This window comes from Snodgrassella sp. B3837 (genome assembly GCF_026535955.1).
Classification (GTDB): domain Bacteria; phylum Pseudomonadota; class Gammaproteobacteria; order Burkholderiales; family Neisseriaceae; genus Snodgrassella; species Snodgrassella alvi_E.
Map to the genome: position 1 here is coordinate 189 of NZ_JAFNPI010000001.1, position 57,671 is coordinate 57,859.

Sequence of the window (57,671 nt, forward strand, 5' to 3'; positions counted from 1 at the left end):
TCATTCGTACTGAATGAAGAAGCAACATTATATCGATGAAAAAATCTGTGTCAAGGCTATTAATGAAGCTTGCTTGTTTTTTTTTGCTTTCACTATGATTTTTTAAGATTTAAATTCTTTAGTAGCCATTTTTAAATAATACAGCATGGACCAGATGGTCAGAATGCAGGCCACAAGCATCAGAATATTTCCAATTTTCCATAGCAGATTGGGTTCTGCTAATGGGGGAGATGTCATCAATAGTATAAATATGGCACCCATTTGAGCAGCGGTTTTGAATTTGCCTAGTTTGGCTACTGCCACACTATTGCGTTTACCCAGTTGGGCCATCCATTCACGCAAAGCAGAAATGGTGATTTCCCGCCCGATAATTATCATGGCAAATATAGCGTATGTGCGGCCGGTTGCTACTAGCAATATCAAGGCTACAGCTACCATTAGTTTATCGGCAACTGGGTCAAGGAAAGCACCAAAATTAGATGTTTGCCCCCATCGGCGTGCCAGATATCCATCAAACCAGTCAGTAATGGCCGCGGCTGCAAAAAAGCCTGCCGCTAGCCAGTTGATAATCTGACGGTCGCTGATCCAGTCTGTAGGCAAATAAAATAAGAGGGTGAATACAGGAATGATAAGGATACGCAACCAAGTGAGCAATATCGGAAAATTCCATGGCATAACGGGGTGTTCCTGATGGGTTTAGGTTTGGTTAGTTCACATGATACCTGTTTGATCGTTTTCAGGTAATTTTTTATTATTCGTTGTTGTCCGCATCAGTGCATAGAGAGATGTAGGTTCTTAATTTCAAAATAATATCGGTTAAATATTGCTTTGGTTCTAGATATGAGCAGTAATATTCAAATCTTTAATCAGGCAGCATGGCTATTGCACCCGTGCTGCCTAAACGGTAGATATTATTTGACCATATCCTTATAAGCGCCATAGCCTGCTGCTTCCATTTCATCATATGGAATGAAGCGCAGGCTAGAGCCGTTGATACAGTAGCGCAAACCACCCCGTTCTTGCGGACCATCATTGAATACATGTCCTAAATGCGAATCAGCCTGATGGCTACGTATCTCTGTGCGTTGCATACCATGGCTGTTATCATGATGTTCACTAACGGCTTCTGATTGAATTGGCTGGCTAAAAGAGGGCCAGCCGCAGCCGGAATTGAATTTGTCACGCGAACTGAATAAGGGTTCTCCACTTACAATATCCACGTAAATACCGGGAACAAACAGCTCATCATAGGGATGGCTAAAAGGTCGTTCGGTAGCAGAATTCTGTGTTACCTGATAGGCTTCTTCGCTTAACTGTTGATGTAAAGCAGCATTATCGGGTTTGTGAAATGAATTAGGGTTGTAGGCTTGAGTAGGAGTAGTTGGCTGAGGCAGTTCGGGCAATGGTTCACGCGCTTTTTGTAAATCAATATGGCAATAGCCCTGTGGATTTTTATCCAGATAGTCCTGATGATATTCTTCAGCCGGGAAAAAATTTTGTAATGGCAGATTTTCCACAACAATTGGTGCTGTGTACCGACCCTGTTCAGCTTTGATGGCCGCATGAATAATATTGCGATCAGCTGCATCAACATAATAAATACCACTGCGGTACTGGGTACCTACATCGTGGGCCTGCCGGTTTAGGGTAGTGGGGTCAATGATTCGAAAAAAATGTCGCAGAATATCTGTTAAGGACAGAATGTCTGCATCGTATTCAAGTTTGATGGTTTCGGCGTGGCCGGTATTTTGGTTGCATACTTCTTCGTAACTGGGATTAGTAGTACGTCCATTGGCATAACCTGCTTCCGTGTGCAACACGCCTTTTAGTCTTTTAAAATAGCCTTCCATACCCCAAAAGCAACCGCCAGCTAAATAAATAGTTTTTTTATTCATGATGTTATAACCTGTCGCTGTATGATATTTATCTATATGCTATCACCTGCTTATTATGAATGAAAGGTGTTGTTTTGCTTAATTATGTGTGTGTGATATAAAATCTTAATATTTGATGAGTAAATCTACGTAGTGCAGACCTAATTTAAAGAATTGTTATGAGTATTATTACTTATTTGCGTCCGGCACGGGCGGAGGATTGTGAAGACATCTACAATGCGCATCGCTATGCAGTGCAATATACTTGCGCACGCAAGTATGATGAAACCGTGTTGAAAGCTTGGTTATCATTATTAAATATTGAAAGTTATTTACATACTCTGGCTGATACAAATAAAGCTTTATGGGTAGTTGATTATAAAGGCCATATACAGGGTTTTTTTCAAATGGATCTTGTTGAGGCACAATTGGATGCATTGTATATCCATCCGTTTGTACATAATCAGGGGTTAGGAACGGCTTTGTTGCAGCGTGCTGAAAATGTTGCCATTCGTGCAGGTTTAGGGATGCTGAAGCTGTATGCATCGCTTAATTCTGTAAAGTTTTATGAAATCAATGGCTATGTTTCTTTGGGAGAATGTGCTTTGCCGCTTAATAAAGAGGTTACGGTGAATTGCCTGCTGATGCGTAAATATTTAACTGAGTAGCTTTTTTACAGTAATCTTTTTTTGTAATCACAATTATTATATCTATTAATTTTGTAATATCTACAAAATATATTAATGGTACTTTTTCTTTTTGTTTTAGATAAATCAAAAATTTAATCAATCATTCCACATCTTTGTTTATTTGTGAATTTTAATTTCAATGTTTATTATGTTTTCACAGGTTGATGTAGATGATTTTAGCTCAGTGAATATATCGTTCTTGATTGTTGTATACACTTAATATTGGTAGGTATTTATAAATTGCCTATTTTTTAATCAATTAAAAATATTCTCTAAAAAACAATAGTATATTATAGTTATCCCCAGATTTTACCCGCAGTTTTGCGCTGAAATTTGTGTACAGGTGGATAAGTTAGCGTTTCATGTTCGAATTGTACTAACTCTGTATATAAAGAAGCTTGCCAGCCTTGGTAGTGCCTGCCACAATAGTTGTTCAATTCCTTTTTTATCAATTTGCATTTATATGAAATGTCCCTTTTGTCAACATCATAATACACAGGTAATAGATACCCGTCTGAGTGAAGGTAATAATAGTATTCGTCGCCGTCGCCGCTGTCTTGCCTGTGATAGCCGCTTTAGTACACTGGAAGTGGTGGAAATGCGCATGCCTTTGATTATCAAGCGGACAGGTGAAAAAGTGCTGTTTGATCCTGCTAAACTTTATACCAGTATAAGTAGGGCATTACATAAACGGCCAATGGATAGAGAAAGTATTGAGAATGCAGTAGCAGAGATTGAAACCAATCTTTACCATATGGGTATTAAAGAAGTGCCCAGCCATATGATTGGAGATATGGTACTGGGCTTACTGGCAAAACTGGATGAAGTAGCGTATGTCCGTTTTGCATCGGTATATAAAAGTTTTCATGATGTTTCAGAATTCACACAGCTCATCGCTAGTTTAAAAAAGAAAAATTAGAAGTATAAATTCTCATAGTGTTTCTTTCTGTTCGCTGCAATGGCAGCTAAATCTTGTTATACTTTGTAACTATTATGCCTTGTCATGAAAGCTTGAATTTATCATGTTGAAATCTCGTTTATGGTTGCTGGTTGCAATTGCTTTGCTGAGTTTATCTGCTTGTAAACAGAAAGATACCTCTGTAACGATTGATGCCAGCGACACTCAGGCAGCAAGTAGTGCCAGTGAAGCTTCTGAGACTAATGCAACCTCTACTCAAACATTAAGCAGTAACGATGGCAAAGTTAGCATTGTGTTGGATGGTGATTTTACTGATGTTTTGGATAGTGCCTCAGACTGGGTTGATCAGAGTCAGGTAAAGAATCTGACATTATTGCAGCACGATGATGGCAGCAATATTACACTGGCGGTAAATAATCTGGGCGTAATGAAAATTAAACCAGACGAATATTTTAAAAACTTAGCAGACAGCTTGAAAAACAATGCAGCCATAAGCAAAGTTAAGCTGGGAATTGCTACTGAAAACCGCATGAATTACCGCTTCAGCCATCAGCAGAACGGCACTTTATTAAATGAAAGCTGTGTTGCATTAGTGGCAAATGGAAATCTGTATACAGTTTGTGCCAGCAGCGATAGTGCTTCTGATGATGCTCTTGCCGCTACTTTGAAAACAATTAATTTACAGAATAGTTAATGATGAGCTTTTCCGAGCTGGATAGAAAATTTATGCAAACCGCCCTTGATCTGGCCTGGCAAGGGCGGTTTTCTACTTCTCCCAATCCCCGTGTTGGATGTGTCATTGCTCGTGGTGAGCAGATAGTAGGTGAGGGTTTCCATGTGCAAACTGGTTTAGCTCATGCTGAGGTTAATGCTTTGAAACAGGCTGGATCATTGGCTCACGATGCTACTGCATATGTCACACTAGAGCCTTGCAGTCATACAGGTAGAACGGGGCCCTGTGCACAGGCGTTGATAGAAGCAGGTATTAAGCGCGTTGTTGTGGCCATGCTAGACCCTAATCCACAGGTCAGTGGCAAGGGTATAAAGATGCTGGAACAAGCTGGTGTGAATGTTGAAAGTGGATTGTTTACCTTACAGGCGCGTGAACTTAATCCAGGTTTCCTTTCTAGACAAGAAAGAAACAAACCTTATATCAGACTAAAAATTGCAGCCAGTCTTGATAGTAAAACTGCATTGAGTAATGGGCAAAGCCAGTGGATTACAAGTGATGCTGCTCGTAATGATGTTCAGACATTGCGCGCTGAGAGCTGTGCAGTCTTAACTGGTATCAATACCGTTATTGCAGATGATCCGCTGCTGAATGTGCGGAGGTTTACAACCTTGCGCCAGCCAGTACGTATTATTTTGGATAGTCAGCTGCGTATTACTCCTGCTTTCCATGTGATTCAGGATACAAATAGTCCAACACTAATTGTGACTACAATCCGAGACAAGGCTAAACAGGCCGTTTTTGCACCATATCCCCATGTTTCCGTTGTAACCATTCCTCCAAACCAGCACGGACAAATAGAACTTTCCGAACTTTGGCCGATACTGCTTCAACGTAATATCGGTTTGATTCTCGCGGAAACGGGCGCGACCTTGAATTCTGCTTTACTGGCAAGCCAAGCAGTAGACGAAATTATTTATTATCAGGCGCCGAAGATTCTAGGTTCATCCGCAAGAAACGCAATCGAACTTCCTGAAAATCATGAGGCATTGAATGAATCTGAATGGCAATCAGTCGATCTTAGACTGCTGGGTAATGATTGTCGCTGGACAATACGCCATGAGCAGAGTGCTTCTTGGTTAAAAGGTAGTTTGTTATAGCAGTTAAAAATCTACCTATATCAAACATTCTTTAATTAATGTATCAAACACAGCTGAAAATAAAATTTCGTTGTGTAACAATATTCTCATTGTTAGTTTATTTTACTAATCCTACATAATGTATGCAGCATTATTGATATTACAATATTAATTATTACATTGCTCATTGATAATAAAGGCTTCGCTATGCGTATTCTATTAACGGGTTCAAAAGGTCAGGTAGGAAGTTGCTTGCGGGAAAGATTTCCTGAAAACTGGGAATTGATAGCCAGTGATTCTCAGACACTGAATATTACAGATGCACATAATGTGCTCAATATGGTTAAGACATTTGAACCGGATATGATCATCAATGCTGCCGGTTATACTAAAGTCGATGCCGCTGAAACAGATAGCGATAAAGCATTTGCAGTTAATGCAACCGGAACTCTGAATCTAGCACAGGCTGCACAGTCGATTGGTGCACGTTTGATTCATTTGTCCACTGAGCAGGTATTTGATGGACATCATCATGTGGTGCTCACTGAAAATATGGCTCCTAATCCAGCAAATATTTACGGACACAGTAAATTGGCAGGTGAATTACTTGCTTTAAATGCCCATGTTGAAACTGCAGTCATCCGAACTTCTTGGGTTTACAGTGAACATGGTCACAATTTTGTTAAAATTATGTTGCAAAAAGGTTTGGAAGCACCGACTATCCGGGTCGTTGATGACCAAATTGGTTGTCCAACCTATGCCGGAGATTTAGCTGAAGCCATCATCCGCCTAGCTGAATTAAAGAGTTCGCCACGTGGAATATTCCATTTTGCTGGTAGTCAGCAAATGAGCTGGGCAGAATTTGCTCAGCGCATTTTTATCGAAGCTGCCAAAATAGATGATCGCTATAGTAAAGTAAAGGTAGAACGCATCGCTACCGCAGATTATAAGTGTGCAGCTAAGCGTCCTGAGTTTGGTATTCTAGATAGCCGTACCTTGCAAAATATCATACAGCAACCAGTAACCGATACGCCTTTATCGCAAGTCGTTAGCAAACTTTTGAAATAAAAAATATAAAATTAGCGGGTTAATAAAAACCCGCTAATTTTAGTTTGACGATTTATTTTTCTTTACGCATATCATGGTGTTCGATTACGAATCCTGCTTCCTTATAAGTACGGAATCTTTGTCTTGCCATTGCGACTTCATCCAGATCATTAGCCACCAGCTCTAATACACGCTCTGGTCTTTGTGGTGCTTCAGACCAATAAACATCTGCCAGATTAATAACTACCCAATCATTTTTAATAGCAGGTAAATCATTGCCATAAGAAAGTAATACCCATTGTCCTTCTACGGGTAAAGGCTGTGAGTGAGGCCAGATTTCATGTGGCAGGAAACTAGTAGCGTTAAATGACCACAAAGCATGATCAAGTTCGTTGACTTTACCTGCATCTTCCAGCCAAATTAATACACTTAGCCCGCTTTTAAACACTTTTTGTGTCAGCCGGCAGGTGAACGAAACTATGTCAGAGAGGTGCGTGTAAAAAGTGGTAGTGGCCATATCATCTCGCATTTAGACTTGTTGAAGCAGATACTCCACTAGCAGTGGCACGGGTCGGCCTGTTGCACCTTTATTAGAGCCGGAATGCCATGCTGTACCAGCGATATCCAAATGTGCCCATGGGTAGGATTTTGTAAAATAATAAAGAAATGCCGCGGCAGTAATCGTACCAGCGGGCCGGCCACCTATATTTTGCAAATCCGCAAAATTGGATTTCAGCTGTTCTTTATATTCATCGAATAACGGCAACTGCCAAGTTTTATCGTTAATATTGTTGGCTGCTTCTAACAACTGTTCTATTAGTGGTTGATTATTGCCTAGTACTCCCTGAGCTACATGCCCCAGAGCAATAATACATGCACCTGTCAAAGTAGCGAGATCGATAACAGCTTTAGGCTGGAAACGTTCCGCGTAGGTCAGCGCATCACATAAAATCAGCCTGCCTTCTGCATCAGTATTTAGCACCTCGATGCTTAATCCATTCATGGCTTTTACTACATCACCAGGCTTGACAGCATTACCCGATGGCATATTTTCACAAGTAGGAATAACTGCAACTAGGTTTAAGGGCAGCTTAAGTTTTGCTGCAGCTGCAAACGCTCCGATAACTGAAGCTGCGCCGCACATATCAAATTTCATTTCATCCATAGCTGCGCCCGGTTTAAGCGAAATTCCTCCCGAATCAAAGGTAATACCTTTACCTACCAATACCACTGGGTTCTCATCCGATTCAGGAGCACCATGATATTGCAGTTCAATCAGGTAGGCACCTGCTGTACTGCCCTGAGCTACAGCCAGTAACGCATTCATCCCCATTTCCTGAAGTTCTGCAGTAGACATGATACGGGCACTGGCACCTACGTTTTCAGCAATCCTAGCCGCTGTAGAGGCCAGATAGGATGGAGTACATACATTACCGGGTGCATTACCAAGGTCTTTACAGATATTCATTCCGTAAACTATGGCTTCAGCTTTTATAAGGTATTCATTTACTTCTTGAGTAGTATAATAATGTACTTGCTCCAATTTGATTGGCTTAGCATCTTTTTTAAAAGTGTCAAAACGATAAACTGCCTCACCTACAGCGATAGTAAATGCCTGTACCCATTTTTGCACAATGACTTTTGAAACTAAACTCAGATCCACATCAATCCGAATTTGTTCTTTGGCCCAGCATGCTACAGATGTTGCCAGTTTTTGTATGCTGGCATAATCCTCTTCTTCTATACGTGCAACCGCTACAGCTTGTAGCTGATTCTGCTCAAGTGTATGTGTAGCAAGAAAATCTTTTTCTTGCTGGTCTAATTGAGACAGCAAAGTATCGATAACTGTGTTATTGCGATTATTGTTGGCAGCGGCGATAATCAGTAAAGAACTGTTGTTTTGCGGCTGCAATAGTTCGGTTTTTATGCTAAATTTCATATTTCTTCTCCCAATCTAAGGGCGTTGTATATATTCTGTTCAAATCAGCCTTTAGGCAGATTTGGATTCCCCTATTGTAACGCAGGCTGTCAGTAAAATATGGACAGTCGCAGATGTGTTTATTAATTTATGATTTATCAACGCCAATTTATTAAAGAATTATCATGGACGGCCGTTGGCATATTCGTGATTTTACTTGTTGTACTGGTGGCCACTCAGGCAATCAATTTACTTGGAAGAGCTGCCAGCGGGCGGGTAGCCATTGATGCGGTAACAGCGCTGATTGGGTTTTGGACGATAGGTCTGACGCCGGTATTACTAATTCTGACAGCCTACATCAGCATCATTACAGTATTGACACGCTACTGGCGTGACAGTGAGATGGTAATCTGGCTATCTAGTGGCTTATCATTAAGAAATTGGATTTTTCCAATTATGAAATTCAGCATACCATTTGCTGTGCTGGTTGCGCTGGTATCAATGCTGATACAACCGTGGGCAGAATGGCGCAGCCGAGAATTTGCAGAATTACTGAAACAGAAACAGGAAATGTCTTTGCTCGAACCGGGCGTATTCAGAGAAATAGGTAAAAGCCATCCTCGAGTTTATTTCATTGAAACTTTTGATCCTGATACGGGCAAGGCCAGCAATCTTTTTGTACGTGAAAAAGAAAAAAATGGCAAAGACAGTACCATATTTGCCAAAAGAGGGGAGTTTAAACAGGATGGAGAAAAAAGAATTCTGACACTTGAAGACGGATTCCGCTATTACGGACAACCCGGACAGGCAGATTATCAAAGAGCTTCATTTAACAAAATGACACTTGTAATCAGTGTCAATACAATGATTATTGATCCGAAGCAAAATAGACATACCATACCAACAGCGGCACTATTAAGTAGTAATGAAGCCATTTATAAAGCTGAGCTGATGTGGCGGTTGTCACTACCGATTAGCGTAATTATTCTGGCTCTGCTTGCCTTACCTTTGTCTTATTTTAATCCGCGTACAGGTCATACCTACAATATCCTGATTGCAATAGCCATTTTCCTGATATACCAGAACGGACTCACTTTTCTACGTGACTTAGTTGAGAATGAACGTATTCCGCTATGGTTGGGTATCATACCAATGCATCTGTTGATGTTTCTGGTGTTTTTATTTCTATTACGCTGGCGGGATATGCCTTCAGCACCATTTAAAACAGCATTTACATCATTGCTGGGAGGCCGCTCCTGATGCGTCTGCTCAATCGTTATGTAATTAGCCAACTATCGATTTGTACAATTTATGCACTTTTAGCGCTGATTAGTTTATACAGCTTCTTCGATATTATGGGGGAAATTAGCCATGTTGGTGACGGACGATATACGGCTGATAAAATGCTGTTTTATGTTTTATTGCTGATTCCTACTCATGCTTACGAACTGATGCCTCTGGCCGTACTGGTAGGTGCTTTGGTTTGTCTGAATCAGATGGCCAGCCATAGTGAATTTACCGTCATCCGAACATCTGGAATTAGTCTGGCCAGCATCATTGGTATGATGCTGCAATTTGGTCTAATGTTTGCAATTATCGCAGCATTATTAGGTGAATATGTGGTTCCTAAAACAGGACCATATGCAGAACAATATCAGTTGCACGCTCGTCAAAACACTATTAGTGCTGGAGATAGCGGTATCTGGCTCAAACAGGGCCAAGATATTGTAAATGTAGCAGAAATGTTGCCAGATGGTAGTTTAAAAGATATCAGCATATACCGACACGATGATCAATTTCATTTAAGTGAAACATTACATGCTGCCAGTGCTAATGTAGATGTGCATACTCAGGCGGGTAAACAGACAAAATGGCACTTGCATCAGGTAGACCAATCAATATTACAAGCACATCAGATTGTCATAAACCATCTGGAAAATGTTGATTGGCATATGTCCATAAATCATCAGCTGCTCAATATTTTGCTGGTAGCACCAGAGCAAATGTCTATAATCGCATTATCTACGTATATCAAGCACCTGAAAAATAATCACCAGCAAATAATTCGTTATGAACTCGCTTGGTGGCGCAAAATTGCTTATCCATTAGCCTGCATTGTTATGGCACTGGTGGCATTGGCATTTACACCCCAACAAAACCGGCGCGGTAATATGGGCTTGAAACTATTTTACGGCATCTGTTTGGGTTTGTTTTTTCATTTCTCGGGTCGTTTATTTGGTTTTACCAGTCAATTATATGGAGTGCCAACACCGGTAGCAGCATTTTTGCCGACACTTTTATTTTTAGGTTTGGCAGTCTATCTTATAAGACGACAAGAAAAGAGGTAGTAAGAATATATTGATGCCCTATAGGTAAAGAAGTTTATCAGTAGGGTATCAATTATTTTTATCCACTATAGTAGTACATAATAAATAATTCACATGAAATTCAACAGAAATGAAATATTATTTTGATATTGAATATAGCTTAAGTTACAACTCTTCCGAATAATCACAAATCATTTTTTTACAATATCATTATTATGTTTTTTTATATAAATAAGACTGATAGAGATAAGCTAGCTATTTTAAGCAAAATCGAATACAACTGAGCAAAAACAAATACGTCAAAAGAAATACTCTAAATAATTAGAATTTCGGATATAACTTTTTAAAAATATCTTTCAATTGTACGTGAATATTTGTTATTCAACATATTCTAATTTATTCATATGATTTCAGTTCTTGATCCATCATGGGGAAATATAGGTCAGCAAAGTCAGTCAAGAAACTAAATTTTAATTTATCAAAACTTTCAATGAATGATTAAATAATAATCTAAACAGATTTTAAAAAGAGTTATCAAAGTTAATTTTAATAGCTATTTAATTTTTTCTTAAATCAAATAATATATATATATTTAATAAAGCAATTTATGCAGTTTTTTCTGTTCGTTCATTTGTGTCAGAACACCTGCACTTTGAAGCAACTGAATATATGTAGTAATGTAGCTATACTGCGCTTCTGCCAGTTTTTGCTCTGCATCAGCTTTGGCCTGTAAAGCCTGTAATTCGTCCAAATTGCTTCGTATACCAACCTTACGTCCCAATTGCGTAGCTTGTAGTTTTACTGCATTGGCTTTCAATAATTGTTGTTGAGCCTGAATCTGGTATAGATTACCTAATGTTGTTTGATAAGCCTGATCTATGTTCAGTTCAATTTTACGTTCAGTAGCAATTAGTTGAAATTTATTTTGATGTTCTTTGGCTGCTGCTTCCTTAATTTTACTGTGAATCATTCCTCCTGAAAATAAAGGCATAGAAAGTTGAACGGTTACAATTCCTCCTTTACTTCGCGTGCCATGATCCATACCATAAAACTGCTGAATCTGATGATTATCCTGATACCCACCATTTAGAGTTAATTTAGGCCAGTTTTCAGCTTTGGCGGCAATATAAGCCTGTTTGGCATTTTGCAGAGCCAGTTTTTGCTGCTGCCATTCCGGATTATTTTTTTGTGCCAGCATCAGCCAGTCTGATTTACTTGTTTTCCCAAGTAAATCACCAAAATCGGTGTGTTTCAACCGCTTTATTTGTTTGGGATCCAATCCTGTAATATTAGCTAAATTATTTTGTGCTACCAACAAATCCGTCATAGAACTGACTTTTTTTGCGCGTGCAGCTTCATAGCCTGCCTGAGCTTCATTGGTATCTACAATAGTGGCCGCACCCTTATTGAATAAAGCTTTAGCCTGTTTGATTTGCATGGCGTAAGCTTCTTTTTCTTTTTCAATTGAAACTAATTTGTCTTCTATCAATAAAACCTGAAAATAGGCTTTTGCAACTTTAAAAAGTAAATCTTCTTTCACATTTTCCAGCTGCCAATCAGCCATGCTGGCCGTGATTTTCCCCTGCTGATATTGTGCCCATTTGGATTTATCAAATAATGATTGACTTGCCTGAACATTCCATCCGTGAGTCTGAGTCGTACTGGATAAAGAGGAAGGTTGTTTCTGGTATACATAGTTAGTATTTACTTGCGGCAGTAAAGCAGCTCGAGTTTGTGGCAGTTGTTCCTTTTGTACATCCCGCTCGCTTTGTGCCGCAGCATAATCTGCAGAGTAATTGATTGCAGCCTGCCAAGCTTCGAATAAATCGAATGCCTGTGCATTAGAGTGTAGAAATACGAAGCCGAGTAAAGTACAGATAAATTTTCTGCATTTTAAGGGGTAATTTTTGTGCATCAGCGTTCTCGCATACTTTCATCTACTTTGGTTTGTAACGGGCTTAATAAATAAGTAATAACGCGACGCTTACCGGTTTTAATTTCAGCAGTAACATTCATACCTGCAGTCAAATTAACTTTTTTACCATCTATCATTAAATAATTTTTGTCTAGAACAATTGTTGCAGCAAACACCAATCCCAGTTTTTCATCTTCAATAGCATCAAAGCTAACATTTTTTACTTTTCCGGTTAGATAACCATAACGAGTGTAGGGGAAAGATTCGATTTTAATAACTGCATTCTGCCCAGCTTTGACAAAACCGATATCTTTATTTGATACCATTGCTTCAATTTCCATCTGATCCTGATCAGGCACCACCACCATAATCTGTTGAGCGGCAGTCACCACACCGCCCACAGTATAGGTGGCTAGCTGCTGTACTGTACCATCAACAGGGGATTTCAAAGTCATTAGCTGTTTGCGTTGTAAAGCTTTTTCTGTTGCTTGAGTGAGTTGCTGTATTTGTTCGTTTGTCTGTCGAAGCTGATCTAGCGTATCTCGTTTAAGTGTACTGGTTTGTAATTGACGATTTTGCTCTGCTTCACGAATACTTTCCTGTATTTGCCGTAACTGACTGCGCTGACTAGCTAAATCGTTTTTATTCTGAATAAATTTGCTTTCCTGTTCATAGTAAGCGTGTTTCGAAACAAAATTTTGGGCCAGTAAGTCTTTATAGTCTGATGTACGGCTTTGTTCAATGGCGGTAGTTTGCTCCAGCTTGCTTACCTGAGACTGAGTACCTTGAAGCTGAGCCTGATGTTCACGCAGCACCGTTTGCAATTGTGCATCTTGAGTAAACCAAGTCTGATACTGATTTAAAGCCAGAGATTGTGCTTCTGTAATCTGATCGGGATTAAGGTACCACTGCGTAGCAAGCTCCTTATCCAGTATAGGAGTCTGATGAGAATCTAATGCGCGGATTACAGCCTCCAGACGCAATTTATTCAAACGAGCCGCCTGTAAAGATTTTTCCGATTGTGCATAATCACTGTCAGAGCCAATGCCACTCAACTCGACAAGTACTTGTCCGTTTTTTACATGGTCGCCATTTTTTACTGCAATTTTATCAACTACCGAAGTTTCCAATGGTTGAATAACTTTGCTGCGTCCACCTGGTGTTGTTTTGCCCGTGGCCACTGCAACAATATCCAGCTTACCGATTAAAGCCCATAGAAGAGCGATTACTGCGAACAGGATAATCAGACGAGCGGTCCACTTTGGTGCTGCGGATAGAGGAGTTTCGGTTAATTCCAGATGTGCTGGTAAAAAGGCACGTTCATCTATATCGCGTTTAGGTGGATCGAGCTGAAACCGTACGGCCCACACATTTTTCCATACTGTGCTATAGCGTTGCAGGAAATCTTTAAATGCTTGAATGCGAATACTCATATATTAATTTCTTATTCTGATTCGTTTCAGCTGTTTTGCAGCTGATATAAATAGCGATAATAGCCATCTGGTTTAGCCAGTAATTCTTGATGAGTACCTTCTTCTACAATGCTACCCTTATCCATGGCAATAATGCGATCAGCCATACGCACTGTAGATAAGCGATGAGCAATAATCAAAACGGTACGACCTTTACAAATAGCCTGCATATTTTTCATTATTGCACGTTCAGATTCATAATCTAGCGCACTTGTCGCTTCATCAAGTATTAAAATACGCGGATTTCCAACCAGTGCTCTAGCAATGGCAACACGTTGTCGTTGTCCGCCAGACAATCCTGCACCTTGCTCACCAACAATTGTGTCGTATCCTTCAGGCAACTCCATAATAAAATCGTGTGCACCAGCCATTTTTGCTGCATACATTATTTTTTCTAACGGCATGCCGGGATCTGCAAGTGCAATATTAGCGCGGATACTCTGATTTAGCAGAACGTTTTCCTGTAAAACAACGCCTACCTGACGACGTAACCACGCAGGATCTGCCAGTGCTAAATCATTACCATCAACCAGTACCCGTCCACGCTCTGGCGTATATAATCGTTGCACCAGTTTGGTTAATGTAGATTTGCCAGAACCGGAACGACCAACAATGCCTAGTATTTCACCCGGCTTAATCTTTAAATTCAAATCACGTAGAATTTCTGCACCATCTGGACGATAGCGAAATGAGATTTTTTCAAACTCGATTTGTCCTTTAATATTGGGTAAGGCCATTCGTGAAGTGGGATTTTCTGTTGGGGTATTTAAAATGTCCCCAAGTCTGGATACAGAGATACCCACCTGCTGAAAATCCTGCCACAACTGAGCCAGACGGATAACCGGAGCGGCTACTTGTCCTGCAAGCATGTTAAAAGCGATCAACTGTCCTACAGTGAGTTCACCTTTAATTACCAGATGCGCGCCAAGCCATAAAGTAATAAGTGTGACCATTTTTTGGATGAACTGTACGCCTTGCTGGCCTATAGTAGCCAGTCGGGCAACACGAAAGCCCGAGCTGACATAAGCCGCGAGCTGCTGATCCCAGCGTCTGGTCATCTGAGGTTCTACAGCCATGGCTTTGATCGTACCAATGGCAGTTACCGATTCAACAAGAAAAGACTGATTATCAGCATTGCGCGCAAATTTTTCATTCAGTCTAGAACGTAGTATGGGACTGATGGTGGCGGACCAGAAGGCATAACAGGGGAGTGAAATAATCACTACCAATGTAAGCCAACCACTATAAAACCACATGACTATCAGAAATATAAATGAAAAGCACAAATCCAGAACAGAGGTCAGAGCTTGCCCAGTTAAAAAGTTACGGATTTGCTCAAGCTCCCGTACTCTTGCCACCGTATCACCTACTCGGCGATGTTCAAAATAAGCCAGAGGCAGGCTTAAAAGATGACGAAAGAGTCTTGCGCCTAATTCGACATCAATACGTGAGGTAGTATGGGCGAAGACATAAGTACGCAGACCACTGAGGACTACATCAAAAATAATAATTACTAGTAATGCAAAGGTAATAACATCAAGAGTAGAGAAACTGCGGTGTACCAGAACTTTATCCATGACCACCTGAAAAAACATAGGCGTCACCAGAGCGAAAAGCTGAATAAAAACCGATACTACCAATACTTCCAGAAAAATCCGGCGATATTTAATTACAGCAGGAATAAACCATGTGAAATCAAATTTAGCTAATTGCCCAAGTACAGATGCTCTAGAAGTAACCAGAATCAGTTGGCCAGAGTAACGCTGTGCAAATTCTTCGTGGCTGAGTATAACCGGTTTGCCCTGTGCTATATCCTGTATTAGATACCGGTCGCCATCTACTCTGGCTAAAATAAAATGTTGTCCATCCTCCCGCCAGACTACTACTGGTAATGCTACTAATGAAAGCCGCTCTATACGATGCTTTACCAGCTTGGCTTTCAACCCTAAATCTTTTGCAGCAAGAAGCCATTGCTCAACATTTAAATCTTCTTTTTCTGTGTATTTATGCGTTATATCTGCCGGATTGACTGCAATACCATGATAGTGGGCTAGTAAAACGAGTGCTGACAAAGCAATATTATTTTTTTGTGCTGAAGATGTTTCAGATGATTCCGAAGATGGCTGCATAGGTGTGAGTAAATAAGTTAGTATAATTTATTATAATTTAACACAAATTCTTAAAAATTAATACACCTAGAATAGTTTAAAAATTATGTGGTTATTATATTTATTAGTTAGTTATAATTTTTAATATTTAAATGGTATAGAGTTGGATAATTAAATTTAAGTATATATAATGAATTAAAAAAAAAGAGTTTTATATATATTTGTCTTACAAAATTAATGTCTATGAAATAATATTTAAATAATTTGCTAATTATAAACTCTAATATTAATTTCAAGTTTCTCTCTAATCATATTAAAATTAAGTTTATCATTATTATATTAAAAGATTTATAACTTTATAGCCATATTTAGATTCAGGCTTAGATCAGGAAAGATATAATGAATAAGGAAAACGAATATTTAAATTATTAAATTTTTCATGTGGTTAATAACATATTTTTGGCTTGCTAGGTTTAAAAATAAAACGCTATGATTGAAACTAAACAAGAAAATGATAATAGATATATCTTGAAATAATAAATACATACAGATTATGGCAATTTAGACTTCTAGATTTTATAATTTATTATTTAACAGCCATCTATTTACTAAAAAAAACATGGAAATTAGGCTAATAAAATATTAGAATATTTCTTCTTAATTATTTGATATTATTAATTTTTTTTAACATCTATTTTGACTATCGATTTATTTTAAGTTTTAAACAATATTTTTAAAACAAAAATAAAAATCAGAAATCCTTAGTTTCAAATGTTTAAGGATTTCTGATAGACATGAATAATTAAATTAAAACCGCGCAACCTTGAGCTGGATCGCTGCTGCGCGCAGCCAGCGCATCTTCAACGGTCATGCCTAAGGCTTTGGCTACACCGGCGCCATAATTAGGGTGGCAGGCATGGCAATTGCGGATGTGGCGATATTTAATAAAATCAAGTGCATCCCCCATGGCTCGTGCGGTATTTTCGAACAATATTTGTTTTTGAGCATCACTCATCAGATTAAAAAGAGCTCGAGGCTGACTGAAATAATCATTATCGTCTTCATGAAAATTCCAGAAGTCTGCGTCTCCGTGTATTTTTAATGGTGGCTCTCTGAATTCCGGTTGTTCTTGCCACTGATGAAAACTATTTGGTTCGTAATGTGGCAGACTACCGTAGTTATCGTCTACTCGAGTTAAACCATCACGATGATTGCTGAATACGGGACAACGGGCTTTATTTACTGGTATCTGATGATGATTCACGCCAACGCGATAACGAGCAGCATCTGCGTAGTTATATAAACGAGCCTGCAATACTTTATCGGGTGAAACGCTTATTCCCGGAACCAAATTGCTGGGGGCGAAGGCAGCTTGTTCAACATCAAGATAATAGTTATCGGGATTACGGTTTAGTTCGAATTCGCCTACTTCGATCAGCGGATAATCTCCATGTGGCCAAACTTTGGATAAATCAAATGGGTGATAAGGTACTTTTTCTGCATCGGTTTCGGGCATAATTTGAACGTACATAGTCCATTTTGGAAAATCGCCTTTCTCTATAGCATTGTAGAGATCTCTCTGATGACTATCCCGATCCTGTCCCATGATGTTGGCAGCTTCTTCATCGGTAAGATTTTTGATGCCTTGTTGGGTACGGAAATGAAACTTAACCCAAAATCGTTCTTTGTTGGCATTGATAAAGCTGAATGTATGGGAACCGAAACCATGCATATGACGATAACTAGCTGGAATGCCTCTGTCTGACATAGTAATGGTGACTTGATGAAAGGCTTCGGGTAGTAGTGTCCAATAGTCCCAGTTGTAAGTAGGGCTACGCAGGTTGGTACGAGGGTCCCGTTTAACTGCTTTGTTTAAATCTGGAAATTTGCGAGGGTCACGCAGAAAAAAAACCGGTGTGTTATTGCCAACTATATCCCAATTGCCTTGCTCGGTGTAGAACCGCATGGCAAATCCTCGAATATCCCTTTCTGCATCGCCGCCTCCACGTTCGGCTGCTACTTCTGAAAAGCGAACAAACATTTCGGTCTTTTTGCCAATCTGACTAAACAATTTGGCACATGTGTATTGTGTAATATCGTGAGTGACAGTAAATGTACCAAATGCACCAGAACCTTTGGCATGCATTCGTCGTTCGGGAATAACTTCGCGCACGAAATTAGCCAGTCTTTCATTTAGCCACAGATCCTGTGCCAATAATGGGCCACGAGGACCGGCGGTGAGACTGTTCTGATTATCAGATACCGGGGCACCCTGATCGGTGGTCAGGTGGGTAACTGGACATTTTTTTAAATCATGGTTCATGGTAAAGCTCCTTATTAATTTATTATTAACTAAGAAAGGCCTTTACTGCTCTGGCACCTTGATTATTATAAGCTTGGTATAAAAATACTAATGTAAATAACTTGTTATTTTACATTTTATTGAAGATGACAAATTTTTTTAAAACTTGTCAATTTAATTATATTTTAATGTTCATTGTTTAATTAAAAAAATAAACCAGCCTGTTTTGGCTGGTTGATGTTTTTTAAATTTAGTTAATTATGATTTATTTTAGCTGAATTGATATTTTAAAGTTTTACGGTTAAACAGAAAAAGATGAGCCACAGCCACATGTGGTGGTGGCATTTGGATTGCGGATGACAAATTGCGAACCATGCAGGCTTTCGGAGTAATCAATTTCTGCTCCGACAAGATATTGGTAACTCATTGGATCAATCAAAAAGGTTAATCCGTCTTTTTCAATTTCAAAATCATCTTCATTTACGATTTCATCAAACGTAAAGCCATACTGAAAACCAGAACAACCTCCTCCAGTTACAAATACCCGCAGTTTAAGATCGGGGTTATTTTCTTCAGCAATCAAATCTTTAACTTTAGTACAGCAGCTTTCGGTAAATACAATGGGTGTTTCAATGTCGGTTTCTGACATGGCAATTCCTTTTAAAAGATAAGTGCATACTGGATTGTCTATCCTGCCGGCTAGTTATGGCAATAGGGGAACAAATGTTAATCCACAGCTTTCGTCAAGCCCATACATGATATTCATATTCTGAACTGCTTGTCCGGCTGCGCCTTTAACTAGATTGTCTATAACCGACAGAATTATCCATGTGTTATTTTCAGGAGCTGGCTGTACGCTGATTCTACAAAGATTTGCTCCGCGAACAGATCGAGTTTCCGGCGTACTGCCAACTGGCATGACGTCTACTACTTGGCTGTTACAATAGTATTCATCAATCAGTTCGGCTGGATTGTAACCTTTTTTTACTTGTACATATATGGTGGCATGCATGCCGCGAATCAAGGGGGTGAGATGGGGAACAAAAACGAGATTGTTTCCCATCTGGGGGTGTAGATGATTAAGGGTTTGTCTTATTTCGGGTAAATGACGATGGCCGCTAATGCCATAAGCCTTAAAATTATCGCTGCATTCAGCATACAGATTGCTGGAGCTCGCTTTGCGCCCTGCACCGGAAACGCCAGATTTGCAGTCTGCTATTACTGGCTGATTATCAATCAGGCATTGCTTTTGCAGCAATGGGATTAAAGGCAGGCTGACGCAGGTCGGATAACAGCCTGGGTTCGCTACTAATTGTGCATTGGCGATGGTTCTGCGGTTTAGTTCGCACAGACCATATACAGCTTTCGCAACCCATTCTGGGCTACTATGAGTAAATGGATACCATTGTTGCCACAGAGAAACATCTTTGATGCGGTAATCCGCTGATAGGTCAATAACTTTTACACCTTGTGCCAGTAAAGGTGGTGCTTCCTGCATAGCTATGCCATTGGGAGTAGCAAAAAAAACGACGTCACAATCCTTTAAAGAGGCTTGTTCTGGATGTTGAAACACCAGATCATCGTACTGCCCACGCAGACTGGGAAAGTATTCACTTAATTTTATTCCTGCTTCATTTCGGCTGGTAACGGCAATGATTTCTGCTTCGGGGTGGTGGGCAAGAAGGCGCAGTAATTCTACTCCTGTGTATCCTGTAGCACCGACAATACCAATTTTAATACTCATAAATTTTTCCTGTTTTGGTAACGGGTATGTTGGTTAAATGACTACTTGAGCGCCCAGTTCGACTACACGGTTAGCAGGGATATGGTAGTAGTTTGTAGCTGTTGCGCTGTTTTTATATAGCCATTTAAATATGCGGGCGCGTAAGCGTCCCATATTGCCATGTTTGGTTCGAGCAGCAACGACGATGCTGTCATGAGAAAGAAAAAACGATGTATCCATGGTATCAAGTGTGATGCCTTGTTCGGCCATCAATGACAGAATGTGGCTAATGTTGGCGGTTTCCTGAAATCCGTAATTTGCAATTACGCGGGTAAAACGTGGCCCTATTTGCTTCATGGCAATGCGTTCATTATCGGCGATATAAGGTATTTCTTTGGTTTTGATACTGAGTAAGACATTGTAGCTATGTAAGACTTTATTATGTTTAAGGTTATGAAGTAATGCGCGAGGTACGCTGAATGGATCTGATACCATAAATACGGCATTACCTGTAACTATCTGTGGTGGGAAGTCATGTAGATTTTCGACAAAGTTATCAAGTGAAAATTCTTTGCTTTGCTGTGCTTGATGCAATTGCCATTGTCCACGGCGCCAGGTTGAAAAAAGAGTAACGACAATCAAAGCTACCATTACGGGAAACCAACCTCCATGAATAAGTTTCAATAGATTGCTGCTGAAAAAAACCAGATCAAAGCAAAGGAACAATGAGGTAAGCATTACTGCAATGGGTATAGGCCAGTGCCAGTTTTTAATCATGACAACACAAAACAGGCATGAGGTAATGACCATGGTTCCGGTAACGGCAATGCCGTAGGCTGAGGCTAGATGTTCAGAATCATGAAAAGCCAACACAACTAAGGTAACGGCAGTTAGTAATAACCAGTTGACTAATGGCAGATATATCTGACCAATTTCTTCATTATTGGTATGGATGATGTTCATGCGTGGTGCGAATCCAAGCTGAATGGCCTGACGAGTGAGAGAATAGGCACCAGCTATAACAGCTTGACTGGCAATAATGGTTGCGAAGGTAGCAAGTATGATTAATGGGATTAATAACCAGTGTGGAGCACTCAAATAGAAAGGGTTGTTAATTGCCGTTGGGTTATGCATAATCAATGCTCCCTGTCCCAGATAATTGACTATCAGGCTTGGCAACACTATTTTAATCCATGCTGTTTGAATGGGCTGGCGACCAAAATGCCCCATATCGGCATATAAAGCTTCAGCACCAGTAACAGCTAATACAACACAACCCAATCCGATAAAGCCATCCCAGCCATGATCGATGGCAAATTTGATGCCATAGTAGGGATTGAATGCCAGAATTATTCTTGGTGCCTGTACTATCTGATAGAGACCTATCAAGCCGATGGCACTAAACCAAACTAGCATAACAGGGCCAAACAATTTGCCGATTTTATGAGTGCCCTTTTTTTGTATCAGAAATAATCCGAATAGGATTGCCAGTGCTATCGGCATTACGTATGGCCGAAAGCTTTCATTGATGACGGTCAGGCCTTCAGCAGCTGAAAGTACAGAAACAGCAGGGGTAATCATGGCATCGCCGTAAAATAATGCTGTGCCGGTAAGCCCCATCATCATGGCAATCCAGACTGGTTTCCCTTTTAGATGCCGCATAGCCTGTTGCATGAGGACTACCACTCCACCTTCACCATTGTTGTCAGCTCGCAAAATAAAAAGTACATATTTCAAGGTGACTATTAGAAGCAATGACCAGAGAATAAGAGAAACAAAACCTAATATATTTGCTTCAATGGGCGCTAAAGAAGATGCGCGAAAGCTTTCTTTTAAGGCATACAGAGGGCTGGTGCCAATATCGCCGTAGACAATGCCCAATGCTGCAAGTGTCATTGTCGTATTGGCAGAAAACTGTATACGCATTTATTTACCCTATTGATGTGTTTAACAGGGGGAGCAGTTTAGTCTTAACATGGGGTTTAGCCAATCCCTTAATATTGGGTTTTTATAGATTTTTTATTTATTAGACCTTGATGTGTGCTCTTGGTGTGCAATGAGTGCTTATTTGTGGTAAATATGCTGTTTTCAGACAGTTTAAGTTAAGGTAGTAACAAGTATTGTTGTAATAAAACCAAGGGTTAAGCTAAAAGTTTTTAAGATTGAACTATTAAGAAGTTGTAAGAATATAAGAACCGATACAATTGATTGATATGTCTAGTTTTATCGTATGATATGGACAATCAAAATAATGGCAGGTGGTTTCTTTTTTTTCAACAATGAGTTAAAATAAAGAAATTTTTCGAATTATTGAGAAATGGCCCTGAGGCCATTTTTTTGTTTTTACGGAGCACAGATGGATATTCAGGGCATTTTGGAAAAAACTTTGCCAGGTCTGGGCTATGAGTTGGTGAATTATGAGCTGACTTCGCAAGGAGATTTACGGGTCTTTATTGATAAAGCTGAAGGCGGCATTTCTCTGGATGATTGTGTGGCTGTTAGCAACCACTTAAGTCGTGTATTGGCGGTGGAAGATGTTGATTATCAGCGTCTGGAAATTTCCAGTCCTGGTTTGGATCGTCCGCTGACTAAGCCTGCTGATTTTGCACGTTTTGCAGGACAACTGGCTAAGATTAAAACCCGTTTGCCGATTGATGGCCAGAAAAATTTTATCGGTCGCATCAATGGTATTGATGATAATGGTTTGATTAGTATTACGCTGGAAGAGGCGAATGAAATACGCAGGGCCAAACGTGCAGCGGTTGCAGCCGGTAAAACGGTATGTATTGAATGGCAGAATGTTGACAAAGCACGTTTAAAGCCAGAGTTTGATTTTTAAATTAAATTTTCATATTGTTGTAAGCGCAGGCTTGCAAGGAGAATTAAATGAGTCGTGAAATTTTACTACTGGCCGAAGCTTTGGCAAGTGAGAAAAACGTTGATACAGAAGTAGTATTTAGTGCACTGGAGTTTGCTCTGGCCAGTGCAGCTAAGAAAAAAACCGAGCGTGAAAATATGGATGTGCGGGTAGTGATTGATCGCAATACTGGCGATTACCGCAGTTTTCGCCGCTGGCTGATTGTGGCGGATGAGGATTATACGTATCCGGATATTCAGAAAACGATTGAAGAAATACAGGAAGAAATTCCGGATACAACGCTCCAAATTGGTGAATATTATGAAGAGCCAATTGAGAATGTTGAATTTGGCCGGATTGGTGCCCAGACCGCTAAGCAGGTTATTCTGCAGCGCATCCGTGATGCAGAACGCGAACAGATTTTAAATGAATTCTTACAACGCAAAGATAATCTGGTTCTTGGTACGATTAAACGTATGGAACGGCATGGTGCTATTGTGGAAATCGGACGATTGGAAGCATTGCTGCCGCGTGATCAGATGATTCCTCGGGAAAATTTTCGAAATGGAGACCGTGTAAGAGCTCTGTTTTTACGTGTCGACCAGATCGGCAATCGCAATCAGGTTATCCTGACGCGTATTTCGCGTGAATTTTTGCTGAAACTGTTTGAAATGGAAGTGCCCGAAATTGAGGACGGTCTGCTAGAAATTAAAGAAGTCACTCGTGATCCTGGCTTACGCGCCAAAATAGCGGTGAAATCAAATGATGCCCGCATTGATCCGCAAGGCACCTGTATCGGTGTTCGTGGTTCTCGTGTGAATGCGGTTACTGAGGAGCTGGCTGGTGAACGTATAGATGTGGTTTTGTGGTCACCTGAAACCGCTCAATTTGTGATTAATGCATTAAGTCCGGCTGAGGTTACGCGCATTCTGATTGATGAAGATCACCATTCTGTAGATGTGATTGTGGCTGAAGACCAGTTGGCACTGGCGATTGGTCGTGGTGGTCAAAATGTACGACTTGCCGCAGAACTGACTGGCTGGCAACTGAATATTATGACTGTGGAAGAGGCGCAGGAACGCCACGAAGCCGAAGATAAGGCTATTCGTGAACTCTTTATAAACAATCTTGGCGTTGATGAAAATGTGGCCGAAGTGCTAGTTCAAGAAGGATTTACCAGTCTGGAAGAAGTGGCTTACGTGCCTGTTCAGGAAATGCTGGAAATTGAAGGTTTTGATGAAAGTACAGTTGAAGAGTTGCGTAACCGTGCTCGTGATGCGATTCTGACTCTGGCTATTGCCTCTGAAGAGCAGCTGGAACGCATGGATGAAGACCTGAAAAATCTTGAGGGTGTCGATCAGGAGATGCTGCATGATTTGGCTAATGAGGGAATTAAAACCCGTGATGATCTGGCTGAGCTATCAGTTGACGAACTGATTGAAATTACTGGCATTGATGAGGAAACCGCCAAGAAAGTGGTGATGGCTGCACGCGCCCACTGGTTTGACGAAGTATGAGGGTACGCGAATGAGTAATCAAATAACTGTAGAACAATTTGCCTCGGAGCTACATATGTCTACTACTAGACTGTTGACACAGCTGGCCGAAGCAGGAGTACATAAACAGACAGCGTCAGATAAACTGACTGCTGAAGATAAGAAACAATTGCTGGTTTATTTAAAGCAGTCTAATGGTAGTCAGTCTGCCAGTACCATCACACTGAATCGTAAGAAGCAGGCCGAAAAGAGTACGGTAGGTGGGGTACAGGTTGAAACCCGTCGTCGTCGCCGTATTGTAGTGCCACCTGAAGAACAGCAGGTCAGTTTGTCTGAAGAAAAGCAGGCACCTGTTAAACATGAATCAGAACCAGTTAAGGTAGATACTGAAGCTGAGCTACAGGCGAAAAAAGCCGCTGAAGAGCAGGCTGAAGCAAAACGCAGAGAAGAATCTGCTGCTGCCGCAGCTGCAGAGGCGGCGCGTTTGAAAGCAGCAGCCACGGCCAGTAAAACCGAACAAAAACCTAAAGCGGAGGCTGTGCAGACAGAAGTGGTAAAACAGGAAGTGAAACAACAAGAAGTTAAACAACAAGAAGTTAAACAACAGCAGGTTGAAGTGGTAGCTCCTAAGGCAGAAGTTCCTGCTGATAAAAAAGCAGCAGATAAAAATGAGCAGCACAAATCCAAACGCAATCGTAATCGTAATAATGCGAAGAAAGTGGATTTGGCTGCTTTGGTGGCCGAAGCAGCCAAACCGATTATTAGTCCGGAAGAGCAAGCTCAACGCGATGAAGAAGCACGTCGAGCAGAGGCTTTACGAGAACAGCGTGAAATGCTGCTGAAACAGAAGCAAGAGCGTCAGGCGCGCCGAGAAGCGGCCAAGCAACAAGCTATGGAACAAAGCAAAGCCGCCAGCGAGCAGAAATCTGCAGAAGTACGTTCAGCCAAACCGACTGAGAAGAAATCGGTTAGCAGTGCTTCTGTCAAAGCTGCGGATAGCGGGACTGATTCAGGTTCACGGCGCAAAAAAGATGAGCAACGTCATCAGCGTGAAGATGATATGCCTAAAAATAAATCTGCTCGCGGAGGTAAAAACCGTCGCGGAACAGATATGGGTAATGGCGAAGACAGCCGTAGACGTGGTGGTAAAAAAGGTGGTAAGAAACAGCTTAAACTAGAGCCGAATCAGCATGCATTCCAAGCACCTACAGAACCGGTAGTACATGAAGTGCTGGTACCAGAAACCATCACGGCGGCGGAGCTGGCTCATAAAATGGCTGTTAAAGCAGCTGAAGTGATTAAGACCCTGATGAAGATGGGTATGATGGTGACCATTAATCAGTCATTGGATCAGGAGACCGCCCTGATTGTTGTGGAAGAAATGGGTCATATCGGTAAGGCTGCGGCAGCAGATGATCCTGAAGCATTTCTGGATGAGGATACGACTGTTACTGAAGCTGAAGCATTGCCACGTCCACCGGTGGTGACAGTAATGGGTCACGTAGACCATGGTAAAACTTCTTTATTGGATTATATTCGCCGTGCCCGTGTGGTACAGGGTGAGGCCGGTGGTATTACTCAGCACATCGGTGCTTATCATGTTGAAACGCCTCGTGGTGTGATTACCTTTTTGGATACTCCGGGGCATGAAGCATTTACGGCTATGCGCGCTCGTGGTGCTCAGGCTACTGATATCGTTATTTTGGTTGTGGCTGCCGATGACGGCGTAATGCCACAGACGATAGAAGCGATTGCTCACGCTAAAGCAGCCAAAGTACCTTTGGTTGTGGCTGTAAACAAGATTGATAAAGAAGGCGCTAATCCGGAACGTATTCGCCAAGAACTAACGGCACATGAGGTGGTGCCGGATTCATGGGGTGGTGATGTACAGTTCATCGATGTTTCTGCTAAGCAGGGTACGAATATTGACGCTTTACTGGAAGCAGTACTGCTCGAAGCGGATGTGCTGGAACTGAAAGCACCGGTTGATGCTGCTGCTAAAGGTATTGTTGTTGAATCACGGCTGGATAAAGGGCGTGGTGCTGTGGCAACTTTGCTTGTACAAAGTGGTACTCTGCACAAAGGTGATGTGGTGCTGGCCGGTACAACTTTCGGTCGTGTACGTGCTATGGTGGATGAGAATGGCAAAACTATTGCTGCTGCCGGCCCATCTATTCCAGTTGAAATTCTGGGATTATCTGATGTGCCTAATGCGGGTGAAGATTTCATCGTACTGGCAGATGAGAAAAGAGCTCGTGAAATTGCATTGTTCCGTCAGGGTAAATACCGCGATGTACGCTTAGCCAAGCAACAGGCAGCAAAACTGGAAAACATGTTTAATAACATGGGTGAAAATCAGGCACAAAGTCTGCCGATTATCATTAAAGCCGATGTACAGGGTTCTTATGAGGCTTTGGCTGGAAGCTTGCGTAAACTATCTACTGATGAAGTACGTATAGATGTATTGCACAGTGGTGTAGGTGGCGTAAGCGAATCTGATGTTAATTTGGCGATTGCATCCGGTGCTGTGATTATTGGCTTTAATGTCCGTGCTGATGCTACTGCACGCAAACTGGCTGAGCATGAAGGTATTGAAATCCGCTATTACAACATTATCTATGATGCTATTGATGATGTGAAAGCTGCTTTGAGTGGCATGTTGGCACCTGAGCAGAAAGAAAATGTAATCGGTACGGTAGAAATCCGTCAGGTTATTACGGTATCTAAGGTAGGCAATATTGCTGGTTGTATGGTTACGGATGGTTTAATTAAACGTGACTCGCATGTACGCTTGATTCGTAATAATGTGGTTGTTCATACTGGCGAACTGGCTTCATTAAAACGTTTCAAAGACGACGTTAAAGAAGTACGGCAGGGCTTTGAATGTGGTTTGATGCTGAAAAACTATAATGACATTATGGAAGGTGATCAGCTGGAAGCATTTGAAGTGGTTGAGGTTGCCCGTAAACTTTGAAGATAATGAGCAGTAACAGGCAGCCTAAAAGGATATTTTGGGCTGCCTGTATTCTTTGCCTGTTCATAGAAAGGAATGATTATGCGCAAACCACAACGCGGTTATGCACGTCAGGATCGTGTCAAAGAGCAAATTATGCGTGAGTTGGCCAATTTGGTACGTGTGGGTCTGAAAGACCCGAGAGCCGGTTTTATTACGATTAATGAAGTTGAAGTAACTCGTGATTATAGCCACGCTACTATTTATTATACGGTGCTGGATGATGCTACACGTGCTGTTACTGAAGAAGCTTTAGAACATGCTAGAGGCTATTTGCGCAGTGAACTGGCGCGGCGAATTACTCTTTTCCGAACACCTGAATTGACGTTTATTTATGACGATTCTCTTGAACGGGGTATGAGTATTTCGCATCTGATAGATACGGTGGCAAAAGAAAAACCCATAGAAGATTGAAGAAAAATTATGAATAAAAGGTTGGTCTTTGAAGGCCAACCTTTTTTATATTTGGTGATAAATTAATATTATTGAATTAATTATCGACCGTAGTAAATAGTAATCGAAGCTTGAGCAATAGCATGGCTGTTGATTATAAAACCTGCATGGCTGGTTGTTACATCCGTCGGCAAATCAATTTTATTGGTATCTAAAGCATAAATGGTAAAAATATAACGATGGGGCGGAGTGCCTTCCGGTGGGTAGAATCCTGAATAACCTAGGGTTCCTGTGTCATTACGTAGTTGCTGTGCACCTAAGGGAAGATTTTGCCCATCTGCTGCTCCGGCATTGCGTTGTAATTCGGTTACGTCTTTAGGAAGATTGACTGCCATCCAGTGCCACCAGCCTGCACCTCCAGTTGGTGCATCCGGATCATGACATTGAATTGCAAAACTTTTGGTTCCGGCCGGTGCATTCTGCCATGCTAATGCTGGCGACTGATTATCTCGGTCACTTTGATAGGAGGAATCAACGGTATCGCCATTTTTAAATTCGGAACTGGTTAAAATAAAATTTTGGGTCATGATTTCCTCTCAATCAATTAATAATGTTAATGAATGTTTAATTTTGCGATATGTGCTGTGTCAAGTCAATTTTGCTGTGAATGTTGAGGTTTAAGGTGCGGATATAGTTATATGTATTGCATCTATGCAGGATGGCATAATGTTTATTATTCAGAGGATGTGGTTGAGAAATTTTGTGCATGTGTAGGGCGCGGTGATTGATGATAGCGTTGGTTGAAAATACTAATTACTTGCTAAAGTGAGTATTTGTAATGGTATTTCTGCTTGCTAGGGAAATAGAGACAATTAATGATTGTTATCTTGAAAAATGGCTCGCTGTTTTGCTTTAAATGCTTTAGCTTGAGTTGATATAGAATACTGATATATTAAGCCTGCTGTATTTTTATTTATGTGCAGAATACAAAATACCTGTTTTGATTTGTTAGTGGGCAGAGTAGAAATTAAGCTGATATTTAATTTGTAAAAATAATTTTTTTTGATGGTGAATTATAAAATGTCCGACCAAGGCTTTTTACCCTGGGTATGTATTCCCGGCTTTATGCTGGATGAAACATTATGGGATGAGATGAAATCTTGTTTACCTGTTTCTCAATCTGTATGCTGTGCTTCCTTGTCCAAGGGTGAAAATATTGAAACAATGGCGGAGAATATAGCAGCTTTTGCACCGAAACGGTTTGTACTGATTGGTTTTTCTCTGGGTGGATTTGTTGCAAGGGCTTTAGCTGCAAGATATCCGCAACGGGTTGCCGCTCTGGTGTTAATCGCATCGTCATTACGTGAAGATACTCCTGAACAGCATACGGCTAAGCTGAATACATTAGAGATTCAGCAACATTTACATTTTCGAGGATTAGGAAACAAAGCCATTATGCAGACTTTGCGTCCGGATAATCAGAATAATATGGATTTAATTGCCCGTATTCGTGGTATGAGTGAACGTTTAGGGTTTGAGGTTTTAAAACGACAGTCGCTGCTCAATCGGGCAACGCCAACTGACCAGAAAATTTCTTGTCCAACTCTGGTTATTGCTGCAGCACAGGATCAGATGCGCTCTTTGAATGAGGCACAAGAGTTGCAGGAATTTATACCACAGGCCAGCCTTAAAGTCATTAACAATTGCGGGCATATGATTCCCTTGGAGCAACCGGAAGTACTTGCTCAGACCATTTCTAATTGGATAAACCTATTGTGATTAATTATGCTAAATATTTTATTATTTTTGGAATAGGTTTATTTGGTAAAAGTAGAATATATCAATTTAAATTGATGCATTTAATGATTGTTACCAATAACAGTTGTGGTTTGAGCATTCTGCTCTAGCCATCTTTGTGCTGGTTCGATTTCACTAAAGTATTTTGGGTGTTGCAATGTCAATAGATTGGCAAAACGTGCACCAAGCCGAATCCATATGTCTTCAACAACGATAGCGGTACGGCCGAAGTCATGTGCATGTTGGCGTAAAAATCGTAGATGTTCTAGAGCCATATCGATGGTAAAGTCTTTCATTTGGCTCAAATCCAGCAATAAATCAGGCTGTTGTTTTTGATTAATGGCTGATAATAATGCTTCTTCCAGTTGATTGAAGTCTTTAAGTGTAAAGTCGTTATGCAATACAACATTGAGACCGTAACTTGTTTTCTGAATAGATATCATTTATCTGCCTTTTTATTTCCTACTTATGTGCAACGTGCGCCTGTGATTTATATCATCATACTGATGGTTAAATATACTGGCTATCTATATTACTGCTTTATGCTTTAATATCGACCTGAAATGGCTAGTAGCTGTCGTAGGTATACAACTGAATTTGGTAATATGAAATTTAGATTTGATACAAATTAAATGACATATCATATCTGTTAATAAAAACAGCTTTCATTAATGAAAGCTGTTTACCTGGGTAATTATTGATATGTCATCTTGTGGGTATGGTGGCTGATGTATCAGTTATGGTTGTGAGCGTTCCAGAGGGTACAAAGCGGTAAAATACTTCGCCTTCTTGTATATATCCCAGTTTATCGCGAGCCATTTCGTTGATTGCATCTTTTCCATCAGCAAGATCTTTAACTTCAGCAGTGAGGGCACGATTGCGTTGTATCAATGCTTCATTACTGGAATTTTGCGCAACAACACTTTTTTCCAGTTTCCACATGTCTTGCCAGCCGCCATGTCCCATCCACAGGTCGTATTGCAAACTGGCCAGTGCCAATAACAGTACCCAGGTTACCCACTTCATCTTATTTGCCTATCAGTTTTGCCTACATCCGTTTTAGCCCAGCTGATAAAAGGCTTTTTTACCTGGATAATAAGCAGCGCTACCTAGTTCTTCTTCAATTCGCAGCAATTGATTATATTTGGCGATTCGATCGGAACGTGACAGGGAACCAGTTTTAATTTGCATGCAGTTGGTACCCACGGCTAAGTCAGCAATGGTGCTGTCTTCAGTTTCACCTGAACGATGGCTCATTACACTGGTATAGCCTGAACGTTTCGCCAGATCTACAGCTTTTAGTGTTTCTGATAAGGTACCAATCTGGTTAACTTTAACGAGTAATGAATTAGCTAGTCCCTGAGCAATGCCTTCGCTTAAAATGGCGGGATTGGTGACAAATAAATCATCGCCTACCAACTGTACTTTTTTGCCCAATCGCTCTGTTAATAATTTCCAGCCATCCCAATCGTGTTCACTCATACCATCTTCGATTGAGACAATCGGATATTTGTTCACCAGTTCTGTAAGATAATCTGCAAATTGCGCACTGGTCAGGTTCAGTCCTTCTGCTGTTAATTGGTAATGTCCATCTTTATAGAATTCACTAGATGCACAATCTAAAGCCAGAACGATGTCTTTGCCGGGTTCATAGCCTGCGGCTTCTACTGCAGACAGTATCAGTTTGATTGCTTCTTCATGGCTGGACAGATCGGGTGCGAAGCCGCCTTCATCACCAACGCAAGTAGACATTCCTTTGTCGTTGCATAATTTTTTCAGCTGGTGGAAAACTTCTGCACCGCATCGCAGAGCTTGACGGAAAGATTCTGCACCTACCGGCATAATCATGAATTCTTGAATGTCCAAACTGTTGTTGGCATGTGCACCTCCATTAATAACATTCATCATGGGCACGGGCATAGACATGGGTCCGGCTCCACCGATGTATCTGTATAAAGGTAAACCAGCATCTTCTGCAGCGGCACGGGCGACAGCCAGTGATACGGCGAGGGTAGCATTGGCTCCAAGGCGACCCTTATTTTCGGTACCATCCAAATCAATCATAATCTGATCAATGTAGCTTTGTTCGCTGGCATCGATGCCAATTAATGCTTGTGCAATCTCATTATTAACATTTTCTACAGCGTGTAATACCCCTTTACCAAGATAACGCTGTTTGTCTCCGTCACGCAGTTCCAATGCTTCTTTTTCGCCGGTTGAAGCACCAGACGGTACTGCGGCTCTGCCCATTACGCCTGATTCTAGTAAAACATCACATTCAACTGTAGGGTTACCACGTGAATCGAGTATTTCACGCGCAAAGATGTCAATGATTGCACTCATGCAAGTCTCCAGATTTTTTAAATTTTTGTATTGTTGTGCGATAAATTGTACAAACAACAGGCCTGTCAATGATTAGCAGGTTAAGGTAATTAAGCTTGGTATTATACCGAAGCCTTGGTATGAGAACAGGGTAATTTACACTTGGATAAGACAGGCTGAAATTTGGAAAGCATTTTTTTGTATAGTGCAGCAAATTTTGACCCTTTAGGCGTGTAGCTATGTTAATACAAAATATCGTTTTTACTATTTGTATTGGAATAGTTTTAGCTTGAGATTGATACTTTGCTGGAATTGTCTGTGCTATGGAGGTATTTGCTTTATGTAATAAAATTATGAAGCTGATGATGGATTTTATCGAAAAGAAAATATCTTTTACTGTTAGTGTGTTAGAAATTGTTCTAATATTTCTGGCTGTTTTGCCGCGAATATTGTTTGACAGTAAAGCATCGATTGGGTATAGTTCGCACTTCTCTACGGAGAGTTGGCCGAGTGGTCGAAGGCGCTCCCCTGCTAAGGGAGTATACGGGCAAAACCTGTATCAAGGGTTCGAATCCCTTACTCTCCGCCATTTTTGAAAAATCCCTGATTTATTCAGGGATTTTTTATTTATTCTCATTTAGATAAATAAAACTGATTTGTTTTAAATAAAAATATCGAATCTTCTGGGCTGTGCTGCCTTTCTAATTGCGCTCATTGAGGCTGAGATAGTCATTCTTGCTTTCTTTGTTGTAGCTCTGATTGATGCTTTGTCAATAAATTTAATGCTTTTATTGTTTATTTATGTTAAATTACATAATGATTATTATTATCATTATGTAAATGTAACGCTTTAGTTTAAGCGTTTTTTTTGGCGTGATCTTTTTCAGGAGTCTATTTTTTGTATGCGCAAACTCGTCCATCATTCTTTTTCGCTGGCGCTTCTGCCTACTTTGGTTTCTCCATTATATGCCGCGGAGGCGGATTTGGCTGATGTAGTGGTGACTGCATCTGGTTTTAAGCAACAGGCAAAAAATGCTGCAGCTTCAATTACAGTAATTAATGCTAAGGAGCTGGAAACTAAAGAGTACCATGATGTGACTGATGCTTTGCAAGATGTTCCGGGTGTGGTGATAACCGGTGGCGGCAGTACTAAGGACATTAGTATCAGGGGTATGTCAGGCGCGTATACGCTGTTGCTGATAGATGGTAAGCGTGTAAATTCGCGTGGTGTGCGCCCGAATTCTGATGGGCCGGGGATTGAACAGGGGTGGATGCCGCCCATATCTGCAATTCAGAGAATAGAAGTGATTCGGGGACCGGCTTCGGCTTTATATGGCTCTGATGCGATGGGTGGTGTAATTAATATTATTACGAAAAAAACGGCTGCTGACTGGACAGGATCGGTGAAAGCAGATGGTACGATTCAGCAGCACAGCAATAGTGGCAATATATTGCAAAGTAGTGTGTATGTTTCCGGTCCTCTGATTAAAGAGCGTCTGGGTATTCGAGCCAATGCAGGATATTCTCATCGGGATGAGGATAAGTTTATTGGTGGCTATAAAGAACAGCGTATGCGCAATGGTGATTTTGTGCTGTCTTGGACGCCTGATGATAGTAACACGGTTGATTTTGAAGTCAGCCGCAGTCTGCAGAATCGTAATGGTAAGGTCGGTAAAACGATCGATCCGACTCCGCGACGCGGAGCTAAACCAACTGATGACTATACGCTATATGACCGTAATCAATATAGTGTCACTCATCGTGGATATTATGAAAATATTGATACTCAATCATATGTTCAGCGAGAGGAAAATGATAACCCGTCTCGTGATATGCATGAAAAAAATACTATTTTCAATACGCAAACTCAGTTTCGCTTGCATCGGCATACGCTAAGTATTGGTGGCAGATGGCAGCGAGAGCAGCTTAATGATTCCGGTAATCAGTTGATTATTAATGGACGAAGGTTAACAAAACTAGAGCGTGATTCTTGGGCAGTTTTTGGTCAGGATGAGTGGCGTATTGTGCCAACTTTTGCTTTAACTGGTGCGGCACGTCTTGATCATGATGAAAATTATGGTTCGGAGTTAACACCGAAGTTGTATGGGGTATGGACGCCGAATGAAAAATGGACGATTAAAGGAGGATATTCCCGTGGCTACAAGGCGCCGGCGTTACGAGCTGCGTCAGATGGCTGGGGACAGGCAACTGGTGGTGGTTATTCTAATGGGATGATTGTGGGTAATTCTAAATTGAAACCAGAAAAATCAGATAATTTTGAAATCAGTTTTAATTGGGATAATAACCGTAATTTGTCCGGCGGGGTGACTGCTTATCACACTAAATTTAAAAATAAAATAACAGAAGTACGTACTTGTCAGGGTAAGGCTGGTTCAAATGCTTGCTCATGGCGAAATGAGTATTTTGATTTCATAAGTCAGCGTGAAAATGTGGATAAGGCGCTCTTGCGCGGTATTGAGGCAACTTTTGGCTGGAAAGTTACGCCTAAAGTAGATTGGTCTGCTAATTATACTTTTACTCGGAGTGAGCAAAAAAGTGGGCAGTTTAGTGGTAAACCGCTAAATGAGATGCCGAAACATATGTTCAATACCACGCTGAATTGGAATGCGAATACAAAATTTTCTAGTTGGGCGCGCTGGAATTTCCGCAGTCGTACTTCAGATTATTTGTCACGTACTTCTATGGCGATTGGTAAGCCTTCTTATGGTTTTGTGGATACTGGACTGGTATATAAACCTCGGAAAGATTTGATTCTGAGTGGTGGGATTTATAATATTTTTGATAAAAGAGTTGATCAGCAAGATTATGGCCGTACTTTGGATGGACGCCGCTATAATATCAGTGCACAAGTCAATTTTTAATCTAAGTATTTTAGTTAAACAAGGGGGAGATTTTCCCCTTGTTTAATTTTAAATGATTTAGTTTATCTGCGGGTTCTTTATTTTAATAATAAATGCATAAAATTACAGAGGAATCGGGGTGTAGCATGTTTGGAAATTATAATTCATTGCATTTAAGTAAGATCTGGCTGTACCAGATGAGTGATTAAATACATTATCTTTGTAAATAAGAGTTTAATTTATATTTAATAATTTAAACATATTTTGAGTGGTGATAGTGGCGATATCCTGCCAATGCATGTTACGCAAGTTGGCTATGATTTTAGCTATCTGAAGTAAATGCTCAGGACTGTTGCTGTGTTGAGGGTTAGGGGACATATAGGGTGCATCTGTTTCGATGACCAGATGCTGTAAAGGAAGCAATGTGGCGATTTGGCGTATTTTTTTAGCCTGTGGGCGCAAAAGCAGAGAACCGGCACCAATTAGAAAACCCTGTTTAATCCATGCCTGCGCTTCTTCTATGCTTCCAGAAAATGCATGTGCAATACCTCCATTGGTAAAACCACAGCGTTTAATGCTGCGCAAACAGTCAGCTGTAGCATGTACATGATGAATGATTGTTGGTCGCTGAGTTGTTTTGGCCAATTGTAATTGGGCTTCGAAACAGTTAATTTGTTGGTTTTTATCATTTATATTTTCAGCATGAACATAATCAAGTCCGATTTCGCCAATTAAGGCTTGTGAATGCTGAAGCAGCAAATTTTCCAGATTGTCGATTGCAGTATCGCTAAAGCTGTCTAAATACCATGGATGAATGCCGATTGCTGCGTATATGTAAGGTTGAGATTGTGCCAAATTAAGGGAGGCTATCCAGTCGTCAGGATTGGTTGCTGGCACGAGGAAGTGGCTGATGTTTTTTTCGGCAGCCAGCTGCAGCACTTGAGTCAGGTTCTCAATAAGTGGGCTATGGTTAAGGTGGCAGTGGCTATCAAAGAGCATAATATGAAAACACGAGCATGAAGCTCGTGTGTTAAATATGTAGTACTAGTTTTGTGTTTGTTCGCTATCGATACTTTGGCCAGGTTCTAGAACTTCTTTTTCAGTGATTGAAGTATTGTCTGCAACTGGTTTGGTGGTTTGCATCGAGGGATGTTGCTTAGCAATGGCTTGTTCTTCTGGTGAAACTTCACCTTTGAAGCGGTTATTCAGGTCAAAGCGTTTGCCGCCGCGTGCCAAAGATTTGATATAACGTGGCCGGCGACAGTGATTAGCTAGTACACGCGCAATCAATGCTGGATCATATTGTGGCAGTGCTGTGATTAAGTCCTGATCAATACCAATTGCCAATGGTTTGAAATGTTTGAATACGTCGTACTTACGGTAGATATGTTCGGCAATCATATCAGTTTGTTTTTTCTTGCTCATGGTTTGTACAGCTGATTTGAGGGCTGCACCCAAAGCGGTTTCTTGACTCATATAGTTACTTCCTTGTTGTTTACGGCCACTTTAGTAATTGGAATTAATCAGTTGATGATTCAGTTCATTACATGTATGGATGGCTATAAAAATTACATCTAGATATTGGTGGGCTATTGGTTATGATGGGCAATATTTGGTGTATTTACCTGTATATCCGCATTCTGGGCTCGATGGCGTAAAGCATGATCTATCAATACCAGTGCAAGCATAGCTTCTGCAATCGGCGCGGCGCGTAAACCTACACACGGATCATGGCGACCATGGGTGGCGAGTATAACTGGTTGACCATGAATGTCGATAGAGTGTCGCGGTGTGGCGATGCTGCTGGTAGGCTTGATGGCTAGATTAATGTGAATATCTTGGCCACTGCTAATTCCGCCAAGTATACCGCCAGCATTGTTGGATAGAAAGCCTTCGGGTGTCAGTTCGTCTCCATGTTCGCTGCCTTTTTGGCAAATACTTTCAAATCCGGCTCCGATTTCAACACCTTTTACGGCGTTGATGCTCATCATGGCATGGGCTATATCGGCATCCAGTCGATCAAATACAGGTTCGCCTAAACCTACTGGAACATTACGGGCAGTAACATGCAGTTTAGCTCCGATAGAGTCGCAGGCTTTGCGGATGCTGTCCATGTATTGTTCCAGTTCTTCAATCTGGCTCTGATTGGCAGCGAAAAAAGGATTGTTGTTTATAAAACTTTCGTTTTCGAATGGTATTTTTTTTTCGCCAATTTGGGTAATATAGGCAACAATTTCAGTTTGATAATGTTCGCGTAGCCATTTTTTGGCAATGGCACCAGCAGCGACTCGAGCGGCAGTTTCGCGAGCAGAGCTACGCCCACCACCACGAAAATCGCGAATACCGTATTTGTGCCAGTAAGTGTAATCAGCATGTCCGGGGCGAAAGCTTTGGGCAATAGCGCCATAATCTTTACTACGCTGATCGGTATTTCTGATTAATAATCCGATGGGTGTACCAGTGGTTTTGCCCTCAAATATACCAGAAAGTATTTCGACAGTATCTTCTTCACGACGCTGAGTGACATGGCGGCTAGTGCCTGGTTTTCGTCTGTCAAGATCTTGTTGAATATCAAATTCACTTAGATTCATTCCAGGCGGACACCCATCTATCACGCAACCAAGTGCGGCACCATGGCTTTCACCAAAGGTGGTAACAGTAAAAATTTGCCCGAAAGTATTGCCAGCCATAGGTTTTACTCTGATTTTTGAGTAATTAATTTAAGTTGCTGTTGAGTTTAGCACGGTTTATACGGTTTAGGCATAATTTGTCTAAAAGCTATTTTGTTTTTGTGGCATAGGTATTGATGTTGTTATGAATTTACATGATTTGGAAGTGTTTTTTGAGTTTGCAGTGTCTATCTCTTTGGTATTTTGTTTATGTTTTATTGATTGTTAAGTTTAATGCCAGTATTGCCAAACAGGCTATCTTGCTGGTTGTTTCTTGTTTGAAGCAGATGGAGTGGCAGTAGGAGGGCTGCTTTTTTCGGTACCTGCTATGGCAGGCGGTTCTGCAGGTATTGGCTTGGTTTTAATAGGAAAATATATTGACGTGCCTAGTCCGAAATTATGATTACCTCCGCCTATACCTATGGCGACGTTGGAAGGCACTCCTATGCTACAGGCACAAAGTAAGAAGCAGGCTATCTGTGAAACGATAAAAGGTTTCATGGCTTTTTTTCAAAAGAAATAAGTGTTTTATTATAAATCTTTCTTCTTGTCTGGCGATGAAATTGTTTGATGCTTTAAATAGACTGATTTTCTTTCGCAGGAATTTTTTAATTTAATTTTTCAGTTATACCCTCGGTTGACATTCTGTGGTTTGCTCTAACTGAAGTTATAGATAATATGAATTAGTGTAGTCAATGTTTTTAAACAATCGATTAAGCATTTCGGCCAGTTAAACAATAGTTTTACTGGCCGAATTTGTGCGAATGATAAGAGAAAATAAGTTTAGTCAGCAGGGGCTATGGTTTGTGCTACGTTGGATAGTCCCTGTGCTAGTGCATTAACCATGTTGCTGTAGCCATTACCTTGCTGCGGAATATGGATATTGAAATTTTTGTTGTTTTCAGTTGCTCCTTGCCAGCTGCTGTAACCATTGATGTTTATATATCCATCATAGCTACCCTGAAAAGATTGGATGTATACGGTGAGTGTGGCTTTGGTTTTGTTTTCTGGTGTAAACCAATATCGCTCGCTTTTTTTGTTTAGTTCATTAGCCAGAACCAGTTTGATTTCGTTGCTCAAGTCGTCTGCCCATAAATGTGTCTGGGTAAATTGAAGGGTGGTTGGACTGTCTTGATACACTAGATTACCTTGATTGAGTCGTTCTGCCAGAACAACTTTTATCTGTACCGGTATTCGCTGGCTTGTGGTGGGCAACTGATAATTGCTGCCTGGTAGTTGATAATAGGTCACTGGTGTGCCAGCACACGCGGTGAGGGTCAGAGCAGCAGTGCATACAAGTGATAGTATGATTTTCATTATCTGGCTCCTTTAGGTTCAGGATCATGGCCGCGACGGTTGAAGATAAGGGCGTTTGGTTGCTGTCTGAGGGTTTTCAAGGTTGGCTGTGCTTCTTTAAGAGTAGTATCTATACTTTTCAGGGTTTGCTGAATATCACCATAAAGTGGGGATGTGCTGGAAACACCTTGCAGAGTGGTGCGCAATTCTTTCAAGGTGGCGGTAAGCTCTGCTGGTAGTTGCTGGGTTTTATTCTGTGCCAGCAGTTTGTCTGCGCTGGCCAGTGTGGTTTTTAGCTGTGCTAGTGTGCTGTCCAGCTGTTTCATGGAATGTTCTATCGGTAGGTTATTGAGTTTTGTCAGTAAGGCAGAAAGTTGATTCTGAATCATATCTAATCCGGTTCGATTGCTGCCGATAACGGTGTATCCCTGATAGCGTGTGAGCGGTTTGAGCAGTGTTTCCCCCGGTTGAGCCTGTGTGAGGCTGATGTATTGATTACCAGTGATTAAGTTGTCTTTTTCTAGCGAGGCAGAAAGACCGTGATTAAGTGCCTGCTGAATTTGCTGCTGCCAGATTTTGTCATCTTGTTTACTGGCATTAATTTCCATGCGCCCGGGTTCGATACGCAGCCGAACGGGTACCCAGCCATGCTGAAAGAGTTTATGGCTGTCATTGAGTGCAAAATAGGGTACGTCGGCAACGGAACCAATATTAATGCCTTGATACTCTACTGGAGCCCCGACACTTAAGCCACGTACGGATTGCTGGAAGAAAACAACGTAATATTGGGCGCGTTTGGTAGGCAGGTTGTCTAGTTCTCGTTCGCTGTTGTATAGAGTAAATTCTGTATTATTGCCTACAGGTGTACCTTTGCCTTCAAACATAGTTTTAAATACGATGGCACCGGATAAAAGAGCAGGTAATGGTGCTGAGTCGATATGGACGCCGCCGCCAGATGCGGTAACCTGCACACCGGTTTGGAGCCAAAATTTGACTTTATCACCAATAAGGCTGTCGTAAGGGCTGTTGATATATATTTGGTAGTGAACGTTGTTGTCTTTGGGATCAAAATAGGCCTTTTCTATCTGGCCGGCACTGATATCACCATATAAAACAGGGCTACCGGGGGTAAGCAGTTTGTCACTGTGACCCTTAAGGCGCAGACGGATGCCGCTCTGAGAAATGGCGCTAACAGGTGGTAAATCTGCTACGGTAAACGTTTCAGCTTTTTCTTTGCTGTGCCCAGGCGTAAAGGCAATATAGGAACCCGATACCAGTGTGTTCAGTCCGGTGATGCCGCTTTGATCGATGCGTGGTTTGACTATCCAAAACTGTGTATCTTTACGCAGCATATTTTTGACATCGGCATTCATTTTGGCTTTGATTTGTACACCTTTTTCATCCGGACTGATGCTGATTGATGTGACTTTGCCTACCGTAACATTTAATACTTTAATTTCTGTTGAGTTGATTGCAATTCCATCAGCATCATTGATATATAAGGTAATTTCCGGTCCTGTATGGCGAAGATGTTGTATGAGTAGCCATGCGCCAGTGAGTAAGGCTAGGGCAGGAATAATCCATACCAGTACATTGAATGGAGGTTTATGCTTTACAATTGCTGTAGTTTGCGTTGTTTCGTTTTCGTTTTCGGTTTGGCTCATGATGTATGCCTTATTGCGCTGTTTTGATGCTGGGCTTGTTGTTTTGCTCATCCCAGATTAAGCGTGGATCGAAACTAAGTGCCGAGACCATGGTCAGGATTACTACGCCGCAGAAATATATGGTAGCTGAACCCGGCGCTACGTGGGCAAGTGGTGTAGAGAATGCGGACATCAGTATGATTACTACAAAGATATCTATCATAGACCAGCGTCCAATTGATTCAGTAATGCGATATAGAATGGTTAAACGGCGAGGGGACATCAGCGGGTGATAGGCTGCAGAATAGAGCAGTATCAGCATAGAAATGATTTTAAGCACAGGAATGGCCATACTGGCACTGAATATCACGACGGCGATAAATACATCTCCATCACTCCACATGTATTCGATACCATCAAGAATGGTGCTGGCAAGATTGGTACCTGGAGAACGAGTGATCATCATTGGTAATAAATTGGCCGGAATATAAAAAATAATGGCAGCCAATAAAAAGGACATGCTGATACTGAGGCTGAGAGGTTTGCGCCGGCTCAGATAAGAGCCACACACACCGCAGACATTTTGGGTATCTGGTTGTTCAAACAAGCAGTAATTGCAATTAATGGTGTGGTCGCTGTAGATTTGTCTGGTAGGATCGTTTCCGGTAAGTCGCTGTATCTGATAAAAAATCCAATGTTCAGGTACGCCTTGAGAAGTGCGAATCAATAGAATAGCTAAAACCATCATAAACCAGAATGCCAACCCAAAATGCATTTGTGCCATGGCACTGATTTTAATGTATGACACCAGTGTGGCTATATAAAAAACGTCTATCATAATCCAATGGCGCAGGCGTACTAGTGTTCTTGTGGCGTACAGCATACCAGGTAGAACTTGCTGATAACGCAGTCCGGTATATACGTACAGGCACAGCAGTAGAAACAGAACTGGTGAACCAAAAGTGAGAAAAAACATTACTTCTGCCAGTATTGAATAGTCCTGCTGGGCTAAAGTACCCATTATATAGGGAATGGTAAGGTCAACATGAATGCCAAGCATGTCTATAGTCATGTACAGTTGTGTATATACAATTGTCATGATAATTAGTGAGGCGATGGCAAATGCTATCGGAGTATCAAGAGGGTGAGTTTCTATGCGAACCAGTCGCTGCTGGCAGCGCGGACATTCGGCAGATTCGCCAGGTATTAGAGCAGGAATAGTTAATGACAAGCCACAGCAAGGACAGCCAACATGATGTGCGGGCAAGCTGCCGGCAGGCAGGTTTGTAGTTTGATGTTGCGCTGGTTGTATTAAACGGTAGCTCAAGATATTCGATTTCAGTAAAGAAAACAGCTGTACAAAAAATAACTTAACAGAGAGTTGGCATGCTCTGTTAAGTTAAATATACGTAATTTGAAGCGCTTGTGCAATTGACTTATAGTGCAGCCAGTACAGCATCACCCATTTGGCTGCATGAAACACGCTGGCAGCCTTCTTCATAGATGTCACCAGTACGTAGCCCTTGTGCCAATACTTTGCCTACTGCTTGTTCGATTCTAAATGCGGCTTGCTCATTATTTAGGCTGTAACGCATCAGCATCGCTAGTGAAAGAATGGTGGCAAGCGGATTGGCCAAATTTTTGCCAGCAATATCGGGTGCAGAACCATGTGACGGTTCATACATGCCTTTACCTGTTTCGTTGAGCGATGCTGAAGGGAGCATACCTATGGAACCGGACAGCATAGAAGCTTGATCGGAAAGAATGTCACCAAATATGTTACCCGTTACAATAACGTCAAATTGCTTAGGTGCTTTTACAAGTTGCATGGCTGCATTGTCGACATACATGTGGCTAAGGCTGACATCAGGGTAATCTTTATTCATATCGGTCATGATTTCACGCCACAACTCGGTAGTTTCCAATACATTGGCCTTATCTACTGAACAAAGTTTTTTATTGCGTTTTTGTGCTGCCTCAAAGGCAATCTTACCGATACGGCGAATTTCACTTTCGCTGTAACGCATGGTGTTAATACCTTCGCGTTCGCCATTTGGCAAGGTATGAATGCCGCGTGGTTCGCCAAAATAGATATCGCCGGTTAGTTCACGCACAATCAAAATATTTAGACCAGATACTACTTCTGGTTTTAGGGTAGAAGCATTGGCCAGCTCAGGATAGAGTATGGCTGGACGTAGATTGCCAAATAAGTTGAGATCTTTTCGGATGGCAAGTAGTCCGCGTTCGGGACGCAGTGGGCGTTCAAGGCTGTCGTACTGTGGACCACCGACTGCACCAAGCAACACTGCGTCTGCAGCGCGGCAGATTTTTTGAGTAAATTCTGGATAAGGATGGCCGTATTCATCATAGGCAGCACCCCCTAATGGAGCATATTGATAATCTGCATCTAGTCCTTCTGCAATCAGTTTGTCTAAAACACGGACGGCCTGAGCAATAATTTCCGGACCGATTCCATCCCCCGGAAGAATAGCAAGGTGTTTACTCATTTTATTCTTTCTGAATGTTGTCTGACTGCCACTGATTGGCACTCAGTAATAATTTATTTTTAGTGTATGAAAACGAAACAGGTTTCTATGGAGTCAGGACTGATACAGCCATGGTTGTTGTTGTTTGTGGCTGCTTTCATAAGCTTTTATAGCATCCGCATGTTGCAAGGTCAGGCCGATTTCATCCAGACCATTGAGGAGACAATGTTTGCGGTGTTCGGTGATATCGAAATAGTAATGATGACCGCTGGGTGTGGTAACGGTTTGTTCGGGCAGATTGATGCTGAGCTGATAGCCTTCATGAGAAGTAACTTCATGAAAAAGTTGATCCACTACTTCTTCGGGCAAAATTATGGGTAATAGACCGTTTTTATAGCAGTTGTTGAAAAAAATATCTGCAAAAGATGGTGCAATGATGGCGCGAAAACCGTAATCATCTAGAGCCCATGGTGCGTGTTCGCGGCTTGAACCACAACCAAAATTCTTACGGGTCAGCAGAATGTGTGCACCCTGATAACGTGGCTGATTGAGTACAAAATCCGGATTCAAGGGACGTTTGCTGTTGTCCATACCCGGTTCACCGTGATCAAGATAACGCCACTCATCAAAAGCATTTGGGCCGAAACCACTGCGTTTGATTGATTTTAAAAATTGTTTAGGAATAATGGCATCTGTGTCTACATTAGCGCGGTCAAGCGGTGCTACCAGAGCCGTAAGAGTTGTAAAAGATTTCATGCGGGTGATTCAGTATGTGTGTAGTTAATGATTGAATTTAGTGCAAGCCCTGTCGGGCTTGCATGCAGTTACATTTCTGAGCGTACGTTGTCTGAAGCATTACTTACTGCCTGACCACCGGCAGAAATATCACGACCAACGCCGGAAACTGTATGACAACCAGCCAGAAAACCAACAATGGCAACGCTTAAGAGCATCAGTTTTTTCATGGTTTTATCCTTGTAATATTATCGACTAGCTGCGTTGGACAGATGCTGACCCCCAGCACGGACGTCTTGTCCTACGCCATGAATTGTGTGACAACCAGAGAGTACAGCCATAACCATTGCAGCAATTAACAACATTTTTTTCATGCTTTACTCCTTCAACAAAGATAATAATTAACACATTCAATCAGAACTACATGCTTATCATGCACTTGCTGGCTTAAAACTGCAAGTTATTCACTTTATATGTGTCGCACATCAGTAAAATGGCCAGTGACTGCTGCAGCTGCTGCCATGGCAGGGCTGACCAGATGAGTGCGACCGCCGTTCCCTTGACGGCCCTCAAAGTTACGATTGGAAGTTGAAGCACAACGTTCATGTGGCTGTAATCGATCTGCATTCATAGCCAAGCACATTGAGCAGCCTGGTTCACGCCACTCAAAACCTGCGGCTGTAAAAATTTTATCCAGCCCTTCTGCTTCAGCTTGTTGTTTGACTCTTCCTGAGCCGGGTACTATTAATACCCGATTAACATTATCTGCCTTATGTCGTCCTTTCGCTACTTGGGCAGCAATGCGTAAATCTTCAATTCTTCCGTTGGTGCATGAACCAATAAATACAACATCAACTGGAATTTCATTGACTGGTGTACCGGCAGTTAAGCCCATATATTGCAGTGCCCGCTGCATACCCTCCCGTTTTACTGGATCCGTTTCTGCGTCAGGGTCGGGCACTTGTTGATTTACTGCAATTACCATTTCTGGTGAGGTTCCCCATGTAACCTGTGGTTCGATGTCCTCCGCATTAAAATGATAAGTTTTATCAAAGCTGGCTCCTGCATCTGAGACCAGTGTTTTCCAGTAACTAACAGCCTGCTCCCATAATTCACGTTTAGGTGCGAAATGGCGATCTTTGATGTAATCGATTGTGGTTTGGTCAACTGCTACAAGGCCTGAACGGGCTCCTGCTTCGATGGCCATGTTGCAAAGGGTCATTCGACCTTCCATTGATAAATTGCGGATTGCTTCACCGCCGAATTCAATTGCATAACCAGTGCCTCCGGCAGTACCTATCTGGCCAATAATATATAAAGCAATATCTTTGGCGGTTATACAAGGTTTTAGCGTGCCGGTAATTTCAATCAGCATGGTTTTTGATTTTTTGGCAGTAATACACTGTGTGGCCATGACGTGTTCTACTTCTGATGTACCGATGCCATGAGCCAGCGCACCAAAAGCACCATGGGTGGACGTGTGTGAATCTCCGCAGACTACTGTCATACCTGGTAAAGTGGCGCCTTGTTCGGGGCCTACTACGTGCACGATACCCTGATTGATATTTTTGAATGGATAATATTTTTCTACACCAAAGTCGTGTATGTTTTTATCCAGTGTATTGACCTGAAGCTTGGAAATAGGATCGGTGATGCCTTTGTCCCAGTGGTCTGTAGGGGTGTTGTGATCAGCAGTAGCAACTATACTTTGTTCGCGCCACAATGGACGATGAGCCAGCTTCAGTCCTTCAAAAGCTTGCGGGCTGGTGACTTCATGTACTAGATGGCGGTCGATATAGAGTAAAACTGTGCCATCAGCCTGTTGTTGGACAATATGGCTATTCCACAGTTTTTCATACAGGGTTTGTGCTTTCATTGTACTAGCTTTGTTTTGTTATGTTTTATGTGTGAAGCATCTTAATACTGTTAAGAAGGATTTACAAGCATTTTGTCTAAAAATATAAAATATTCAGATTTGAATGTAATTAAATGAATATTTTTGGACTTATTGTCTATTTTTTGCAAGTGTAGATGTCCTGAATGTCTGTTTGAAAACGATTATAGTTGCTGTTTTCTGTTAATCTGGCGTTTGTTGTTATAATAATGACCACTATATGCACTAAGTAATGCAGCATATATATGTAGAAAGGACTGAAATATGAGTTTACCTGATGTGGCCGCAGCGCATCGCTTGGAATTGCAGAATTTTGAACGGGCAATTTTAGCCAAACAGACGCAGATTGAATCATGGTTTCGTACCCAATGGCGACATCACCACGCTCCTTTTTACGGTTCGGTGGATATTCGTAACAGCGGATATAAACTTGCCAGTATTGACATGAATCTGTTTCCGGGTGGTTTTAATAACCTGAATCCTGTTTTTTTGCCTTTGGCTTCTGTAGCGGCACAGGATGCAGTGGAACGTGCCTGTGCAGAAGCACAGTCTGTTTTGCTGATACCTGAAAACCATACGCGCAATACTTTTTATCTGCAAAATGTTTACGCACTCTATTCTATATTGCGTCATGTGGGATTAAATGTGCGAATTGGTACAATTAATCCCGAAATTACTCAGATTACCACACTAGAAACGGCGCTTGGTGACCACATTACTCTCGAGCCAGTATTGCGGCAGGGTAATCGATTACAGCTAGCAGATGGTTTCACTCCTTGTATGATTTTGCTGAACAATGATTTGTCAGGAGGCGTACCAGATATTCTTCAGGGATTGGAACAGAAACTATTGCCACCATTAAAAGCTGGCTGGACCACGAGGCGAAAAAGTACCCATTTTCATGCATATAATCAAGTGGCAGCAGAGTTTGCCAAACTGGCAGGCATAGATGAGTGGACGATTAATCCATATTATGAAGTATGTAGTGGTTTAGATTTTGCCAGCCACGAAGGTGAAAACCGTCTGGCAGATACTGTGGAACGTCTCTTACAACGTATTCAGAATAAATATGATGAACTGGGCATTCAGGATAAACCGTTTGTGATTGTTAAAGCCGACGCCGGTACTTATGGTATGGGGGTGATGAGTGTTCATTCGGCAGAGGAGGTGCGTGGCCTCAATCGCAAAAAACGTAATAAAATGGCTAAAATCAAAGAAGGTCTGGAAGTCAGTGAAGTGATTGTGCAGGAAGGTATTTATACTTATGAAACACTGCATGGTGCTACCGCAGAACCTGTGGTTTATATGATGGACCGGTTTGTAATCGGTGGCTTTTACCGTGTGCATGAGGGACGCGGACCAGACGAAAATCTGAATGCTATAGGGATGCATTTTGTACCATTGCACTGCAATATTGTCTCACCGGAAACTGAGATTACGGAAGAAGATACTGCCAGCAAACGCGAATTTCAGCCGTGGGAACAATTGGGTATCGTGCAGACAGAGAATGTTAGTCAGGCCAGTGATTGTGAAAGTGTCCGTCTTTATGTGTATGGTGTACTGGCCAGATTATCGTTGCTGGCTGCAGCTATAGAGCTGGAAAATATGCCTGAGCTAGCGGTTTGATTTACTTCTATCATTCAGACTTTCTCACTGCAACGTTATTTAGAGTAAGCAGAAAATTTTGTTTCAAAATAATATTAATTTTATAAAGTACGATTCATAATGAAAAAAACGCGCGTTTTAACTGGTGTTACACCCAGCGGCATACCGCATCTGGGTAATTATGTGGGTGCTATTCGTCCGGCTATTCAGGCGAGCCAGAATCCAGATGTGGAATCTTTCCTTTTTTTATCTGATTATCATGCTTTAATTAAATGTCATGATCCGGAAAAAGTTCACGAATCAACCAAAGCTGTAGCTGCAACATGGCTGGCCTGTGGTCTTGATCCTGAGCGTACAACTTTTTACCGTCAGACTGATATTCCCGAAGTAATGGAACTGAACTGGATTCTGACCTGCAATACAGCTAAGGGACTAATGAACCGTGCCCATGCGTATAAAGCAGCCGTACAGGAAAATGCTGAAAAAGGACAGGAGGACCTAGATCACGGCATTGAAATGGGGCTTTTCTGTTATCCGATGCTCATGAGTGCAGATATTCTGATATTTAATGCCGATAAGGTACCGGTAGGGCGTGATCAGATTCAGCATCTGGAAATGGCGCGTGATATAGCAGGCCGTTTCAATCATCGTTTCAAGCCTTTGTTTACTTTGCCCGAAGCTCAAATAGATGACAATGTGGAAACATTGGTTGGTCTGGATGGCCGAAAAATGAGCAAAAGTTACGGTAATACCATTCCATTATTTGAACCGGAAAAGAAATTGCAGAAAGCGGTAAATAAGATTGTTACCAATCTGAAAGAACCGGGCGAACCGAAACAGCCTGATGAAAGCCCTTTGTTTGATATTTATAAAGCTTTCTCTACACCGACAGAAACGAGCAGCTTTACTCAGATGCTTGCTGAAGGTCTGGCTTGGGGCGAAGCTAAAAAAATGCTAGCAACAAAAATCAATGAAGAGCTGGCTGAAAAGCGTGAGCGATTTACTCAGCTAATGGCAGAGCCCTCATTGATAGAGGATATTTTGCAGGCAGGTGCGGTAAAAGCACGTGCACAGGCAAAACCCCTACTAGAGGAAGTACGTGAAGCAGTAGGCATTCGTTCATTAAAATAAAGTACTGGTTTAACCGGCTGGAAGTAGATTTTGAGCCGGTTAAATTATCTGTAGGTAAATATAATGAAAATCTTGTTTATAGCCGACCCAATGGCTGGCTTCAAAACTTATAAAGACACCACATATGCCATGATGCGGGAAATGGCTGCACGAGGCTGGACATTGTTTCACACATTAGCCAGCCAGCTAAGTGTTCAGCAAGAATATGTTGTGGCAGAGGCTAGCGAATTTGGATTTACCGAAGCCAGGGATGATTATGACCATTGCTGGTTTAGTCTTTTGTCTCAACAGCAATATCGGCTAAACAGTTTCGATGCAGTGATCATGCGTACTGATCCGCCGTTTGATATGCAGTATTTATATGCGACTCAATTACTGACTTTAGCTGCCAAACAAGGTGCCCGTGTTTATAACAGCGGGCAGGCTATGCGCGATTTCAATGAAAAACTAGCTATTTTAGATTTTACAGAGTTTACTGCTCCGACTTTGGTCACTACCCGTGCAGCAGATGTGCGTGCTTTTTTGCATGAATACCACGATATCATTATTAAGCCGCTGGATGGTATGGGGGGTATGGGGATTTTCCGCTTGCAGCAGAATGACCCTAATATCAGCAGTATTCTGGAAATGCTGATGCGTTTAGACAGCCGTACAATTATGGTACAGCGTTATATTCCAGAAATTGTTCATGGCGATAAACGCATATTAATTATTGGTGGGCGAGTTGTTCCCTATGCATTGGCACGTATTCCACAGCAGGGCGAGACACGAGGCAATCTGGCTGCAGGTGGCCATGGCGTGGCGCAGCCACTGAGTGAACGAGATAGGCAAATTGCTGAAACATTGGCTCCGGAACTGGTACGCAGAGGTATTCTGCTGGCTGGACTGGATGTGATTGGTGATTATCTGACGGAAATCAATGTTACCAGTCCGACTGGTTTTCAAGAAATTAGCAAGCAAACTGACTGTGATGTGGCTGCTATATTTGCCGATGCTGTTGAAGAAGCTGCACGTTTATATGGTTCCCCGCTTTAAAAAATCTTGTGCAGCCATATCCGATTTTAAAAGGACAATAATATTATCATGCCGGAAAATAATAAGCAGTATGCCAATACTATTAAAGGTAAAACCGGTATACGCCGCATATTCAACGCCTATGGTTACTCTCTGGCTGGTTTGAAAGCGGCTTGCAGCGAATCGGCTTTTCGTCAGCTGTTGTGGTTAAATGGAATTTTGATTGTGCTGGTTTTTGTATTGGATTTTGGCATCCTGACGCGTATGGTTTTAATTATGGCTTCGTTTTTAAGCTGGATTGTAGAGCTTTTTAATACGGCTATTGAAGCAGCTGTCGACCATACTTCGTTGGCAAAACATCCGCTGGCCAAACGGGCTAAAGATACAGCATCGGCTGCTCAATTATTAACCATGTTACTACTGGCAATTTTATGGGTGCTGGCGCTGTGGCGAGATTATCTGGTTAACTGGTTTTAAACCATAGTCACATTGCTGCCATTATGTACGAGCGCTGCCAGATTAAGAATTTCTAAAATTTTTCAGACATATTGACAATCCGATATCTGTTTATCGGTAAGGATATATTATGCATTTTCTGATGATTTTATTACCGGTTTTCGGAATTTTTGTTACTGGATTCATTGGTCAGAAAATCCTTAAATTCGATATAGCCGGATTATCGAAAATGTCTTTGTATATCCTTTCTCCCTTTCTGGCCTTCAAAACGTTTTACAGCCATCAGCTTACTTCTGCTTATGCTTATTATGCTTTCTATGTATTGATTTTGTGTATCGGACTGATTGTGCTGGTGTATCTGTGGTCGAAAATTTGTCATTACCGCAATCAGGATAATTGCGCCTTGATTTTGGCATCATGTTTTATGAATAATGGAAACTACGGTACACCGGTGATTCTGGTATTTTTCGGCAGTGCAGGTTTTGATATCGCTGTGATTCTGATGGTACTGCAACAGTTTGTTATGAGTACATTAGGCACTTATTTTGCAGCAAAAGGCAGCAATGATGTTGAAGGCATCAGCCAGCGCACGGTTTTGAAAAAAGTATTACGCATGCCGATTGTACATGGTGCTTTGTTAGGTTTGATATTTCAGATACTGCATATTCCACTCAGTAAAGAAATTCTGCTGGCTGTGGGAATGATAGGAGATTCTTCTATTCCTGTTATTATGCTTATTTTGGGTATGCAGCTGGCTACATTACATATTAAGCAGATTGAACTGCCCAAAATAAGCTTTGCGTTGATACTCCGATTGATAGTATCGCCTTTGTGGGCTGTGCTGCTGGTGTATTTTATGCCGCTAGACCTGATGGCAAAAAAAATATTAATTGTTCTTGCTGCCATGCCGACAGCAGCCAATACTACATTGATGTCTGTACAATTCAACACCAAACCACAACTAGTTTCTTCTGCTACTTTTTTCAGTACGGTATTAAGCTTGATTACCTTGCCGATAGTGCTGATGCTGGTGCAGCCGCCGGTTATGAATCTGTAAGCAATTTGAGTAGCGAGAGATGCAAATAAATGTATATTCGATATACGCTTATCTGAATCAATTACAGGCCTATTGTTGATTTTCTGGATCTTAAAGTTGTTTGATGTTACTTTATGTAATAAGACTTATTACTCGCTCTATAATGTTCTTTTACTTGAAATGAATTATAACAATATGCAGTACAATTTATTTCAGGATAAAAGACATGGGTATTAACAGACAATTTAGTTGCAGAAGTATTGTATATCTATTGATTACGGTAATTGGTTGGGGAATTATGTATCCCGCATCCAAACATGCCGTATCTTCAGGTATTGATGGCTATTATCTTACTTTTATTCGTTATGTTTTGGGGGCAATGCTTGTCAGTGTGATTTTAATCATTCTAGAAGGTAAAAAAAGTTATCAAACTGAAGGTAAAACCTTGTTACTCTGGTTTTTTGGAAGTATCGGCTTTGCAGGACTAAATTTTCTCACGTTTATTGGAATAGGTTATTCTTCAGCAGAACATGCAACGATTATATTAGCTCTGATGCCTTTATTATCGCTTGCGCTAACATGCATTATTCATCGTAGCTTCCCAGATTCTAAAACTAGTTTCTGCATGCTATTAGCTTTTACTGGTATTGTTTTGGTAATTACTAATGGTAATTTTAGTCATTTGAGGGCTTCATCTAGCTTTATCGGTGATTTGCTACTATTGGCAGCCACTATCTGCTGGGTAATATATACCTATTTTGCCAATATTATGATTTCAGTATATGGCTGGAGTGCTTTACGTGTCACTGCTTTAAGCTCTTCCTTAGGAACACTGAGTATAATATTCATTACTATAGCGGCAACATCATTAGGTTATGCCAGTTATCCGAATTTTCAGGCAATGGCAGCCAGTAAATTTGATATTTTTATTTTGGTTATAACTACTTTAGTGATTATCAGCTGGAATGCAGGTATTAAAGCGCTAGGCACAATCAATGGAGTTTTGTTTGTTAATTTGGTACCCGTTATATCGTACATTATTGGCCTTTTGCAAGGGCATCATGTTTCGTATATTGAAGTTTTGGGAATGGCAGTTACGCTTATAGCATTAATAATGAATAATCTCTATATGCGTCAAAATCAAGCAGATATTTAGTTGTTGAAATGAAAAACCATTTACAGGGTATGAATTTAGCTAGTCTTGAACTGTTTCTCGTAGCAGCTGAAAATGAAAATTTCTCAGCTGCTGCTGAGTATTTGAATATTACACCTGCTGCTGTAAGCCGCTCTATTAAAAGGCTTGAAGAAAGAATTGGTATTGAATTATTCAGTAGAAATACACGTAAAATCAAATTAACACCAGAGGGGAAAATTTATTATAAAAAATGCTCTGAAATTTTAGAATCATTAATCAGTATTGAACGAGAGCTTAAAGAACAAAAAGAGTCTGTAGCTGGAAGACTGAAAATCAGTGTTCCAGAAAGTTTTTTTAACTATAAAATGGCGCCATATTTAAATAAATTTTGTGAACAATATCCAAAACTGAAGCTAGATTTTCATGTAACTAATCGAAATATTGATTTTGTGGCTGAAATTTATGATTTATCAGTGAGGTTGATTCAGCCTGAGACCAAACTTGAGCCCTTTTTAATTAAAAAAAAATTGCATGATGCTACATCCGGTCTGTTTGCTAGTCCTGAATATTTGTCTAACAACAGCATGATACAATCGCCTTCAGATATTAAAAATCATCAGTGTATCAATTTCAGCATAAGCGAAAATAACAAAAAATTCTTATGGAATTCTGTAGATAATCATTCAAAAAGGGATTTTCATTATTCGAATCATATCCAAGTGTTTGACAGCATTCTGGCGACTAAGGTTCTTGCATTGAATGGTTGTGGAATTGTACATTTATTTAAATTTGCGGTGCAGAATGAGTTGCAGAGTAATAAATTGGTAGAAATCTTACCTGAATATTCTATTAATCATACATGGCAATTTTGTTTTCTTTACCCAGAGTCAAATAGGAATTTAGCAAAACTTAGAGTTTTTATCGATTACTTCATTGAAAACATTAAATAATCAAGCAAAAATATTTAGTATATATGCTGATATTTATAAAAAATAATAGGCTGATAGTATTCAGTGTTTCAATAATCAGATGATTTTCATTTTTTTAATACTATTTCTTATATCAGAATATATATTATTAGCGGTTTATACTGAATCTGATTCAAAAGATGAAGTATAAAAAATCACAGTTTAAGTTATTTTTTAAATCATATAAATGTAAAGATTTTTGATTTTATTGGTGTTCAGAACTTATCGTTATCAAGATAAATCGGTATCATAGTCGCCTATCTGCTGGAATAATAAACTGGGCGGCTTATGACAAAGTTAAAATTTACCAAAATGCATGGCTTAGGTAATGATTTCATGGTTATTGATGGTATCAACCAGAAATTTAACCCGAGGACAGCACCAATTGCCGCATGGGCACAACGGCATACCGGAGTTGGATTTGACCAGCTTCTTCTGATTGAGGCACCACGACAAGCAGAAGCTGATTTTCGCTATCGGATTTTCAATGCAGATGGTTCTGAAGTGGAACAGTGTGGAAATGGCGCACGGTGTTTTGCCCGCTTCGTTTATGATAAAGGATTAACCAGTAAAAAGCAGATTGTGGTAGAAACAGCTGGCGGTGTGATTGTGCCCCGTTTAACCGATGATGGTTTGGTAACAGTAGACATGGGTGTGCCGTTGTTGGCTCCGGAGCAAATTCCGTTTACCGCTATTGATGAGGATGATGCTCGTAGTATCAGCCATCAGCTTGTAATCGGCAATGAGACTGTTAGTGTTACCTGTGTCAATATGGGCAATCCGCATGCGGTGATAGTGGTGAAAGATATTGAGCAAGCACCTGTACACCGGCTGGGAGCAGCTATTGAAAACCACAAACAGTTTCCTCAACGCGTTAATGTCGGTTTTATGCAGATTGTGGCACCACGCAGGATTCGTCTGCGTGTTTTTGAGCGAGGTGTTGGAGAAACTCAGGCCTGTGGTACGGGTGCCTGTGCTGCAGTTGTAGCCGGAATCAGTTTGGGATTACTGGGCGATGATGAACCGGTAGAAGTTAATTTGACTGGGGGGCAGTTATTAATCAGTTGGCAGCAGCAACCTGATGCTCATGTATGGATGACAGGGCCGACCCAGAGTGTTTTTGATGGGGAGATTGATTATTTATGAGTATCAAAGAAGCAGATGTACGTGCGTTTTTACATGCTCAGCCAGAGTGGCTGTACGAACATGCAGCAGAGTTTAACCTGCGACCTATTGAAAGCAAGATAATGTCTTTCCAGCAGGGCCGGATGCAGTTTATGCAGCGTAAAACGGAAAAAATGGCTTCACAATTGGTACAGATGTTGGGAGAAGCGGATGCTAATCATACTTTGATGGCTAAGTTCATGGCTTTCGACCGACGCCTGCTCTTGGTAAATACAGTCGCTCAATGGCAAAGGGCAATTCACGATGGCTTGAAAAACGAATTTGTATTACCTGATTTCGCCTTGAAAATTGTTACCGAAGCACCTAAAAGTGTGCGTATACCTGCTTCTTTAATGGCAGATGATAAGGTTAAAGCTGTAGCAAAAAAACTGAATAAGCCCATATGTGGTACCTTACCTGTGGTTGTTTTACGGGAATTATTGCCCGTACAGCCTCGTCTGGAAAGCTTTTTACAACTGCCATTGCGCTGGCAGGAACAGACGCTAGCAATTTTGATAGTCGGCCATGAGGATGAAGCTCATTTCACATCGGATATGGCTACTGAATGGGTAAACTATATGGCAGAAAATATGGCCGTGGTACTGGCACGTCTGCTAAAACTGGTACACTGATGACTACATTAATCATTTATGCGGTTGTAATGATTTATGCAGTCCTGTTTGTGTGGCAATGTTGTAAATATCAATTTTATGGCTGGCTGGCTGCTGCGTTAACCATTTGGGTGATTTTGGCAGCTATGAGTAGTGTGGTATTGCCGGGTATTGCTGGTTTGTTTAAACCGTTAAATTTATTTCTGATGCCAGTTTATGTGCTGTTGGGTTCGGTGTTTATGCTTCATCAGCGCAATAGACTTAAAAGCAACGGTTATTTATCTAATCTGCTTTATAGTAGTTGGTTACAGTTTGGAGCGCTGGCTATCTGTTTGACGCTTATTTTATGTCTAATCAGAAATACAATTTTATTAGTTCCTTTAATGGTTAGTGTTTTACAGATGCTTACTTGGCAACCTTTATACTGGATTGGAACTCAATGGTTATTGATGTTGATGCTATTTTCACGTACAGAAAATAAACAAAAAACGGTATGGCGCATGCAGACATTGTTGCTCTTTTGTTTATTTACTCAACTGATATATCTAATGTTAAGTTTTAGAGGAAAATTGTAGTTGGAGTTTGCTATTGTTTTTGAGCCAGATCTCAACTTTGCATCCTTTTTAAGAATCAGATAATAAAAAAGCCAGACTGGAAAGTCTGGCTTTTTTAATTTGATGTGCTTAGTGAGAAGCAGCTTCTGCAGAAGCGCCAGAAGCAACAGCAGGAGCTGAAACTTCAGAAGCTGGAGCTGGTTCAGAAGCCGGAGCTGGTTCAGAAGCTACAGGAGCTGAAACTTCTGATGCAGCAGAAGCAGCAGGAGCTGATTCATCTTTATTACAAGCAGCCAAGAACAAAGACATCAGGGCAGCAGCAGCTAACAGAGATTTTTTCATGATTATGTACCTTAATCTGTATCAAAAAGTATTACTTTAGTGATGGAAGTCCAGTTTTTGCACACTATATCATTTCTTCAATAAATAGCTACAGTGCGCATAACTTGTGCAAATCGAATTATGCCCCGCCTTGCAAACTAATGCAATCTGCCAAAGGTGTATTTTTGTTAAACAGCTACAGAAGCTTGTTGAGAATGGCGCGTTAGAATCTAGTCTAGTGCAGGATATACTTACTAGATAAGCAATAAGATTAAGGTATGGGTATAGTTATAAGATATTGATAAAATTTAATAAAAGTAAATAATATTCAGCAATAATGTTACAGTTTAATGATTACCCAACAAAATTACTGCAAATTAGAGAAGTTGTTTTTTTACAACAAATTTACATATTTATGGTTTATATACCTTGGATTCAGCTTGGTTTAGCTGCTGACACTGTGGATGATTTTCGTGCAATCTTGCCACAATTAAGTTAATAGGGAATGTTGATAGAGCAGCTGACGTACTTTAGGTTTATCCTAATTACAGTCTTCAATCTGATTATCAATTTCTGAGTCTATTAACAATGAAGTAATACCAATTAATCGCAATGAAAAGGTGTTAATTTTCATATTCAGAAATCAACAAAGATTGTTGTTTGGTTTTTTAGGATTGGTTGTGTAGCCAATTTTTCAGTTTGAGAAAATCAAAGCGATTCTCAGCATGAACCCTTGCTTTGAAATGATGTGCGCAGAATATAGACTATTACTACGGTTATTCTATTGAAACAAAGCCGTTGAAAAGTTAATGTTGATAAAACCTGTTGGGATAGATATCGTACATTTATTGAAATACAGTTTATTGTATTTTTGAGAAGTAATTTTTCAGCTTATATTCAAATATTTTAAGTAATGGTTTATTCCTTGGTTTGGCTAGTGTGAAATGGAAATCAGAACAGGCTTAGTCCCTTAGTCACTGTCTGAAGCCATTGTTCGATATAATGACAAGTTTTGAGTATTCAGCATGCATTTACAGGCATGGCTACTGAATTTTGAGTAATTTTGTTTCTATGCAGGAAAACTTATCATGACAGATACCCTTGAACGCGAGAGCATGCAATATGATGTTGTTATTGTGGGGGCCGGTCCGTCAGGTTTATCTGCTGCCATACGTTTAAAACAATTGGCCGCTAAACAACAGCGCGAGATTAGAGTATGCGTTGTTGATAAAGGTTCTGAAGTTGGAGCGCATATTATTTCCGGTGCTGTAATTGACCCTCGTTCATTATCGGAGCTGATTGAAAATTGGCAGGATAAAGACGCTCCGTTATCGTGTGCGGTGAAACAAGACAGTTTGCTGTTTTTAACCGAAAAAAAAGCTTACCGTCTGCCAACGCCAGCCAGTTTTAATAATCAAGGCAATTACATCATTAGTCTGGGCGTGTTTTGTCGTTGGCTGGCGCAGCAGGCGGAAGAATTGGGCGTAGAAATATATCCTGGTTTTGCCGCTACAGAAATACTTTATCATGCTGATGGTTCGGTACGGGGAATTGCCACCGGCGATATGGGCGTTCAACGCGATGGTACTCCTGGTGACCAATATCAGCAGGGTATGGCATTGTTGGCACAACAGACTATTTTTGCTGAAGGTTGCCGCGGTTCGCTTACTAAAGTACTGATGCAGCAATTTGATTTAAGAAAAGACTGCCAGCATCAAACTTATGGAATCGGAATTAAAGAATTATGGGAAATCGCACCGGAAAAATCCAAACCCGGAACTGTGATTCATACTATAGGCTGGCCATTAAATCAGAAAACCTATGGCGGTTCTTTTTTGTATCATTTGAATGATAATAAAGTAGCAGTTGGTTTTGTGATTGGTCTGGATTATCAGAACCCTTATCTGTCTCCGTATGCAGAAATGCAGCGCTACAAAACTCATCCGGCCATTCGAGCTACATTAGAGGGTGGTAAACGTATTGCTTATGGTGCAAGAGCGCTGAGTGAAGGTGGCTTGCAAAGTTTGCCCAAACTAACATTTCCTGGTGGTGTTCTGGTTGGTGATACTGCTGGTTTTCTGAATGTGCCGCGAATTAAAGGTATTCATGCC

At 41.0% G+C, this 57,671-nt stretch carries 51 protein-coding genes, 1 tRNA gene and 1 pseudogene (1 of these 53 only partly in view); 25 read left to right on the plus strand and 28 right to left on the minus strand.

Annotated features, from left to right (window positions below; genetic code table 11):
• Window positions 1-102: 102 nt before the first annotated feature.
• Both pgsA and msrAB read right to left on the minus strand, forming a co-directional pair.
• Window positions 103-675, minus strand: a complete 573-nt coding sequence (pgsA, locus tag J3U67_RS00015) for a CDP-diacylglycerol--glycerol-3-phosphate 3-phosphatidyltransferase (RefSeq protein WP_100141323.1) — start codon at window positions 673-675, stop codon at window positions 103-105.
• A gap of 236 nt (window positions 676-911) precedes the next feature.
• Window positions 912-1,898 (minus strand): annotated as a pseudogene (gene msrAB / locus J3U67_RS00020) (bifunctional peptide-methionine (S)-S-oxide reductase MsrA/peptide-methionine (R)-S-oxide reductase MsrB); the annotation flags it as partial.
• Between the two features lie 155 nt (window positions 1,899-2,053).
• Between msrAB and J3U67_RS00025 the strand changes: the two are divergent.
• The 5 genes from J3U67_RS00025 (at window position 2,054) to rfbD (ending at window position 6,359) form a co-directional block, all read left to right on the plus strand.
• Entirely contained in the window at window positions 2,054-2,542 is a 489-nt protein-coding gene (locus J3U67_RS00025) for a GNAT family N-acetyltransferase (protein WP_100141321.1), read from the plus strand.
• 484 nt (window positions 2,543-3,026) lie between these two features.
• Window positions 3,027-3,482: a transcriptional regulator NrdR gene (gene nrdR / locus J3U67_RS00030; RefSeq protein ID WP_100141320.1), complete on the plus strand. Its 456-nt coding sequence runs from the start codon at window positions 3,027-3,029 to the stop codon at window positions 3,480-3,482.
• Window positions 3,483-3,585: 103 nt separating this feature from the next.
• Window positions 3,586-4,176, plus strand: a complete 591-nt coding sequence (locus J3U67_RS00035) for a cytochrome C (RefSeq protein WP_267391080.1) — start codon at window positions 3,586-3,588, stop codon at window positions 4,174-4,176.
• The gene (gene ribD / locus J3U67_RS00040) at window positions 4,176-5,312 is read left to right on the plus strand and encodes a bifunctional diaminohydroxyphosphoribosylaminopyrimidine deaminase/5-amino-6-(5-phosphoribosylamino)uracil reductase RibD (RefSeq protein WP_267391082.1); all 1,137 of its coding nucleotides are present in this window, start codon (window positions 4,176-4,178) and stop codon (window positions 5,310-5,312) included. Before J3U67_RS00035 ends, ribD begins: the two co-directional genes overlap by 1 nt.
• A 186-nt stretch (window positions 5,313-5,498) precedes the next feature.
• Complete coding sequence (gene rfbD, locus J3U67_RS00045) at window positions 5,499-6,359, plus strand: dTDP-4-dehydrorhamnose reductase (protein ID WP_267391083.1); 861 nt, start codon at window positions 5,499-5,501, stop codon at window positions 6,357-6,359.
• Between the two features lie 52 nt (window positions 6,360-6,411).
• Here rfbD and J3U67_RS00050 read toward each other — a convergent pair whose 3' ends face one another.
• Entirely contained in the window at window positions 6,412-6,855 is a 444-nt protein-coding gene (locus J3U67_RS00050) for a DNA polymerase III subunit chi (RefSeq protein ID WP_267403250.1), read from the minus strand.
• A gap of 12 nt (window positions 6,856-6,867) precedes the next feature.
• Window positions 6,868-8,277 (minus strand): leucyl aminopeptidase, encoded by a 1,410-nt coding sequence (locus J3U67_RS00055; protein WP_267403252.1) that lies wholly within the window; start codon window positions 8,275-8,277, stop codon window positions 6,868-6,870.
• A 129-nt stretch (window positions 8,278-8,406) separates the two neighbouring features.
• Here J3U67_RS00055 and lptF point away from each other — a divergent pair, with 129 nt between their 5' ends.
• Window positions 8,407-9,516 (plus strand): LPS export ABC transporter permease LptF, encoded by a 1,110-nt coding sequence (gene lptF, locus J3U67_RS00060; RefSeq protein WP_267403254.1) that lies wholly within the window; start codon window positions 8,407-8,409, stop codon window positions 9,514-9,516.
• Window positions 9,516-10,604: an LPS export ABC transporter permease LptG gene (gene lptG, locus J3U67_RS00065; protein WP_267403256.1), complete on the plus strand. Its 1,089-nt coding sequence runs from the start codon at window positions 9,516-9,518 to the stop codon at window positions 10,602-10,604. Before lptF ends, lptG begins: the two co-directional genes overlap by 1 nt.
• 571 nt (window positions 10,605-11,175) lie before the next feature.
• On the opposite strand, the gene J3U67_RS00070 is transcribed toward lptG, so the two are convergent.
• The 7 genes from J3U67_RS00070 to J3U67_RS00100 all read right to left on the minus strand — a co-directional run bounded on the left by J3U67_RS00070 (window position 11,176) and on the right by J3U67_RS00100 (window position 22,029).
• Window positions 11,176-12,498 (minus strand): TolC family protein, encoded by a 1,323-nt coding sequence (locus J3U67_RS00070; RefSeq protein ID WP_267403258.1) that lies wholly within the window; start codon window positions 12,496-12,498, stop codon window positions 11,176-11,178.
• Window positions 12,498-13,925: an HlyD family type I secretion periplasmic adaptor subunit gene (locus J3U67_RS00075; RefSeq protein ID WP_267403296.1), complete on the minus strand. Its 1,428-nt coding sequence runs from the start codon at window positions 13,923-13,925 to the stop codon at window positions 12,498-12,500. The genes J3U67_RS00070 and J3U67_RS00075 overlap by 1 nt, the downstream gene beginning before the upstream one ends.
• 32 nt (window positions 13,926-13,957) lie before the next feature.
• Window positions 13,958-16,099 (minus strand): type I secretion system permease/ATPase, encoded by a 2,142-nt coding sequence (locus J3U67_RS00080; RefSeq protein WP_267403259.1) that lies wholly within the window; start codon window positions 16,097-16,099, stop codon window positions 13,958-13,960.
• Window positions 16,100-16,880: 781 nt separating this feature from the next.
• The gene (locus J3U67_RS00085) at window positions 16,881-18,401 is read right to left on the minus strand and encodes a catalase (RefSeq protein WP_267403260.1); all 1,521 of its coding nucleotides are present in this window, start codon (window positions 18,399-18,401) and stop codon (window positions 16,881-16,883) included.
• Window positions 18,402-18,681: 280 nt separating this feature from the next.
• A complete protein-coding gene (gene erpA, locus J3U67_RS00090) occupies window positions 18,682-19,029 on the minus strand; it encodes an iron-sulfur cluster insertion protein ErpA (protein WP_100141308.1) in 348 nt (115 codons plus the stop codon).
• A gap of 54 nt (window positions 19,030-19,083) precedes the next feature.
• The gene (argC, locus tag J3U67_RS00095) at window positions 19,084-20,124 is read right to left on the minus strand and encodes an N-acetyl-gamma-glutamyl-phosphate reductase (protein ID WP_267403261.1); all 1,041 of its coding nucleotides are present in this window, start codon (window positions 20,122-20,124) and stop codon (window positions 19,084-19,086) included.
• A gap of 33 nt (window positions 20,125-20,157) precedes the next feature.
• Window positions 20,158-22,029: a potassium transporter Kup gene (locus J3U67_RS00100; RefSeq protein WP_267391097.1), complete on the minus strand. Its 1,872-nt coding sequence runs from the start codon at window positions 22,027-22,029 to the stop codon at window positions 20,158-20,160.
• A 430-nt stretch (window positions 22,030-22,459) separates the two neighbouring features.
• Between J3U67_RS00100 and rimP the strand changes: the two genes are divergently transcribed.
• The 4 genes from rimP (at window position 22,460) to rbfA (ending at window position 27,883) form a co-directional block, all read left to right on the plus strand.
• Window positions 22,460-22,942, plus strand: a complete 483-nt coding sequence (gene rimP, locus J3U67_RS00105; RefSeq protein WP_100141306.1) for a ribosome maturation factor RimP — start codon at window positions 22,460-22,462, stop codon at window positions 22,940-22,942.
• A gap of 47 nt (window positions 22,943-22,989) precedes the next feature.
• On the plus strand, window positions 22,990-24,477 hold the full coding sequence (gene nusA / locus J3U67_RS00110) for a transcription termination factor NusA (protein ID WP_100141305.1): 1,488 nt from the start codon (window positions 22,990-22,992) through the stop codon (window positions 24,475-24,477).
• Between the two features lie 10 nt (window positions 24,478-24,487).
• On the plus strand, window positions 24,488-27,430 hold the full coding sequence (gene infB / locus J3U67_RS00115) for a translation initiation factor IF-2 (protein ID WP_267403262.1): 2,943 nt from the start codon (window positions 24,488-24,490) through the stop codon (window positions 27,428-27,430).
• A gap of 81 nt (window positions 27,431-27,511) precedes the next feature.
• Window positions 27,512-27,883 (plus strand): 30S ribosome-binding factor RbfA, encoded by a 372-nt coding sequence (rbfA, locus tag J3U67_RS00120; RefSeq protein ID WP_100141364.1) that lies wholly within the window; start codon window positions 27,512-27,514, stop codon window positions 27,881-27,883.
• An 80-nt stretch (window positions 27,884-27,963) separates the two neighbouring features.
• On the opposite strand, the gene J3U67_RS00125 is transcribed toward rbfA, so the two are convergent.
• Entirely contained in the window at window positions 27,964-28,449 is a 486-nt protein-coding gene (locus tag J3U67_RS00125; protein ID WP_267391099.1) for a YbhB/YbcL family Raf kinase inhibitor-like protein, read from the minus strand.
• 493 nt (window positions 28,450-28,942) lie between these two features.
• Between J3U67_RS00125 and J3U67_RS00130 the strand changes: the two genes are divergently transcribed.
• The gene (locus J3U67_RS00130; RefSeq protein ID WP_267391100.1) at window positions 28,943-29,641 is read left to right on the plus strand and encodes an alpha/beta fold hydrolase; all 699 of its coding nucleotides are present in this window, start codon (window positions 28,943-28,945) and stop codon (window positions 29,639-29,641) included.
• 80 nt (window positions 29,642-29,721) lie between these two features.
• Here the strand turns inward: J3U67_RS00130 and J3U67_RS00135 are convergent, their stop codons facing one another.
• The 3 genes from J3U67_RS00135 to eno all read right to left on the minus strand — a co-directional run bounded on the left by J3U67_RS00135 (window position 29,722) and on the right by eno (window position 32,002).
• On the minus strand, window positions 29,722-30,102 hold the full coding sequence (locus J3U67_RS00135) for an STAS/SEC14 domain-containing protein (RefSeq protein ID WP_267391101.1): 381 nt from the start codon (window positions 30,100-30,102) through the stop codon (window positions 29,722-29,724).
• 262 nt (window positions 30,103-30,364) lie between these two features.
• Window positions 30,365-30,685, minus strand: coding sequence for a cell division protein FtsB (gene ftsB, locus J3U67_RS00140; protein WP_267391102.1), 321 nt, complete (start codon window positions 30,683-30,685; stop codon window positions 30,365-30,367).
• 33 nt (window positions 30,686-30,718) lie between these two features.
• A complete protein-coding gene (gene eno / locus J3U67_RS00145; RefSeq protein WP_100141299.1) occupies window positions 30,719-32,002 on the minus strand; it encodes a phosphopyruvate hydratase in 1,284 nt (427 codons plus the stop codon).
• Between the two features lie 475 nt (window positions 32,003-32,477).
• On the opposite strand from eno, the gene J3U67_RS00150 reads away from it, so the two are divergent.
• Together J3U67_RS00150 and J3U67_RS00155 are read left to right on the plus strand one after the other, a co-directional pair.
• Window positions 32,478-32,570 (plus strand) — tRNA-Ser (locus tag J3U67_RS00150).
• A 313-nt stretch (window positions 32,571-32,883) separates the two neighbouring features.
• A complete protein-coding gene (locus J3U67_RS00155) occupies window positions 32,884-34,863 on the plus strand; it encodes a ligand-gated channel protein (protein WP_267391103.1) in 1,980 nt (659 codons plus the stop codon).
• Window positions 34,864-35,076: 213 nt separating this feature from the next.
• Here the strand turns inward: J3U67_RS00155 and J3U67_RS00160 are convergent, their stop codons facing one another.
• The 12 genes from J3U67_RS00160 to leuC form a co-directional block, all read right to left on the minus strand.
• The gene (locus tag J3U67_RS00160) at window positions 35,077-35,841 is read right to left on the minus strand and encodes a TatD family hydrolase (RefSeq protein WP_267403263.1); all 765 of its coding nucleotides are present in this window, start codon (window positions 35,839-35,841) and stop codon (window positions 35,077-35,079) included.
• Between the two features lie 45 nt (window positions 35,842-35,886).
• Window positions 35,887-36,318 carry a ProQ/FINO family protein gene (locus J3U67_RS00165; protein WP_267391105.1) on the minus strand — a complete coding sequence of 144 codons (432 nt, stop codon included), beginning with the start codon at window positions 36,316-36,318 and terminating at the stop codon, window positions 35,887-35,889.
• A 113-nt stretch (window positions 36,319-36,431) separates the two neighbouring features.
• Window positions 36,432-37,532, minus strand: coding sequence for a chorismate synthase (aroC, locus tag J3U67_RS00170; RefSeq protein ID WP_100152036.1), 1,101 nt, complete (start codon window positions 37,530-37,532; stop codon window positions 36,432-36,434).
• Between the two features lie 234 nt (window positions 37,533-37,766).
• Entirely contained in the window at window positions 37,767-38,012 is a 246-nt protein-coding gene (locus tag J3U67_RS00175) for a hypothetical protein (protein ID WP_267403264.1), read from the minus strand.
• Window positions 38,013-38,294: 282 nt separating this feature from the next.
• Window positions 38,295-38,828 (minus strand): PqiC family protein, encoded by a 534-nt coding sequence (locus J3U67_RS00180; protein ID WP_267391108.1) that lies wholly within the window; start codon window positions 38,826-38,828, stop codon window positions 38,295-38,297.
• Window positions 38,828-40,471: an intermembrane transport protein PqiB gene (pqiB, locus tag J3U67_RS00185; RefSeq protein ID WP_267391110.1), complete on the minus strand. Its 1,644-nt coding sequence runs from the start codon at window positions 40,469-40,471 to the stop codon at window positions 38,828-38,830. Before pqiB ends, J3U67_RS00180 begins: the two co-directional genes overlap by 1 nt.
• 10 nt (window positions 40,472-40,481) lie before the next feature.
• Complete coding sequence (locus J3U67_RS00190) at window positions 40,482-41,777, minus strand: paraquat-inducible protein A (RefSeq protein WP_267391111.1); 1,296 nt, start codon at window positions 41,775-41,777, stop codon at window positions 40,482-40,484.
• 109 nt (window positions 41,778-41,886) lie between these two features.
• Window positions 41,887-42,957 carry a 3-isopropylmalate dehydrogenase gene (gene leuB / locus J3U67_RS00195; protein ID WP_267391112.1) on the minus strand — a complete coding sequence of 357 codons (1,071 nt, stop codon included), beginning with the start codon at window positions 42,955-42,957 and terminating at the stop codon, window positions 41,887-41,889.
• Between the two features lie 93 nt (window positions 42,958-43,050).
• Window positions 43,051-43,692 carry a 3-isopropylmalate dehydratase small subunit gene (leuD, locus tag J3U67_RS00200; protein WP_100152041.1) on the minus strand — a complete coding sequence of 214 codons (642 nt, stop codon included), beginning with the start codon at window positions 43,690-43,692 and terminating at the stop codon, window positions 43,051-43,053.
• A 68-nt stretch (window positions 43,693-43,760) separates the two neighbouring features.
• Window positions 43,761-43,901, minus strand: a complete 141-nt coding sequence (locus J3U67_RS00205; RefSeq protein ID WP_100141290.1) for an entericidin A/B family lipoprotein — start codon at window positions 43,899-43,901, stop codon at window positions 43,761-43,763.
• A gap of 18 nt (window positions 43,902-43,919) precedes the next feature.
• Window positions 43,920-44,045, minus strand: coding sequence for an entericidin A/B family lipoprotein (locus J3U67_RS00210; protein ID WP_100141289.1), 126 nt, complete (start codon window positions 44,043-44,045; stop codon window positions 43,920-43,922).
• Window positions 44,046-44,140: 95 nt separating this feature from the next.
• A complete protein-coding gene (leuC, locus tag J3U67_RS00215; protein WP_267391113.1) occupies window positions 44,141-45,547 on the minus strand; it encodes a 3-isopropylmalate dehydratase large subunit in 1,407 nt (468 codons plus the stop codon).
• A gap of 282 nt (window positions 45,548-45,829) precedes the next feature.
• Here leuC and gshA point away from each other — a divergent pair, with 282 nt between their 5' ends.
• From gshA to J3U67_RS00265, 10 genes are all read left to right on the plus strand, one after another.
• Window positions 45,830-47,191 (plus strand): glutamate--cysteine ligase, encoded by a 1,362-nt coding sequence (gshA, locus tag J3U67_RS00220; RefSeq protein WP_267391114.1) that lies wholly within the window; start codon window positions 45,830-45,832, stop codon window positions 47,189-47,191.
• Window positions 47,192-47,290: 99 nt separating this feature from the next.
• The gene (gene trpS / locus J3U67_RS00225) at window positions 47,291-48,301 is read left to right on the plus strand and encodes a tryptophan--tRNA ligase (protein WP_100152044.1); all 1,011 of its coding nucleotides are present in this window, start codon (window positions 47,291-47,293) and stop codon (window positions 48,299-48,301) included.
• A gap of 60 nt (window positions 48,302-48,361) precedes the next feature.
• Complete coding sequence (gshB, locus tag J3U67_RS00230; protein ID WP_267391189.1) at window positions 48,362-49,336, plus strand: glutathione synthase; 975 nt, start codon at window positions 48,362-48,364, stop codon at window positions 49,334-49,336.
• Between the two features lie 48 nt (window positions 49,337-49,384).
• Window positions 49,385-49,792 (plus strand): diacylglycerol kinase, encoded by a 408-nt coding sequence (locus tag J3U67_RS00235; RefSeq protein WP_100141284.1) that lies wholly within the window; start codon window positions 49,385-49,387, stop codon window positions 49,790-49,792.
• 109 nt (window positions 49,793-49,901) lie between these two features.
• Window positions 49,902-50,828 carry an AEC family transporter gene (locus J3U67_RS00240; protein ID WP_100141283.1) on the plus strand — a complete coding sequence of 309 codons (927 nt, stop codon included), beginning with the start codon at window positions 49,902-49,904 and terminating at the stop codon, window positions 50,826-50,828.
• 205 nt (window positions 50,829-51,033) lie between these two features.
• Entirely contained in the window at window positions 51,034-51,963 is a 930-nt protein-coding gene (locus tag J3U67_RS00245) for a DMT family transporter (protein WP_267403266.1), read from the plus strand.
• An 8-nt stretch (window positions 51,964-51,971) separates the two neighbouring features.
• Entirely contained in the window at window positions 51,972-52,892 is a 921-nt protein-coding gene (locus tag J3U67_RS00250) for a LysR family transcriptional regulator (RefSeq protein ID WP_267391118.1), read from the plus strand.
• Between the two features lie 306 nt (window positions 52,893-53,198).
• Entirely contained in the window at window positions 53,199-54,056 is an 858-nt protein-coding gene (gene dapF / locus J3U67_RS00255; protein ID WP_267403268.1) for a diaminopimelate epimerase, read from the plus strand.
• Window positions 54,053-54,706: a DUF484 family protein gene (locus J3U67_RS00260; protein ID WP_267391120.1), complete on the plus strand. Its 654-nt coding sequence runs from the start codon at window positions 54,053-54,055 to the stop codon at window positions 54,704-54,706. The genes dapF and J3U67_RS00260 overlap by 4 nt, the downstream gene beginning before the upstream one ends.
• On the plus strand, window positions 54,706-55,260 hold the full coding sequence (locus tag J3U67_RS00265; RefSeq protein WP_267391121.1) for a hypothetical protein: 555 nt from the start codon (window positions 54,706-54,708) through the stop codon (window positions 55,258-55,260). The genes J3U67_RS00260 and J3U67_RS00265 overlap by 1 nt, the downstream gene beginning before the upstream one ends.
• Window positions 55,261-55,368: 108 nt before the next feature.
• Here the strand turns inward: J3U67_RS00265 and J3U67_RS00270 are convergent, their stop codons facing one another.
• Window positions 55,369-55,581, minus strand: coding sequence for a hypothetical protein (locus tag J3U67_RS00270; RefSeq protein ID WP_100141277.1), 213 nt, complete (start codon window positions 55,579-55,581; stop codon window positions 55,369-55,371).
• 1,067 nt (window positions 55,582-56,648) lie between these two features.
• On the opposite strand from J3U67_RS00270, the gene J3U67_RS00275 reads away from it, so the two are divergent.
• Window positions 56,649-57,671, plus strand: partial view of an electron transfer flavoprotein-ubiquinone oxidoreductase gene (locus J3U67_RS00275; protein WP_267403270.1) — the 5' portion only. The gene runs 630 nt beyond the window's last position; only the first 1,023 of its 1,653 coding nucleotides appear in the window; the start codon lies at window positions 56,649-56,651; the stop codon falls past the right edge of the window.

What these genes read in the sequence shown, in the direction of transcription:
- pgsA (WP_100141323.1), bottom strand. Translation starts at nt 675, where the DNA reads ATGCCATGGAATTTTCCGATATTGCTCACTTGGTTGCGTATCCTTATC.
- J3U67_RS00025 (WP_100141321.1), top strand. Translation starts at nt 2,054, where the DNA reads ATGAGTATTATTACTTATTTGCGTCCGGCACGGGCGGAGGATTGTGAA.
- nrdR (WP_100141320.1), top strand. Translation starts at nt 3,027, where the DNA reads ATGAAATGTCCCTTTTGTCAACATCATAATACACAGGTAATAGATACC.
- J3U67_RS00035 (WP_267391080.1), top strand. Translation starts at nt 3,586, where the DNA reads ATGTTGAAATCTCGTTTATGGTTGCTGGTTGCAATTGCTTTGCTGAGT.
- ribD (WP_267391082.1), top strand. Translation starts at nt 4,176, where the DNA reads ATGATGAGCTTTTCCGAGCTGGATAGAAAATTTATGCAAACCGCCCTT.
- rfbD (WP_267391083.1), top strand. Translation starts at nt 5,499, where the DNA reads ATGCGTATTCTATTAACGGGTTCAAAAGGTCAGGTAGGAAGTTGCTTG.
- J3U67_RS00050 (WP_267403250.1), bottom strand. Translation starts at nt 6,855, where the DNA reads ATGGCCACTACCACTTTTTACACGCACCTCTCTGACATAGTTTCGTTC.
- J3U67_RS00055 (WP_267403252.1), bottom strand. Translation starts at nt 8,277, where the DNA reads ATGAAATTTAGCATAAAAACCGAACTATTGCAGCCGCAAAACAACAGT.
- lptF (WP_267403254.1), top strand. Translation starts at nt 8,407, where the DNA reads ATGATTTATCAACGCCAATTTATTAAAGAATTATCATGGACGGCCGTT.
- lptG (WP_267403256.1), top strand. Translation starts at nt 9,516, where the DNA reads ATGCGTCTGCTCAATCGTTATGTAATTAGCCAACTATCGATTTGTACA.
- J3U67_RS00070 (WP_267403258.1), bottom strand. Translation starts at nt 12,498, where the DNA reads ATGCACAAAAATTACCCCTTAAAATGCAGAAAATTTATCTGTACTTTA.
- J3U67_RS00080 (WP_267403259.1), bottom strand. Translation starts at nt 16,099, where the DNA reads ATGCAGCCATCTTCGGAATCATCTGAAACATCTTCAGCACAAAAAAAT.
- J3U67_RS00085 (WP_267403260.1), bottom strand. Translation starts at nt 18,401, where the DNA reads ATGAACCATGATTTAAAAAAATGTCCAGTTACCCACCTGACCACCGAT.
- erpA (WP_100141308.1), bottom strand. Translation starts at nt 19,029, where the DNA reads ATGTCAGAAACCGACATTGAAACACCCATTGTATTTACCGAAAGCTGC.
- argC (WP_267403261.1), bottom strand. Translation starts at nt 20,124, where the DNA reads ATGAGTATTAAAATTGGTATTGTCGGTGCTACAGGATACACAGGAGTA.
- J3U67_RS00100 (WP_267391097.1), bottom strand. Translation starts at nt 22,029, where the DNA reads ATGCGTATACAGTTTTCTGCCAATACGACAATGACACTTGCAGCATTG.
- rimP (WP_100141306.1), top strand. Translation starts at nt 22,460, where the DNA reads ATGGATATTCAGGGCATTTTGGAAAAAACTTTGCCAGGTCTGGGCTAT.
- nusA (WP_100141305.1), top strand. Translation starts at nt 22,990, where the DNA reads ATGAGTCGTGAAATTTTACTACTGGCCGAAGCTTTGGCAAGTGAGAAA.
- infB (WP_267403262.1), top strand. Translation starts at nt 24,488, where the DNA reads ATGAGTAATCAAATAACTGTAGAACAATTTGCCTCGGAGCTACATATG.
- rbfA (WP_100141364.1), top strand. Translation starts at nt 27,512, where the DNA reads ATGCGCAAACCACAACGCGGTTATGCACGTCAGGATCGTGTCAAAGAG.
- J3U67_RS00125 (WP_267391099.1), bottom strand. Translation starts at nt 28,449, where the DNA reads ATGACCCAAAATTTTATTTTAACCAGTTCCGAATTTAAAAATGGCGAT.
- J3U67_RS00130 (WP_267391100.1), top strand. Translation starts at nt 28,943, where the DNA reads ATGTCCGACCAAGGCTTTTTACCCTGGGTATGTATTCCCGGCTTTATG.
- J3U67_RS00135 (WP_267391101.1), bottom strand. Translation starts at nt 30,102, where the DNA reads ATGATATCTATTCAGAAAACAAGTTACGGTCTCAATGTTGTATTGCAT.
- ftsB (WP_267391102.1), bottom strand. Translation starts at nt 30,685, where the DNA reads ATGAAGTGGGTAACCTGGGTACTGTTATTGGCACTGGCCAGTTTGCAA.
- eno (WP_100141299.1), bottom strand. Translation starts at nt 32,002, where the DNA reads ATGAGTGCAATCATTGACATCTTTGCGCGTGAAATACTCGATTCACGT.
- J3U67_RS00155 (WP_267391103.1), top strand. Translation starts at nt 32,884, where the DNA reads ATGCGCAAACTCGTCCATCATTCTTTTTCGCTGGCGCTTCTGCCTACT.
- J3U67_RS00160 (WP_267403263.1), bottom strand. Translation starts at nt 35,841, where the DNA reads ATGCTCTTTGATAGCCACTGCCACCTTAACCATAGCCCACTTATTGAG.
- J3U67_RS00165 (WP_267391105.1), bottom strand. Translation starts at nt 36,318, where the DNA reads ATGAGTCAAGAAACCGCTTTGGGTGCAGCCCTCAAATCAGCTGTACAA.
- aroC (WP_100152036.1), bottom strand. Translation starts at nt 37,532, where the DNA reads ATGGCTGGCAATACTTTCGGGCAAATTTTTACTGTTACCACCTTTGGT.
- J3U67_RS00175 (WP_267403264.1), bottom strand. Translation starts at nt 38,012, where the DNA reads ATGAAACCTTTTATCGTTTCACAGATAGCCTGCTTCTTACTTTGTGCC.
- J3U67_RS00180 (WP_267391108.1), bottom strand. Translation starts at nt 38,828, where the DNA reads ATGAAAATCATACTATCACTTGTATGCACTGCTGCTCTGACCCTCACC.
- pqiB (WP_267391110.1), bottom strand. Translation starts at nt 40,471, where the DNA reads ATGAGCCAAACCGAAAACGAAAACGAAACAACGCAAACTACAGCAATT.
- leuB (WP_267391112.1), bottom strand. Translation starts at nt 42,957, where the DNA reads ATGAGTAAACACCTTGCTATTCTTCCGGGGGATGGAATCGGTCCGGAA.
- leuD (WP_100152041.1), bottom strand. Translation starts at nt 43,692, where the DNA reads ATGAAATCTTTTACAACTCTTACGGCTCTGGTAGCACCGCTTGACCGC.
- J3U67_RS00205 (WP_100141290.1), bottom strand. Translation starts at nt 43,901, where the DNA reads ATGAAAAAACTGATGCTCTTAAGCGTTGCCATTGTTGGTTTTCTGGCT.
- J3U67_RS00210 (WP_100141289.1), bottom strand. Translation starts at nt 44,045, where the DNA reads ATGAAAAAAATGTTGTTAATTGCTGCAATGGTTATGGCTGTACTCTCT.
- leuC (WP_267391113.1), bottom strand. Translation starts at nt 45,547, where the DNA reads ATGAAAGCACAAACCCTGTATGAAAAACTGTGGAATAGCCATATTGTC.
- gshA (WP_267391114.1), top strand. Translation starts at nt 45,830, where the DNA reads ATGAGTTTACCTGATGTGGCCGCAGCGCATCGCTTGGAATTGCAGAAT.
- trpS (WP_100152044.1), top strand. Translation starts at nt 47,291, where the DNA reads ATGAAAAAAACGCGCGTTTTAACTGGTGTTACACCCAGCGGCATACCG.
- J3U67_RS00235 (WP_100141284.1), top strand. Translation starts at nt 49,385, where the DNA reads ATGCCGGAAAATAATAAGCAGTATGCCAATACTATTAAAGGTAAAACC.
- J3U67_RS00240 (WP_100141283.1), top strand. Translation starts at nt 49,902, where the DNA reads ATGCATTTTCTGATGATTTTATTACCGGTTTTCGGAATTTTTGTTACT.
- J3U67_RS00245 (WP_267403266.1), top strand. Translation starts at nt 51,034, where the DNA reads ATGGGTATTAACAGACAATTTAGTTGCAGAAGTATTGTATATCTATTG.
- J3U67_RS00250 (WP_267391118.1), top strand. Translation starts at nt 51,972, where the DNA reads ATGAAAAACCATTTACAGGGTATGAATTTAGCTAGTCTTGAACTGTTT.
- dapF (WP_267403268.1), top strand. Translation starts at nt 53,199, where the DNA reads ATGACAAAGTTAAAATTTACCAAAATGCATGGCTTAGGTAATGATTTC.
- J3U67_RS00260 (WP_267391120.1), top strand. Translation starts at nt 54,053, where the DNA reads ATGAGTATCAAAGAAGCAGATGTACGTGCGTTTTTACATGCTCAGCCA.
- J3U67_RS00265 (WP_267391121.1), top strand. Translation starts at nt 54,706, where the DNA reads ATGACTACATTAATCATTTATGCGGTTGTAATGATTTATGCAGTCCTG.
- J3U67_RS00270 (WP_100141277.1), bottom strand. Translation starts at nt 55,581, where the DNA reads ATGAAAAAATCTCTGTTAGCTGCTGCTGCCCTGATGTCTTTGTTCTTG.